The sequence below is a fragment of the Thermogutta sp. genome (assembly GCF_039793925.1).
In the GTDB taxonomy this organism is placed as follows: domain Bacteria; phylum Planctomycetota; class Planctomycetia; order Pirellulales; family Thermoguttaceae; genus Thermogutta.
Genome location: NZ_JBAMME010000226.1, coordinates 73819 through 118727, shown reverse-complemented (window position 1 = coordinate 118727; position 44909 = coordinate 73819). Strand labels below are relative to the sequence as shown.

Here is a 44909-nt window from a genome sequence, read left to right as displayed (position 1 = left end):
AAAACTTAGCTTGTAAAATCTCCAGGCGTGAAATGGCTGAGGATTAGGTGCGCGAATGAATCACCCTCAAGAGGGGAATCCTGTAGGTTAAAACGGAACTCAAAATTGGCACGGAGTGATGCACCCGTGCTCTCTCCGGACGCTTTCCTGAGTACTCGGGAAGTGGATGTTTCGATGGGGATTCCACCGTTGGCGCGGGTACAGCGCGATAATCCGGTGGGGCGGGGCGCAGACTATCCCTTCAAATACTCTTCTGGGAAACGCCATGGCTTTCGGTAGACCGGGATTGCAAGACGGGCGGCTTCCTCGTCTCCGATGATCTGCTCCTTCTCCGGATCAAAGTTGAGAGAACGGCCCAGCCGGTATGCGAGATTTCCCAGCACGATGGGGATGTCCACGCGAACGTGATAAAACACGCTGCAGGAGGGCTGCTCTCGCGTTTTCACGCAGTTGATCCATTCCAGTTCGTGTCCGGGAGAAGGTGGGATGGAAGGAGGTGGTGGCTCGCGGTCCTTCATACGATCACCCTCCGGTACCACCTGATGCATGGTGTAATTAGCGTACAGCGTTCCATCCACTCCATGGAAATAGATGCCCAAACGCCGTTGGGGGACAGGCTTCCCGTGGAGATCAAAGCCGTAGCTGTTCACAAGATTGCACATCCACGTCATGGTCAAATTGGGATACTGCCACAAAATTTCCTGAACGTCTGGGGCGTCCCCGTCGTCACGAATGATGTAGCGGCCGCCCGAACAGTGGACGCGAAGCGGATACTTAAGGTCCAGCGCCCAAATGGGGAGGTCGATGATGTGAGGTGCCATTCCCGGTGTCCAGCCTCCACTGTAATCCATCCAGGAACAATGGTAGTACGAGCTGCTAGCGAGAATTCGGTTGTACGGCCGCATGGGCGCTGGACCGATCCACAGCTCCCAGTTCAGGTCTGGCGGGCACGGCGTGCCGGGGTCGTGTCCTACCCCTTCAGGTCCCTGGTTCATGACGTTAAACGTACGAACCACACTGACTTGTCCAATGAAGCCTCCCCGAATTTTTTCCACGACACGACGGTAGTTTTCGGAGGCGTGGATCTGAGTGCCGATCTGGCTAATCCGATTGTGCCTCTTCACGGCGTTACGAACCGCCAAACTCTCCCCGAGATGCAGCGTCATGGGCTTTTGGAGGTAGATATCCTTGCCCGCTTCGCAGGCGTGGATCGCATGGAGACAATGCCAATGAGGCGGCGATGCAATGATGACAGCATCGACATCTTTTTGATCCAGCAGTTCGCGATAGTCTTTAAAGCCTTTACACCCGGGGTATTTTTTGAGCACGGCATCTAAACGTGACTGCCAGGGATCGGCTGCCGCTGCGACGGTTACCTCCGGGTGCTGGGCGGTGTTGGCGAGGTTTGCCTGGCCCATCCCACCGCAACCGATGAGGCCAACCCTGACTTTTTCGCTGGGGTCCGAGGAACCGGCTTCGCCGAGCACAGAGCCGGGAATGACGGTGGGAACGATCATTCCAGCACCGCTCAGGAATGCTGTGCGGTCCAGAAAACTGCGGCGTGAGAAGCGTTCGTACTTGCGCATGGCTTCACCCCCTGTATTCGGACTGACGATGCATGACAGAATGGTCAACGATCTGGCCGGGAATGGTATTGGGTCCGCAGGGTTTTGGCAAAAAACTCAACCTCGCCGGGCGAGGATGCTCCGCCCGGTTCGTACGCGTTGGAATCCCGACGCTACATCTCGGATCTTTTCCTCCGAGTCACACGGTTTCCGGAACGACGAACGGCTTCCGGTAGTCTCGCGTGAGGAGTTTGTCCGCTTCAGGATTATCAACAAAGCGCTCCTTATTTCGGTCGAACGCCAGTTTGGGCCCCAGAATACACGTGAGCTTTGTCAGGTCCACCCCCAAAGCACCTGCGAGGTTGTCTTCTAGCATTTTCCAGGCGGCTGCGACGAGCTCGTGGTTCGGCAGGCCAGCAGCCGCTTCGGCAAAGCTCACTTCTTTCCCCAGACGGTAAGAGATATTGCCCAGGTGGCAAAGGGCGGAAGAGTAGTGCGCCACCTCGATATCGGCGTGCAGCTCTTCCACCTTGCGGCTGCGCATGCAGGCGATGAAGTTTTCGAATTGGTCGCCCGGGCCCATTTTGACATCGACCTTTACCAGTGGTTCTGGCTTGTCCTTACCCTTCGGATAGAACTTACCTTCCTTGATGACACCCTCTTCCAGATAGAATTCGTTGGTGACAATGGGATCGAATTTCTTTCCGCCCGGGCCGGCTTTTCCCACGAGGCCACGTACTTCGAAGAGCAAGAGCACATCCCCGAAGCCCATGACCGTGATCTGCATGTTGGGAGTCTGCCCCTGGTCTTTCCAGTTGTGATCGGGTTCGTCGACGTATCGGCCGCCGGCACTGATCACCCAATCGGGCAATGTGGCGCCAGGGATCGCCCATCGCGCAATGTCCATTTGATGAACTCCCTGGTTGCCGATTTCACCGTTGCCGGTCGGCCAGAACCAGTGCCAATTGTAATGGACGAGGTTTTCGTTGTAAGGCATCCACTGCGCAGGTCCGAGCCACAGGTTGTAGTCCAACTCGGGCGGGGGATCCTTATCTTCCTTGAAACCGATGGACCACCGTGGTTTGCTGGCATAACCCTTTGAAACCAGGAGTTTGCCATACTTGCCCGAGGCGATGGCGGCCACCTGCTGCGCCCAGGAGGCGCTCGAGCGACTCTGGGTTCCGTGCTGGACAATCCGGCCGTATTTGCGGGCAGCCTCGACGCACTTGCGGCCCTCGAACACATTGTGACTGCACGGCTTTTCGACGTAGACGTCTTTACCTGCCTGGCACGCCCAAATCGTCATCAGCGAATGCCAGTGATTGCAGGTGGCGATCGAGATTGCGTCCAGATTCTTGTCGTCCAGGGCCTGGCGGACATCCGGGACACACTTAGGCGTATTGCCCCCGCGTTTTTCAACCTGCTTGATGCGATTGGCAAATAATCGACTGTCAGGATCGATCAAATACGTGACTCGCACATTCGGCATACTGGCAAAGGCGTCAATATGGGCTCCACCGCGGCCATGGATGCCCGCGACGCCGATGTTAATCGTCTCGTTGGCCCCGATGATTCGGCCGGAGCTTCGGGTGCCCGAGATGGCAAAAGTGAAGACTGCACCGGCGGCGGCCGATGCTTTGAGAAAGGAACGACGATGGACACGCATGGGTTTGACCTCCTCCATCAAAGGGTCTGAGGGATGGATCGATGGTGTGGGGCAATTTCCTGCGGTTCGAAAAAACATGACGTTGGACGTCTGGTGCATTCTGGAAGTTGGGGTCAAAAAACAACCACCGGTTTCGGCCAACGCCCGGTAACATTGAAACAAGGCAAAGCCTCCCCGTCCAGTCTTGGGCTCGGTTTTTCCATTGGCCCGGTTGGTCAGCGTGCTAAGTCGGTTGGACTTTTTTACGAGTCTGCTTTTGGCTGAATCACAGCCGTCGCGGGTGGTCGGATCAACCAGGGCCTAAGATCAACCGGCGCCCAAAAATTGCGTCGGGGGCATTGAAATTTTTGCAACGTTCGATATAAAGCCGATGAAAAGTTTCGAGGCGTGCCATCGATGGTGGCCGTTGAGCGATGGCAAGCTAAAACACGTGGCTGGGTGTGGGTGCATGTGCCCAAGCGGGAAAGGTGGCCTGTGAAAGGCTTCGGTGGTCGAAGCCATCCCGCCGGCACTTTTTGGACGGAGGTACGTATCGTGGCGACCAAGAAAGCAGCAACGAAGGGTGCGGCAACCAAGAAGGCTGCTGCCAAGAAGGCAACCAAGAAATCGTGCAAGAAGAAATGAAATGCTGAACGCTGCTTGAGAGACTGGAGATCTGTCCTCAGGAGAAGTGGATAGTCTCCGCCTCAGCACGCTGCTCATCCCGACGAGAAAGGGCCGTGAAGCAAGAGGCTTGACGGCCCTATTTTTGTGGGAAAATTCTTGCACAGCTTCCTCTCATTGCAGGTTTCGTGGGGCCGTGCCATACTGGTATGTGGGGTCGATGCCATGGCAATCATGTGCCCGCACTGTGGTGCGGCTTACGACGTAACTCTGTTCGCTTTTGGGCGTTCGATACGGTGTGACTGTGGCCGGTGGATCGATGTGCGATCCGGTCACACCCAGTCGGTTCATTCCCTGCAGGAAGGAGGACGTGCCATGGCGGAGATTCCGGTGGGACGCGTGACACACTATTTCAGCCATTTGGGTGTGGCGGCCGTGGAGATCACCAACGGCACTTTGGCGGTCGGAGATACCATTCACATCAAGGGACACACGAGTGACTTTTACCAGCCTGTGACCTCGATACAAATTGACAGGCAGCCTGTCCAGGAGGCGAAGGCCGGGCAGAACGTGGGGATTAAAGTCGTGGAACATGCCCGTGAACACGACACCGTGTACAAGGTGGTTCCCGAAACGTCCGCATAAAGGTCGTGCGGTTTTTGACATGTTCCAGGTTGACTGCGAAGAGTGGGGGGCAGCTCCGTTTCAAACGCAGGATTACGAGCTGCTCGACTTCGGAGGAGGACGTCGCCTGGAACGCTTTGGGGCGTGGATTTTGGACCGTCCCAGTCCCGCGGCAGAAGGACCCGTGGCTCGGCCGCAGTTGTGGCGGATGGCTCACAGTCGGTTCGAACGGGCTCGCGGCAATCTAGGGAAGTGGGTGGACCACAGTCACGTGCCGCAACGGTGGACGATTCATTGGGGGCCACTCGTGTTCGAATTGAAGCGCAACGAGTCAGGCCACGTGGGCCTTTTTCCTGAACAAGCTGCCAACTGGAACTGGCTCTACCGTCGGCTCAGCACGACTGCTGTCACCAAACCAATTCTCAATCTTTTTGCTTACACAGGAGGGGCCACTCTGGTAGCGGCACGGGCGGGGGCAGAGGTTGTCCATGTGGATGCGGCTCAGAATGTGGTAGGCTGGGCCCGTCGCAATGCCGAGCACTCGGGCCTGGAAAATCGGCCCATACACTGGATCGTTGAGGATGCACGCAAATTTGTGCGTCGTGAGTTGCGGCGGGGCAAACTGTATGAAGGGATCATTTTGGATCCGCCGAGTTATGGCCATGGTCCCCGGGGTGAGGTCTTTCAGTTTCACAAAGATATCGAGGCCCTTGTGCGAATGTGTTTCGAGCTGATAGATCCCCAACGGGGGTTCTTTCTCTTCACGTGTCACACACCTGGCTACGGGATCCACCAGGTTACACGACTGATCCACGGGATTCGTCCGGAGATTTGGCAATACGGTGAGCTGAAAATACGGATGATGGTGATCCCCACTGCAGACGGCCGACCGCTTCCCAGCGGTATGATGGTGCGTTGGGACGCCCTGGGTCTCCTAACACCGTCGAACACGTCTTAAGAGTTATCCTCGTCGAGATAAATGCGGCGCAGCGTGCGCTCGAGGAGTACCCCGACAGGCTCGCCTTGTGCATCCACCACCAGGGCAAGAGGTTCCCGCTTTTGAAACAGTTCCTGAAGAACAGACACCAATCTTTCTTGCGTGTGAACGCGCAGAACAGGTCGGACCAGAGCCCGCACCGGTATTTCCGGGTTCAAAAAAAGTTCAGCCAGATATACGTAACCTCTGTATCTGCTCTCACCAGTGCTCTCACGGACAAGAGCAAACTCCTCGAATTTTGCAGGGATTTGCTGGGTAAGATTCTGCCAGGTCACATCGGGAGAAACGATGGGAATGGACGAAAGTTCATCCATGAACTCGGTCGCTGGTTTGGCGCCATTTTCCAGGATGGCCCGGGCAATTCGGCGTTGAATCCCCACAATCAGCCCCGCGTGTTCACCCTCCTCCATGATCCGTCGCAGCTCCCGGCTGGCAATCTCGGAGCGTGCTTTTTCCAAGGGAGCAGCAAAGAACAGCGAGAGTACTCGACCATAGACCCAGAGTATCCCTGAAATTGGCAAGAGAAGCACAGCGAGCAGCGAAAAGACCGGCCCAGTAACGCGGAGCAGACGGAATGGCGCCTGAAGGAAAAGTCGCTTGGGAATGAGCTCTCCAAAAATGAAAACGATGGGAGTCGTAATGAAGGTCGCGAGAAGCTCCACCGTCGTCGCCGAGGTATCGGCCATCTGCTGGAGAAGAAGAACGGCTGCAAAAGAGACTAAATAATTGGCCAGATTGTTGCCTACGAGAGTCGTGCTGATAAATAATGCTGGTCGCTCAGCGAACCAGGCCAGGATACGAGCGAGCCAATCGCCTGTTCCTGCCAGAACCTGGAGTCGCAGTCGTGAAACGCGGTAGAAACCGGTTTCAGTCCCGCTGAATAGGGCGCTTAACGCAAGACCGATGATGAACAAAACAAAGGGAAAAATGAGCGTCATTCCGCGCTCTCCTTCACATGATCCCGTCGACGAAGTTCAGCGAGTACAACCCCGCGACGGCCGACCTGAATGGCACGCAACTCAAACGGTCCCCACCGGCAAACGTCCCCAGGTTTTGGCAGTCGGCCCAGTTGGTCCTGGAAGATACCTGCAACTGTGTGGGTGGCCTCTTCGGGACGCTCGAGACCGAAATAACGGCACAGCCGGTGAACACTTGTCAGCCCCGTCACGTGCCAAACGCCCGGCTCCACAGGGAGGATGGGACGTCGCCCAAAAAACTGCTCGCTACGACTGGTCTCGCGTGTGAAGATGCGGGAAAGAAGGTCCTCAAGCGTGATAACGCCCACCGTTTCGCCATACTCGTTGACAACGGCTGCCACGTCTCGTTGCTCATCCACCAGCGCTTGCAGGACCTGAGCAGCCGTAACATTCCAGGGGACATAGGTGACCGCCTCAGCCCAAACCGCGAGGTCCGCAGAATCCAAACATTGTGGTGCGGGTGTGTTAGGTTGATTTGAAGTCGGGAGGGCGCTGGAATCTGTTCCGTCGACTGCCCCAGGAGACCCCACTGCTCTCATAAGGGTACGAGGTGAGAGCGCGGATGTGAAAGCCTCGTCTTCTTGTTCCACAATGAAAAGATATCTTGATCCCGAAAAGGCCGTTTTAGCCTCAGTGGCTGATACTGGCCTGTGGTGAATTCGGATTCCGGTTCGAGGCTGCATGACATCCTCGGCCCGTAGATCGGAAAGCCGCACAAGGTTTTCCAGAATATGTTGCTCATCTTCCAGTACTGCGGCTGCTTCCTGCGAGACGCGAACGGCCTTTTCCAGCTCCCTGACGCGGAGAAAGGGTTCCGGTTTGAACCCCGGCCAGAAAACCCGCCGAATGCCAATCGCTATCCCACGTAACACCGGCAAAAGGGGATTTATCAGCCTGACGGCCATGTAAATGGGAAAGGCTAAAACCAAAGCCCACGCCGTCGGACGCTGAGCAGCCAGGCTTTTCGGCAGCATTTCGCTGAAAAAGATGAGAATCAGGATGGAAACTGACGCAAAAATACCGGCCTGCTGAATATTTCCTTGACGCTGCCAGTGCAGGGTGAGAACGGAAGACATGGTGAAATAAGCCACATTGACCAGCAAATTGCAGAACAAGATGGCGGTTAGAAGGTGTTCCCCTCGGCCGGCAAGGTAGGAAGCGAGGCGACCTGTCCAGCCAAAAGTCGTTAGCCGGTCCAGGTCCTGACGACGGAGCGAAAAGTAAGCCGCTTCCGCGGCAGAAAAGCATGCCGAGAGGACCGCCAGACCTCCCATCATGATCAGAAACGGAATCAGTGAGAGCATGCTCACAGCGACGCCCTGACCTCCGAGTGCAACGGTATCATTTGAGCGGCCCCGCGTGTTCAGGTTTCATCCGCTGTGGTGCGGCCGGTGGCCACATCAAATTCGTCGATGGCCGGTATGAGCATCGCAGCCGTGGCAAAACTGTACGCGGCAACCAGCGCGACAAAAACAAGATGGGTTTGTCCCAGAAAGAGGCTGGTGAGAGCATAAAACGTCGCCAAGGGACAGGCAAACGAAGCCAGAGCTAGTGCGTTAGACGGGTTTCGAATTCCCAGGGCAAGGTATAGTCCCGCTCCCCCGCCGATCATGAAAGCCAGAAACGGGTGCAGCTGGGCCTGGAACGAGCCACTGAACGCAAGCATCACCCGCATACACACTGCGACACCAAGAAAGAGGAAAAACACGGTTCCCAGGCTGGTTGCGATGGCATGGCGAGAGTTGACGTAGTTCAAACCGGCATGAACTCCCAGCATGGCCACAAACCCAAACAGTACCCACAAACCGACAACCAGATAGACTGTGTCCTCCCAAGTCAGCCAGCCCCGCCAGCCCAGCCACAGGCACAGGATCGTGGGCAGGAGCACATACTCCTTGCAGTTGTAAAAAGTTCCCAGGAGTTTGCCAAAAATGAACTCCTTAGGCGTGATGTCCGACACCAGAAGCAGATCCAGCGTCCGACCGTCACGTTCCGTCGTCAGCGATGTAACCGCCTGCGTGTTGACAAGGATGAGACTTATCAAGAGGACGGGCACCGTGACTGCCGCGACGAGGTTCTTGTTGGGTCCCTCAATGGTTTCTCCGTACTGGGCCAGGGCGAAGAACGCTGCAAAAAAGAGGACAAGATACCCGAGTCGCACAAGCAAGGCCCGCCTTCCATAGGCCCACGTGCAAACCTCCCGCCACAGCACCGGATTGTCCCAGACTTCTCTCTTTTTTCCAGGGGCGGCGTGAAGACGGCTCAGTTCTTCTGCCGATTTTGACCTGCGATCAGTTGGGGTCAGAACCGGCGCTCTTTCGACCCCAACCACGCCTGGATATGCTGGGCCCCGTGCCGCGATTTCAGAGGCACTGGCTGAGGCCTCAGTGTTTGCCACCGCCGCGAGTGCCGGCTCGAGCGCCTGCGATTCTGCCCCCGTTGCCCAATCTTCCTCCGCCGGTTGCCGTCGAGGATCCCGAACTACGTTCCAAACGCGTACTCCGGCGATGGCAATGCCGTTCAGGACGAGGAAAGAGATCAGTTCCACGATGAGGAACCCTGCCCAGCTAAATCCTAATGTGCCGAGAGCGGATTCTGCCCGAAGAATCGGACGAGACGCTTCCAAAACTGCCCGCCAGGGGCTGATCATCACAGCGAGAGAAGAACACGGCATTCCGACGAGGACACGCCCTCCCTGCCAAGCCAGCACCTCGCCGATGCCCAGCCAGAACACGAGCGCGAGAATCGTCAGGGTGATTGCTTGAACAGTCTTTTCCCGCCAGAAGGCGAGAAGCGTGCCCAAACTTCCAGCTACGAGCATGGCTGCAAAAGTGACGAGGAATACCCGAAAAATCTGGCCATAAGAAATGCCACCCAGCAAAGCAGCAAAAAGATACACGGGTATTCCACCAACCAGAGTGGTCAGGAGCGTTACCAGGCTGCTGAACAGCTTCCCCAGAACAAGCTCGGTATTGGTCAGCTCTGTTACCAGCAACAGATCGAGGGTGCGTTTGTCCTTTTCCTGACACACGCTTGACGCGGCCACCAGTGCAGCGGAGAATATCGCCAGGACGAGCTGCATGGGGCTGGCAATTTGAAACCAAGTTTCGCTGAACCGGGCAGCGTCCCCGACGTCCCGAATGTATTGGGTGCCAGTGACCACCAACCAGGCCGTACACATTAGCAAAAGCAGAATGGCGGCATAAGCTGTTCTGGCAAGAAAGAATTGCCAGCGCCGTGGGCAAACCGCCATTTCACGCGTTAATATCGGACCTGCAAACAAAGCTGGCTCCTGATTATCCCAAATGAGTATTTCGTGGACTGTACTTTCTCTCGTGTTTCTTGTTTTTGAAACAAACCACTTTTTTCGGTCCCATATGGGACCACTGCGTGTGCCAGTCCATTGCTGATCCACCGGCTGAAGACAGCCGATCTTTTCTTCGATCTGATAATCCCACCCACACAACAGGAGGGACCACTCTTCAACCAGCGTCGGCCTTCCTCTTCCGGAACTGCGATGCGTCCTGTTCTGCCTTCCGTTACTCCACCTGGATAACCCTATTTTATGTTAGATTGTGCCGAGAAGTCTCGAAAGACAGAGTGCATGCCCCGAGAGGCTAGGCATGATGTGCTTGTTGCGAAGCTGGACGCCGCTCAATGGGCTCTGCATGCTCGGGGGGTTCCGCGTTCGGTCGGGAGCCTGTACCAGTTGAGTGGCGGTTCTTACAGCTCAGCTTGCGGCGGCTGGTTGCTTTGATGAGGCTGAATTCGGTAACCCACACCGCGAACCGTCTCCACCATTTTCCCCGCTTCCCCTAGTTTCTTGCGGAGAGACGCAATATGCACGTCCACGGCGCGATCTGTGGTGACAAAGGGCTCGCCATGGACCAGCTCGGCGATTTCTGTTCGGGAAAGCACGCGACCGGCGCGGCTGGCAAGGATATCGAGGATCTCAAACTCTGTCCTCGTCAATTGGATTAACTTCCCCCCCACACGCACTTCCCGTCGTGATCGGTCAATCGCGATCTCTCCCACGGAATAGGACTCCTCGTCCTGCTCTTTGTCGGGCGATTTCCGTCTGAGGACGGCGCGAATTCGTGCGATCAACACCTTTGGACTGAACGGCTTGGGGATGTAGTCATCAGCGCCGGTTTCGAGCCCTGTAACGATGTCCTGGTCTTCTCCTCGCGCTGTCAGCATGATGACAGGGATGTTCGCTGTACCGGGCTGACCTTTCAATCGACGACAGAATGTGAGGCCATCCATTCCCGGGAGCATCAGGTCCAAAATGACGATGTCGATCGGTTTGTCATTGAGAATAGACAAAGCTTCTTCGGCCGAATACGCTGAAACCACCGAAAATCCTGCCCGCATGAGGTTGTACTGGAGAAGCTCCTGAATGCGGCTGTCATCCTCGATGACGAGAATCTGGCGGGTGCTCATGCATCATTTCCCCGTGCAGAGTCCGGCCGGCTGAAAAGTTGATCGGAAATGGGTGTCATCCACCGTGCATCTAACCGCCTAAGTCCAATTATTTTTTCCGGCTTGGACAGATCAACTACGAGCATGCGGCGTGCCAAGAGGTAAAGTCCTATTCCTGTGGATCGCTTTCCAATTTCGAGTTTTTCCAACGGTCTGACGCCGTCTACTTCATAGAAGAAGCGACATATGCCCAAGCTTTTTTTGGGGAAGGTTCCCGAGGAGTGGTAAGCACCTTCTCCGCCCTGGCGACCTCTTTGAGAATTCTCGTGTTTCCATCACGTGGCCGTAATTTCGCGACGACCCGATTACACCGAATCGGTAAGCTCAAACACGGCCTCAATTTCTACCGCCGCTCCCAATGGAAGTGTGGGGGTTCCGAAAGCTGTGCGGAGGCCGATGCCGCAATCGTTTCCGAACACCTCAGCGAAAAGTTGGCTGCACCCATTGATGACCGACGGTTGTCCGTGGAACCCCGGGGCGGACTGGACAAGGCCGGTTAGCTTGATCAATCGTTTCACTCTATCGAGGCTGCCCAGGTAACCCCTGACGGACGCCAGAATTCCCAGACCGGCCCAGACAGCGGCCTCTCGCCCTCTTTCTTCGGTGATATCCGCACCGACAGTTCCGCGGATTAACTCGCCGGTGCTATCGACGGGCAGGTGGCCTGAGGTCCACAGCCAGGTTCCAACTTGCACAACAGGCCGGTATAGACCTTTCGGCTCCGAGCGAGGTGGAAGCCGGACACCATTTTTTTCCAACCACAGTTGCAGTCGCTCTTCGTGTGTCATGGCGTTATGTCAGGCGGAAATTTTCAGGTGGGGGTGAGACGTTCCAGCTCAGTCGATCAGCTTGGTAACAGGTTGCTCCACAATTCCTTGGGCACCTGCTGCCTTGAGCCGAGGGATGATATGTCGCACAACACTTTCGTCGCACACGGTGATGACCGCCACCCAATCAGGATCAGAAAGGTCGGCCACCGTGGGCTTTTGCAAGGCTGGCAAAATGGCCACCACGTCTGCGAGCTTGTTCCGCGGCACGTTCATCATCAAACTCACTTTGCCCTCAGCCGCCATGGCGCCTTTGAGCATCAGCACGATGTCTTCAATCTTCTGGCGCTTCCAGGGGTCCTGGTAGGCATCCCGGTTGGCGATAAACCGGGGCGTGCTGACCAGAACTTCCTCCAGAATGCGAAGATTATTGGCCCGTAGAGAGCTTCCCGTCTCCGTCACTTCCACGATGGCATCTGCCAGCCGCGGGGGTTTAACCTCGGTTGCACCCCAACTGAACTCCACTTTCGCTTTCACCCCATGACGTGCGAGAAACTGCTCGGTGATTCCCACCGCTTCCGTGGCGATGCGCTTTCCTTCCAAATCTTTGACCGACCGAATAGGAGAGTCTTCGGGGACGGCCAGGACCCATCGCACTGGACGCCGGGAAACTTTGGAGAATACCAATTCCGCAACTTCCACGACATCCGCGTTGGTTTCGATGATCCAATCGTAACCAGTTAGGCCTGCATCGAGCACGCCGTCTTGAACGTATCGGGCCATCTCCTGCGCCCGGATGAGAACGCATTCGATTTCGGGATCGTCAATCGCCGGGTAATAACTCCGATTGGTGTAAGTAATTTTGTAACCCGCACGACGGAACAAATCGGCCGTCGCTTCCTGAAGACTACCGGCTGGCAAACCTAAACGCAGTACTTGTCCAGACTCAGACATTCCTTTGTTCACCTCACAAATTGATCGTAGCTAAGCTTCGAACTGCATGAATATCCTTGACTACACACCTTCACGATTTCTGCCCGTAAACCTTTTTCGGATCGAAAACGGGCTCGCCCACCGGTATCAGACCGGTGGGAGTGAATTGGCGATAAAAACACGAGCGATAGCCGGTATGACACGCCGCTCCGCCCACTTGCTCGACTTTGAGAAGAATCGCGTCATTGTCACAATCGATGAAGATTTCTTTGACAATCTGTACATGCCCGCTCTCTTCCCCCTTCCGCCAGAGCTTGTTTCGGCTGCGGCTGAAATAAACGGCTCGCCCGGTGGCGACCGTCTCGGCAAAACTTTCCGCGTTCATGTACGCCAGCATGAGAACTTCGCCCGTCGCGGCGTCTTGGGCAATGGCCGGCAGAATGCCCCCGCCTCGACTGAAATCCGGTCCAGGTTGGGGGCTCGACTCTGCAGATGTAGGAGTTTTATCAGACATCGCGAAATTTCCTAAGACAATCCTCTTTCCAAAACGTCGCTATTTCGCCAATCAATTTCCATCGCAGCTTACGCGAGAAACCGCTTCGCTAGCTTCACACTGCCTATCCCTGTCAGTGTTCTTAAAATTCCCGGTGCCGCCCACGTCTTCGTCCCGCGTGTTCTGGGCCGGTGAGTTTCCACAGCCGGTGAATCCATTATTTTACCCGCGATCACCCCGACGATAACCGCCGCTTCCTCAAATCAATCGTTGGTTCGGTTTACGCAATCGCGAGGCATGCGCGCCGCAAAGCAGGGACATCCGGTGATCGCTCTGCTCACAGCGAGCCGGTACTCACCTCACATGTCGTCAAGGCGTTCTCTTACATCCCCTCGCAGGATGGGTACAATGTCATTCTCAAATACGCCCTGAATCCCTTCCACCGAGTTGTTTTCCATTGGGCACAAAGTCTGGGGACTGTCAATTTGAAAAGCGACACGCTCCCCCGCCTGATTGTTCACGGGATACCAGAAATAGACGTGATTGCGGCGCAGCACGACCCCCTGGACAGAGGAGGCCACCCGGAAACCGCGGAGGGCATCCCGCACAAGATTGAACTCGGCAATCGTGCCCATCACGGCGGCCATCTCAGACTTGTCGCCATCATTTCGGTTTCCCGTAATCAGAACGCCATCCGTGCGGTTCCTGACGCAACCGTTGTGACGGAGCACGTTTCCAAGAGCATGGGGAAACAGCAGCGGGAGACTGGCTCGTTCGCCGGTTGTCAGCAGGATGCCGCAACTTGCCTCGTCGGCCTGGGTTCCTTCCACGTGGTTGAAAAACAGCGGGCCGATCCCGCGGTTCCACGTCATAGGCATAGAAGATGCCAGCGTGGTACAGGTGCCATAGAGAAATACGGCTGGTTTTCTTTGCCGGGCCACTTCATTCCCCGACACAATGTTCCCGATGCAGGAAATCCAAAGTTGAATCCCGGTCATGCCGTTGACTGTCCGATTGTTGACAATATGGTTTTCGAAGAATGCCGTGCAAATCACCACCCGGCTACCCGGCGGTGGAACGACACGCCACGGAGAGTCCAGGCGGTAGGTTGTTTGATCGCGTGCGACGATTCTCCGAGTCTGGCCCCAACCGGGACCATCGAGCACGGTAACGTAATACTCCGTGACTACGGGTTCACGATCGTTTTCTTCCTCAGGTGGCCAAAAAGGCGTTTCTCGACCTTGATCGTCACGGGGTAGATCGTCGCGTTTGACGTCGCCCAGCCATTCTTCCGGTGTTTCCTGTATGAAGGGTGGGAGGGTCACTCGGTCTACATCGGCACCCGTGATAGGGCCAAAATATGCCACCCGCTGACAGGCTTCAAAAAGAATCATCTCGCCCACATTTTGGTCTGTTCCCGCGACCCCCCCGAAGACCGCCCGATCTTCTCGGTTGTTGGCGATCCAGTTGTGAGTGACCGAGCCCCGCCCGGTGGACAGCCAGATCATGCGTCGCCCTGTAGGGCCGCCTCCCTCATTGCCCGGCGGGACGGCACATACATTATCTTCGATGATGCATTCCTCGACAGGCTCGTTTCGTCCATTGATATAGCCTTCCGCGTTCCCGCCCCACAGTGTGACGCTGACGAGGCGATTCTGGGAGAATTCGCACTGCTTCACGCCGGAAAGAAACAGCGGAGACCGTGCCCACAGCTCACAGCCTTTGACCACCGCGCCGATCGCGTGGAACAAACGAACCCCGCAGTTCTCGGCCTGTTTTCCTTGACAGTCACGCACTTCTACGTTTTCCACACGGCAATTGTGAATCCATTTAGGAAAGTCAGGGTGACGAATCACAATCCCAAGATTGGTTTGTACACTTCCCAGGACTGAGAGATTGCGAAGACAAGCACCGTCTCCTGCCAGCCACACGCAGGCTTTCTCGGCACCCGGCAGGCTTCCCTCTTTGGTTTGAAAGTCAACAACATCTTCCCCTTGAAGCACCACCAGATGTGGTCCGGAAACAGGGAATTTGTTTTCTTCCGGTTGCCAGGCCGGATCATCTGAGAACACAAAAGCATCGATGTGAATTCCACCCCCCTGCTCGTTTTTCCACGTCAGACGATGTTCTCCTGCGGTAGCTGTCAACGTAGCGGAAAGACTCCATCGGAATGTACCGAAACTTCCTGTATTCGGTAGATTCTCCAGCCGCACAGGTGGAGTGTCGTCGAGTGTCAGCGTCATTCTGCCTGACACACCAGGTTGGCCCCAGGGTGACATTTCCGTGGCGTAGCGAAGCCAAACATACCACTCGCCGGCGCGAGGCAGCGTTAGCTTGTACACCATGGTGTCGCCGGGCGTGTGCACCGCAGCGGGGCCTTGATTCCACGCGATCCCCTGAAATCGCGCGAATTTGGTAGCGGGGCTTGACGGGGCCTGAAGAATCGTGCGGCCTCTACCTTGCCCGCTCACAGTCACGCCAGCAGGAATCACCAAGGTGCCGGAGAGCATGTATCGGCCCGCGGGTAACGTCAGGATGCCTCCACCTTGCGCAGCCAAAGCATTGACCGCAGCCTGAATGTCCGTTCCAGTGAGTTGTATCTCTGTTTTAGCTGGTACCTGTGCTTCCACCTGAATGGTCAATGGATTGCTCCATCCCCACTCTCCTCCCGCGCCCGCGTGAATATGAAGTTGATAACGCCCCGGGGAAAGATCATCGGGCAGGCAGAGTGTCGCCGAGTATTTCCCCGGAGACAGTGAAGGTAACCACACCCCATTTCCCGATTCGGATTCAAGATAGGCCAATACTTCTGCAAAGTGGGGCCGCTTGCCAATGTTTCGACCAAACACCCGAACGACGCTGCCTGAGGTGCACGTGCGGGGGTAACACCACCACAATTGCGGACGATTAAGCACGATAGGCTGCGATCGACCCTCGACATTTTCAACCCATACCAAAAACGGCCCATCGTAGGCGCGTTCGGGAATTGTGACGGCTACCATTTTGCCAGTACAAAACTGGATTTTCGGACGGATTTCCGCTCCGTGCTCACGATTGGGGCTCAATCCCCACATGACAACGTTTTCAGTCAGGCCGTCGCCAACCAGCAGGAAGGTTTCGTCGGGACCCGCATCATCCGTCCACGCGGAAATGACAGGGCCACCCGGCCCGGACTTGCCTTCGGGAATCCTGTACTCGGACCCCGGAGGCGGGGGCAGTTCCGCCGTCGACCGAGTTGCCGCCCCCGCAAACAGAATCGCCAACAGAACGTAACATCGCGCCATGGCAAGACCTCGGGGTGTCCGTGTGGGAAAGTTGCTCCAAAACGAATCTATTTTCTGTTGGTCAATTCCCTGTCGCAACAATTTTTGATAACGGTTTTCGGTATCAACGCGACAGCTTCGAATGAGAATAGTTGCCAGCTCTTCAGCCATTCAACTCCATCGCCTCTTCCCAGTGTGCATACAGCAACTGGAGCTTCTGTTCCAATGCTTCCAGTTCCTGCTTGAGCTGCTTCACACGCTCGCCATTACGATACGTCCCGGGTTCACTGAGTTCACGGTGGATCTCTTCGCGCCGGGACTCATGTTGCAGAATATCTGCTTCGATATCCTCCACTTTACGATACGGGAATCGTCTCTTTCGTTTTCCTGAACCTTCGCTGCGTTGGTCAGCGCGTTTAACCGGCCGCCTGGTTTGCGATTCCTCCGACGCCGTCTCCTGGACTTTTTGGGCAGACTCTACACGCCGAGCATCTGCCAGGGTTTGGTACGTGATGTAATTTCCGTGGATGACCCGGACCTGTGCCCCCTCGAAGACGAGAAGGTGATCAGCCACCTGGTCGATAAAATAACGGTCGTGACTCACGAAAAGAACAGTCCCGTCAAAGCGTCGGAGTGCCTGCTCCAAGGCATCGCGTGCCCAGAGATCGAGGTGGTTGGTTGGCTCATCCAGAACAAGGAAATTCGCTTTGGCCGCCGTGAGTCGCGCGAGTGCGACGCGACAGCGTTCTCCACCGCTCAGGTTCTTCACGGGTGTGAGAGCGCGGTCACCCGTGATACCGAATTTTGCGAGAAGATCTCGACGCTTTTGCTCGACCAGGTCATCACCGAGGATTGACGTGGGCAAAACCGCGTCCATGGCGGGCAAATCGGGCGGCAGGCATGTCAGATGCTGATCGAAATACCCCACCACGACATTAGCCCCCCGCAGCACGCGCCCCTCGTCAGGTTCGATTTCTCCGAGCAGGCATTTAAGAAGAGTGCTCTTGCCGCATCCGTTAGGTCCTAGGATACCCCATCGCTGACCACGCGCGATTTCGAAAGTAAGTCCCCGGAACAGGGGGCGACCAAAACTCTTGGCGAGGTTTTCGACTCGCAGCACGATGTCGCCACTTCGTTCGGCAGCCGGAAACTGGATGGGCGGCGCTGTGATTTCGCGCGGCGGTTCAACAAGCTCGATCCGTTCCAGCTTTTTGCGACGATCCTGAGCCTGAGCGGCCTTCTGGCCGTAATGATGACGCCGAATGAACTCTTCTGCCTTTTCGATTTCTTCGAGTTGCTTTTCGTAAGTGCGTCGGGCAACCAAAATCCGTTCCGCTTTTTGACGGCGATACGCAGAAAAGTTACCTGGGAATGTTTCCACCGTTCCGCGGAAAAGTTCCAACGTTCGCGTTGTGACTTTGTCGAGAAAGTACCTGTCGTGGGACACGATGATCATCGCCGCCCGGTGGTTTGCGAGAAAATCTTCCAGCCAGCGGGTGGCATCGATGTCGAGATGGTTGGAGGGCTCGTCGAGCAGCATGAGATCTGGTTCGGACAGGAGCAACTTCGCAAGCAAAAGTCGGTTCTGCTCACCACCACTCAGTTCGCAGGCAGGGCGATCGAAGAAATCAGGCCCCAATCCCAGACCTTCCAGGATCTGCTCGATTTTATGATCGAGGTGATAAGCGTTGAGTCGGTGAAGTTCCTGTTGAAGCCGATCGAACCGAGCTGCGAGTCGAGCCCGCTCTGCAGGTTGCTGGACTTCTGCCAGAAGAGCCGCTGTCCTTTCGGCTTCGTGTTGCAGCTCAATCAAATGCCGTAGAGCACTCTGGGCCTCCTGCCACACGGTACGGCCGGGTAAAAACTCCGCGTGCTGCTCTAGGTATCCCAGGCGAATGCCACTGGTGATTTGACATTCCCCGCCGTCGGGGGACTCAAGGCCAGCGATGATCCTCAAGAGGGTCGTCTTGCCCGATCCATTGGGTCCGACAAGTCCGGCCCGATCACCGGCATAAAGGTCGAAGGTGACTCCGTCCAGGACCGGATCGGGACCAAAGTATTTTCGGATGCCTTGAACGTGCAGAATTTGCATGATGACATGGCCAAGCTGATACCCTCAGGTGTACTCTTCGGGAAGGTACTCTCTTGCAGCGGTGTGAGCTGCCATGACTGACCACCAGAAGGACCAATGGCTCTCGAAGGGATTACAACCCCACGATGTTGTAGCCGCAGTCTACGTGAATGATTTCTCCGGTGATTCCGCTGGACATTTCACTGAGGAGGAAAACAGCAGTCGAGGCCAGTTCATGGAGGTCTACGTTTCGCCGTAATGGGCTTTTTTGGGCGGCATGCCGCTGCATTTCATCGAATCCCGCAATCCCGGCAGAACTGAGCGTCCGCACTGGCCCGGCACTGATCGCGTTGACGCGGATGTTCTTCGGCCCAAGGTCCCAGGCCAGGTAGCGGACACTGTGCTCCAGGGCCGCCTTGCAGACTCCCATCACATTGTAACCGGGCATCACTTTCTCGGCGCCGAAATAACTGATGGTCAATATTGAGCCGCCACTTTCCATGAGTCCCCGTGCAGCACGGGAGACCGCCACCAGGCTGTAGGCCGAAATGTCCATGGCGACGTGCCAGCCTTGGCGGGTGGTTTCCACGTAAGGATTCCGCAGTTCGGCCGGCGGAGCGAAGGCCACAGCATGGACGAGCAAATCGAGCTGCCCGTACTGCTCCTCAATCGCTGAAAACACATTCGCAATGTCGTCATCAGATTGAACATCGCAGGGGAGAAAGACCTTGGGCTGATGAGCTTCTACCAGCCGGCGAACGCGACGCTCGTTGGAAGGACCTGGCAGGTGCGTGTAGGCCAGCTCGGCACCTTCGCGATGGAGCGCCTCAGCAATGGCCCAGGCGATGCTCCGATCGTTGGCCACACCCATGATCAAACCGACTTTGCCACTAAACAATCCCATGGTTGTCAGCATCCCTTACAGATTTCCGGAGTTACACACAACGGTCGCACATCAGAAAGACTCATTCTTCTTCGTCCCTCCGGAAAGCTCGGAATGATTTTTCGGTCCGATCTCCCCTGCAGATCGTTTTTCCTACACTCGACGGACTTTCGTTCGGCGTGCCGTGATTCCGGGCAATGTGTCGCGGTTTCGTTTCTGCGTCTTCAACCGAGAACTGGGACCGGACCCGCCAGCACCTCGTACTCCTCCAGAGGTGCCATGTCTCCCGAGAGGACCTGGCGACACTTGGCCTCGAGCTCGGGCAGGCGGCTTTCGATATAGCGGCGAGCGACCCGACGCTTGCGTTCGTTGGCAGCGGCCTGCCCAAGCAGGAAATGGCCCACAATACAAACGATGGCGGAATCAACCAGTCGGCGCCCGGCTAGGTCCAGATAGCTGGTGGATTGCGTCTTGGTGAACTGGAGTGCCTCCTGGACACGCTTCCGCGCTTCGATTAACTCGTTCCGCAGGTCGTCGAGAAGTTTGTCGCCGTACACCTTGTTTTCGAAATCCGCAACATAGCTTTCAAACGATCCAGAAGCTACGCCGCGTACCGCCGCCACAATCTGGAGCTGGCTGGTCCCCTCGTAAATGGTGGTGATTCGGGCATCCCGTAGGTAGCGCTCCGCCGCGTAATCCTTCATGTAACCCGATCCCCCGAGCACCTGAATCGCATCGTTAGCCACCTGCACGCACATCTCTGAGGCGTAATACTTGCTCATAGGGGTGAGCATGCCGTTGACGCGTTTCAGCGTCCGGGCAAGTTGCTTCCGCTCTTTTTGTTCGTCTTTGGGAAGATCGGGAACGGTTTCCAGGATTCGCAGATTGTTGTTCTCCAAATCACAGATGCGGCTCGTTTCGTACGTAAGCGCGCGGGCGGCTTCGATGGCGATTTTCATTTCCGTGACCATCTCAGCCACCGCGGGGAGACGTTCGATCGGCCCACCGAATTGCTGTCGCGTGTGGGCATACACGCGTGCCAACCGGAATGCAGCTTCAGCAATTCCCAGGGACTGGGCCGCGACCCCCACCCGAGCGCCATTCATCAGGGCCATAACGTACGTGATCAGGCCGCGCTGCCGTTCGCCGATCAGCCGGGCGGGCGTATCGTCGAACACCAGCTCGCACGTCGGACTGCCATGGATTCCCAGTTTTTCTTCCAAATGCCGGACTCGGATTCTCTCGTTCCGTTCCGTGATGAAAAGGCTGAGCCCCCGGCCATCCTGGATGTCGGGTTCGCTTCTCGCCAGGACGAGCAGAATTTCACCACAACCGTTGGTGATGAAACGCTTCACCCCATTCAATCGCCACTGTCCCGTTTCATCCTGATATGCGCGGAGGCGCACCGCCTGCAAATCGCTCCCCGCGTCCGGTTCGGTCAAAACCATGGCGCCGGTGACTTCGCCCCGGGCGAACCGCGGCAGAACCTCATCTTTGATGTCGTCTGATGCAAACGCATTGATGGTCTCCGCAATGCCCTGGAGCCCAAACAGGTTCATAAAGGAAGCATCCGCGCGACTGACAATCTCGGTGGCCATTGTGTAAATGAGATTTGGACAATTCAGACCACCATATTTACGGGGGAGAGTAAAACCCATCAAATCAGCCTGGGCCATCCGACGGAGATTTTCCCGGACCAGCGGATGAAGCGTCACGGTGCCGTCCTCGTTGAGTTTGTTACCCTCCCGGTCGATTTGCTCGGCATGGGGAGCGATGATATCGGCGGCAATTTGGCCGACGATTTCCAGCACGCGCCAGTAATTGTCTACTGCGTCCTCTTCGTCGACGGGGACGTAGTCTGCGTTTCCGTTGGCGGCATAAGCTTCCTGAAGCCGCGCAAGCTCCTTCAGATCGATGTGTCGGAACAAGAACAGGATGTCCTCGTTATCCAGAAAGTAGTTCCCCACGGATATTTCTCCCGTTTTACCAATTCCCGAAAGCAGCCTCGTCAATTAAGTCTGAAAACCCAGTCGAATGTGTCAATCCGCGTTACGCCCTCGCGGAGAACGGTGCTCGGTCACCGCCGCCGTTCGCGGAGGGCTTTAATCATCATAGGAATGACCTTTTTCAAATCGCCGACTATTCCGTAATGGGCGATAGAAAAAATCGGGGCGTTCGGATCAATGTTGATGGCGATGATCTTCGCAGATTCCTCCATCCCTGCCCGATGCTGTACCGCACCGGAAATGCCCGCGGCGATGTAAAGAGCGGGGCGAACGGTGGTCCCTGTTTGGCCGATCTGGTGTTCCTTGCCAATAAAACCGCTGTCCACAGCCGCACGGCTTGCCCCTACTGCTCCTCCAATGGCTCCCGCCAGCTCGTGGATAAGTCGAAAATCTTCCTTGCTGCCCACTCCCCCGCCACCTGCCACAATGACCCGGGCGCCCTTCAAATTCACTTTTCGGGGTTCGATATGTCTCTCGATGAGCCGCAGGGCCAATAGTGACTCATCAATCTCTACTTTTTCATCGATGATTTCACCATTGCGGGAAGGATTGGGTGGAAGCAGCGGCATAACGCCTTCCCGAACGGTGGCCATTTGCGGCCAGCGGTCGTAATTGACAATCGTGGCAATAATGTTGCCTCCAAACGCCGGCCGAATCTGCAGCAGCAGATTGCGATGCACTTCCTTCGTTTTGGGATCGGTCACATCGCTGATTTGAAGATCCGTGCAATCCGCCGTCATTCCCGCCTGAATGGCCGAGGCCACACGCGGCGCGAGATCCCTTCCCAGGGGAGTCGCCCCGTAAAGCACAATCTGCGGCCGATATTTTTCAATCAGGGTACAGAGAACCCGGGCATATGGAATTGTCTGAAAGTGGGCCAATCGCGAATCCTCGACAACATACACGCGATCAGCGCCGTGCGCAATAAGCTTGCTTGCAAGAGGTCGGATCTGGTGGCCCGGAAGAACCGCGCCCACTGGTACTTTGAGCACGTCAGCAAGTTGCCGTGCCTTGCCGCAGAGTTCAAGCACAACATCGTGCAACGAGCCGTCTTCCTGCTCTGCGAAAACCCAAACTTCTCCCTGGCGATTTGGTGCGATCATGATTGAAACCGTTTCCCTGAATGCACTCTCCCGTGGGCCAAATTTTGTCTTTTTGGGCTATTAGCTTCGGCTGTCGCCTAAGTACCCCTGATCACGGATTTTTCAATGAGTCTTTCTCTTCCGTGGGGTGTACTCTCAACTGGTTAACCGAGGGTCCGGTCCACAACCAGCTCGTCGATCAGACGACGGATCCCTTCCTCAGTCGGCGGAATGTTGGTGAATCCTTTCTTGGTGAGGACAATGGCTTGGACGCGATAAACCTTCGTGGGTGATCCTGGCAGACCACACCGGTTGAGGTCAGCGTGAATATCATCAAGACTCCACTGCTCGATGAGCAGTCCCTGACGGCCCAGTTCCTCTTTCCGCCGCTCGATAGCGTCGAGGAGCTCCTCGTCGGACACTTGTCCCAGGCGGGCTTTCACCTCGGCTTCGATTTCCGCCGGAATGCGAGCCCGCTTGTACCGCATCACTTTCTTGGCGGCTGGGGGACGCGGCTGGTTGGCGCCTCCGATGACCGTAAACAGGACCGGCAGTTTGACTTCCACCACTTCCCAGCCCCGTCCTACATTGCGGCGAACCCGGGCGGTTCCGTTCTCAATCCAATCGATTTTTTCCAGGTAAGTCACCTGAGGGATGCCGAGCTTTTCGGCGATTTGTGGGCCCACCTGGGCGGTGTCACCGTCGATAGCTTGCCGACCGCACATAACGATATCAAACCTGCCGATAGTGCGGATGGCCTGCGCGAGGATGTAACTCGTGGCGAGCGTGTCGGACGCGGCCGCCCGACGGTCCGTGATCAAAATAACCCGGTCAGCACCCCGGTAGAGGCAATCCCGAAGAACGTCGGCTGCCTTGGGAGGTCCCATGCTGATCGCCGTGACGGTTCCGCCATAGCGGTCTCGAACTTCCAGGGCCGCCTCCAGGGCATTGAGGTCTTCAGGGTTGAAGATGGCGGGCAATGCGGCACGATTGACCGTGCCGTCTTCTTTCATGGCCTCCGCGGTAATATTAGTCGTGTCGGGTACCTGTTTGACACAAACAACAATGTCGTATGGCACGGCGCAACTCTCCCAGAGCTTTGATCCTCCCGAAAGTGTTTCTTTCGCGGCCCTCCGTGGCGTTATTAGAAACCATCCTTTGGGGGCCCGTAATTCGGCAATCCGACAGGCGATCCGCCCTGTTTCCGGCGCTTTGCAGGTCCCAAGCCCGTTCGTGAAAATGGGTCGCGGGTGAGCAATCTCAACGTGCCGGGTTGCCAAAATGCCTATTGTAGCGAAGAAGCGAAAACTGCGGAACAGCGCCTTTCAGGGGCAGTCCCCCACAATTGGCGGGTGCGATTATGCAACGTAGAAGGTGTGGAAATGTGACTTGCGACTCGTCATCCTGAGTAGGGGTGCTTCCACGGGGCCCGATACTCTCGCTTGAGGAGTTTTTCTGCTGCCGGATTATCCACGATCGTACCTCTCGCCTCATCCCAGTGAACCACGGAGTCGCTCTCGTAGGCGATCATCGCGAGTTTCACAGTCACGGTGGATCGGTATCCTTCTTCGATGGGACAGGCAGAAGAGCGTCCTTCGCGAACCGCTGCCAGAAAATCTCGCATGTGTTCCAGACCGGCATCCGTCGTGGGGGTGTACTCCTTACGATCGGCGTTCTTGCCGTTGGGGATCACGACCCATCGATTATCGGTGACGAAGACGGTGGCTTTCGTGCCAAAGAAGAAGACGCCGTTGTTAACTTCCGGTGTATACTCTTCAGCCCCCCACAGGCGATGTCGCCACACGAGCGGTCCTTCAGCAAATTCAAAATGGGCCGTAAGAGTGTCCGGTGTGGTGATAATGCCCTGGAGTTTATAGATTCCGCCCGCGGCGGTGACTTTGTGGGGTGTCGTGAGATTCAAAATCATCCGCGTCGCATCCACCAGGTGAATACCCCAGTCCACTAGATGCCCATGACCGGTTGTTTTTTCCAGTCTCCAGTTAAAGTGCCCCACCTGTTCACTGTACGGGAGAAGTGGTGCGGGACCACACCAGAGGTTCCAATCCAGGCTGGGAGGGGGAGCCTTAGGCGTGGGATCTTTTGTTCCGGCACGATAATGGATCTGTGCATCGACCTGAATGATATCTCCGGCTTCACCACTTTTGATGAAATCGCGTACCTCTCGAAAACTGGCGTGCTGCCGTCTTTGGAAACCGATTTGGACAATGCGCCCGCTGTCCCGTACCGCTTTTAACATCGCCTGGCATTCGCGAATGTCGTAAGCGAGTGGTTTCTCACAATACACATGGAGTTTTCGTTCCAGGGCTGCCAACAGGTGAAGCGCATGCCAATGTGGTGGACTGGCAATGATCACTGCATCGAGGTCGGAATTGTCAAGCATGTCCTGGTAGAGCTTGAAAGTTTTAGGACGTGTGCCCTGCAGTTGCTCCAATTCTGCGGCGGATTTCTCCAAATGTTCCGAGTCCACGTCGCAGATGCTGTTGATGACCGCGCCGCCCGCCTTGAGTGCGGCACGCGCATCGACCATTCCGTACCACCCCACACCGATTACACCGATTTTGAGAGGTGACTCTGTGCCGGCATGCACGGATTTGATGAAAAAGTCTGGGAGGGCAGTTGCAGCCGCAACCGCAGAGCTATTTCGGAGAAATGCGCGACGTGTCGTTTTCATTGATATTTCCTCCTAAAAAATGGCTCTCAATATCCGCTTGCTTACTGGTTCGCCTGGCCCGGCTCGGTGGGACAGTATTCGTATGCCCCAAGATCGATGCCCTTCCCTTGAGGTCTGTGAACGCCCAAGATGTCAACGCTGGGCGCCAATTCTGTCGTCCCCGCGTCGATGGCGACGCAGTCTGGCCGGAGACGCATGTCATACCGGGCCAGGTCGAGGAAGAATTCTTCGGGGTGGTCTACGACCAGATTGTGATCCACCGTCATATTCTCACCTCTGACGTCCAGCGCGCTGGCCAAATTGTTTCGCACTACGCAGTCTCGGGAGGGTGTGCCATTTTTGTGGTTTCCAATGCGGATGGCCGCCGGTCCCGGGCGGCGGGTGTTTGGATCGATCACCGTGTTATTGACAATTCTGCAACGCACGGCACCACCCAGCGTGATGCCGTGATAGTGGTCCACAACGACCACGTTGTTTTCAATAATCCAGTCTTCATACATGCCGTCAAAACATCCGATTCCCTGAAGGGTTCCACGATGAGGTTGCTGGGGATCTTCGTAATTGATGATGATATTTCCACGCAGAACGACACCTTTCACCACGCCCGTGCCCACGCCGCCGGGGCCCACGGACCAACTTTGAAAACCATCGTCATGGTTGGCATTAACGTCGTAACAGTTTTTCACAATGTTGTACTGGAAAACGGTATGATCGCCGAGTCCGCGAAGACCGTCCCCCGCGAAGTTTTCCACAACATTTTTTTCCACAAGGCAATTCGGTCCGCTGACCGAAATCCCAAAGTTCACATTCTTGAGATAATTGCCCCTCACTGTAATCCGCGGTCCATCGGCGAGGATTCCGTCACACGAGAGCTTATTCCAATCGTCCGCTGTCCAGTGGGAGGTATCGGCAGCGGACTGCAGATGACAGTTTTCCACAACAATGTCGTGGACCGGCCCTCGCCAACCGTGCGATTCCAGGCGGATCATGACCTGGGGTCTTTCCCCTTCCCCGTATTCAGGGCTTACGTAGAGGCCTCGGAGGATCCAGTGACAGCCCGACTGAATATGAATACGCCGAAATCGGGGAGCATGACCCGGTTCAGCGGCAATCGTGATCGCTCTTTGATTGTAATACCCCTGAATGCGGAGATCACCGAAATCACCAGTTCGGACGTAGATGGTATCACCGGGTTTCACGGGCGCGCCCGGATTTCTCGGCACAAGTTTCACTCCCTGGCGATACGGCAACGATTCCCACGTCTGAGACTCAATCAATCCTTTATCGAACAGTTCCTGCAGGCTCTTCCAGGGGCGTTCCTTGCTGCCGTCATTGTCTGAACGGCCGTGGAGGGGATCTACATAAAACTCTGCACAGGGGGCGAAGCTCTCGGAAACAAGGGCTACACTTACTACTGCCGTCAAACACGCCCAGAAAAGGCGATTGTCCATAAGAGGCGTCCCTTTCAAGGCTGTCAACTCGATGTATGGACCTGAGTGACCAAAAGATTGCCCAGATTATATAGGGGCACTTTTCCCAAGCCAATTGCCCCTGGTATGGAGTTCACGCGGGTTTTTTCAGATGCTGTGTGTCGCAACGAGCGGGAGAAAAAAGCTTGCGACGGCAACCAGTCGAAAGAAGCCCGCCGACACTTTTCCTCCCCGTTTCCCATAGGTCTCTCGCAGGCTGGCGTACGCCAGTTCGCGGTCATGGCGTGTTGTGTGCGGGAGAACTCTGGTTCGGACTGGCTGCTTGCTTCGGATTGCTCGATGCCGGTTGCAGGTTCTGAGCTAGAATCGGAAGCGGGTCGTAAAGGGGCATATGTCGGTAATAGACTTCAAGCGTGCAGATTGCCAATGCTGTAGTGTAAATGCGACCACCGTGCCGACCGTAGCGCTCGGTAGGATCCCAGCTTCCCGCCAGTGATCCAGTTTTGCGCTGGGTCGGCAAAAGTGTTGCTTTCATAGCCTCATTCCATTTACGCCAGAAGTCTCCCCCCATGTTGTGCATCACTTGAGTGGCGTAGTAGATGTAGTAAAACCAGGGCTGAGAAGTATCGAGCTTTTTGGGGGACGGGAGATTCTCTAGGAGATAGTATGCCCCCGCTTTCATTCCTCGGTGTTCCCTTGGCCAGCCCAGATATTGCCGGCACAAAAGCGCTTCAGCAGTCATGGTGGGAGTTGCCGCATGTCCTGGCAGATAGGCGTAACGGCCTCCGTATTGATCCGTTTGCGCCGAATTGAGGTACTGCGCCGCTTTATAGAAAACGGAGTCCGGTACCCGAAGGTACGCCATTTTTCCGCTGCGAAGGGCCATCAACTGCCACCCCAGTACGCTCGTATCGCCTTCTTGTCCGGGATCATACCGCCACCCACCCGCCGGATGCTGCGCACGAATGATAAAGTCGATGGCCTTTTGAGCAGGTTCTCGAAGTTGCGGGTCCTGGGTCATGGCGTAGGCTTCACAGAGAACCAACGTGGCCTGTCCATGTGCATACATATCGCCTATTCCGTTTCCTCGCAGATCACCGTCCAGCCCCTGGTGGCTGACAAGCCAGTTGAGGCCCTTCAATACGACGTGGCGGTATTCTCCCTGAATGTGAGTCTGACCTGCCCCGAGGAAAGGAAGCAGGGCTAGGGCCGTAGCCGCCACGTCGGCTTGCTGGCCCAGGCCGTCCTCATCGCCGGAAGCCCCGGGGGCCAGATGGAATGCATGGAGCGACCAACTGCCGTCGGCATTCTGATGTTTGGCCAGCCATCGCAGTCCTCGCGCGACGGCCGCCTCGGTTTCGTTGGTCCCTCCCTGTTCGGCCAGCAGCCGCGATCGCACCGAAGGATCCCGACCCGCGAAAATAGCAGCCACCGGCCGCGAAAACAGCACATCGCTTAATCGATCGGCAATGGCGGCCATGGGCAGAGTGGGCTGAAGTGATTCTCCCAGCGTGTCGGGGGCAAACTGGTTTACGATGCCCACGTCCTCATCCGCGGGGAGTTGAACATCGGTCACCAGTCCAGCCTCTTCGAATTCGTTCGGAAGATGCTCCCGCTCCTCCAGCAACCCTTCCTCCCCAGGGCTGTCCCGATAGTTGATGGAGGTTGACAGGGTGATGGCCGGCGGGGGTAAGCGTCCCGGTGCCGTCAGCATCCCTAAAAGAAGGAAGGCGACCAGATGAAATACGAGGCTGATCAGCCAGGCTGGAGCATCTTCCCAGATCACGCGCCAAATACTGCGAACTCTCCGCGGAGCTACAGCCTGACGGAGTAATTCCCGCCGTTCCTCAACTTGAACCTGGCGAGAGGAGGAACTAATTGGTAGACCGGTCGATTTCGGTACTTCCGCCGTCCAACGTGGGGAGGCGGGGCTCTTCGCTGCTTGTTCTGTGCGGCTGGAGCGAAGTGAAGGTTGAATAGATCGCGCAGCTTGCTCCATCTGTTGGAGCCGCTCCGCTTCCCAGAGCTGAAGCAGTCGAATCGCTTCGGCTTCCTGCTCCTCTGTGAGCTCCACGCTGGCCCCGCACCTCCAGCAGTCAGCTAGTCGCAACCACAACCGAATGGACATCGGTGCCCCACAATCGGGACACGCACAGGCGAGAATGCCTCCGTCCAGCCATATTTGGCCGGGTTCCAGGGACGAGCGGCTTTCGTGGCTCGGGGTGCCCGTCTTCACACCTGAGAAAGACTCAGCTACGGGCTCCGAGTTTTGAGAAATATCCCGCATTGGACCGGATAGCAACGTCTCCTCTTTGTGACATCCAAACGCCTGCTCTAATGCTCATTGTACCAGCCTGAACGAAAAAGCCCATGTTTTTCACTGGCCTTTTTCGAGATCTTAGCCATTTTTGCACATTTCAGAGCGCCGCTCCGGCAATTGCGAGGAACCGGTGGAGGACGATCCAGTCAACTTTCCGAATAGGTTGTTTCGTATCCCATTTGGATTGGCAACAATAGAAGCGAAGGACAGGTTACAAAGTGTTTGTCGCTGTGTTGAAGTTCAAATTCTGCGTGAAGATCGCGAATTCTCGTTGGCAAGGCTGGGACTCCACATGAACCTGAACTGGATTGTCGACGATCCCACTCCTGTGGTGCTCATGATTGTGATCGTAGAGGCGATTCTCGGCCTTTTCTTTATTGCTACCGTTCAGAAGCCGTTTTTGTGGGGTATGGGAGGCGCAGCCGCCGTGCTCGGTCTGGTGCTTCTGGCCGACTATCTCGTAATAACCGACCGAGAAGCCGTGGAGCAAACGATTCGTGATGGCGTGTCCGCGCTCCGCGAAAACGATCTGGACCGCGTTCTGACCTTTCTGTCTCCCTCCGCTGTAAAAACACGGGAGCGAGCAATTTGGGCGATGAATCTCGTCCGTTTCACCGGAATCCACATTTCTGATCTAAAAATCGAAGTCCACCCCCGCTCGAATCCTCCCACGGCAGAAGCCCGCTTCTTCGCAGTTTTTCGTTATGAATTTCGTGAAAAAACCGCGGAACAGGTTTACGAGGTGTACGCCGCTAGGTTCACCGTCATCTTTGAAAAGGTCAATAACCGGTGGCTTCTCACTGACCACTATGAGTATGAAGCCGCGAGGCTGTAGGGTGCCGTGATCGACGGGGTATGAAGCTTGATTTTTTTAGCGATCGAGTTGTTGGGTGGATGTGGCACGTTCGGCGACCTTGTCGACGAGGAAATCCTCAGTGAAGCGCGTGCGGTAGTGAAAGCTGCTTGCCGGACCCTGAAACCCAACCACCTGGCGATCTACTTCGATTTGCTGGGAAAGAATGTGTCCAGCCGCGACATCGAACTTGATGGTGCCTTCGCTTAATCGCTGGACGAGCTGAACTTCCACTTCGGGGTCGTCGATCGGTGTGAGCACCTGGGTTTTTACGTCAATCGTGGCCACGTCATTCTTCACTGAGACAAGTGTGAACTTCTGCTGAACCTTGACTTTCTTGACGGTTCCATTGCGCAGCGGGACCATAATTTCATCCGGAAAAGTCCACGACTCACCAACGGCGACGGGCTCCTCCGGGAATGGGACCGTCAGGTAACCGTGGGTCTGGAAGGCATCGGGTTCCAATTGTTCCCTTTCGAGGACGTGGCCCCGAGTATCGAGGGTAATCCTGGCGAGCGGCTTGCCCACCGTCTTGGCGACATCCTCGAATCCCAGGGGCGGATCCTGCTTCTCACGAGTCGAATATCGCACCTCGGGACGTCCCCCTATGCGATGCGTCATATCCACGTCGTCCACTTGCAATTGGAAGGTCACTGTTCCGTCTGGCCGGCGAGAAAGGACCTTCCACGTTTTGACGGACTGCGTCACTGTCTCGGCCGTTTGTTCTGTTTGGGTCACGACCGTGCGAACGCTCGCTCTGTGGACAACGCGCCAGCGGAGCTCCTCACCGGGCTGAAGGCTGTAGCGGAGGCGATAGCGACCGGGTTGAAAGCTTGATGCCTTGTCCGGCTCGTCTCCGGCGCAAAGCCTTGCGAGACCGACTACGACCAAGCAAAGCAACCAAACGCTCATTAAGACATGGCGTTTCGCAAGACTCATGATGACGTCCCTGTCACTGCGGTGGAAACGATTCATCCAAGCCCAGGCGATTCGGTTCCGCTAAGTTGTCCATGAACACCAGTTTGAAGCCACAAACGACCGACGGCCGTGATACGGACTGTCACTGTTATAGAAGGAGAACGCTCGGTCGCAAAGGTCAATTTCTTGCAATCGCAGCTTTTGGAAAGTTGGGATTTCTGCGGAAAAAGGGTAGAGTTTTTGCGGTACGGTTTGGCTACGGGAGGAAAGCGCCCCTTTGCCCACCCAAGCCGTAGAACAACGTGACCATGGGTCTATCAGGCACTTTTTGCGTGAACGGGGCGCTTCCGGCAAACTACGCGTGTTTGGCCGAAAGACGCCACGGAGGTCAGGGAATATTTGGGATGGGTGGAACACTGGAGCGGGTATGGCCTCCCCAGCCGAGCTTTTCTCGAAGCGTTCGGTAGTAACTGTGCCCCGGAGCGCTGACAAGCTGAAATCGTGGTTCGGCACGCCGAACCCGTACGCAATCTTCCCCGCGGAGGGTATCGATCGCTTGGCCATCGATGACCAACATCGTGTTGGGCTGCGGGTTGAGAACCCGGAGTTCGTACGTGCGATCGGCAGAATCGACTACCGGTCGATTAGAGAGTGTATGTGGACTGATGGGGGAAATGACCACCGCATCAAGGTCTTTACGAAGGATCGGACCACCGGCAGACAGCGAGTGAGCGGTAGAACCGACCGGGGTGGCGAGAATCAATCCATCCCCAGAGTACACCGTTGCCAGGTCGTGGTCCACCCACAGTTCCACGTCCAGCAAACTAAAAGGCGGCCCATTGAGAATCGCGACCTCGTTGAGCACCAACCATGATCCGCAGCTCTCACCATCACGCTTCAGCTCACAATGCAGCATCAGGTGATCGATGACGGGAAGTGGGCCGCGTTCGGCAAGAACCAGCAGAGCCTCCAATTCGTGCGGCGAAATATCGGCCAGAAACCCCAACCGGCCGAGATTCACGGCAATGACGGGGAGCTGCCGGTTGCCCATCTGTCGAGCCGCCCGCAGAATTGAACCGTCGCCACCGAAGACGATGGCAAAGTCCGCCTGGTATTGCGACAGGTCAACCTCACCCGTCAGGTCGATGACCAGAATTTCCGCATGACGTTCGATCGTCGATTTGAGGCGGTTGACCTCCCGCACGACGTCCGGCCGCCCCCCATATCCAAGGATGATCACTTTCATAGCGGAATCTCTCGCCGGAGAACAGGTTGAGGGCTCGACACCATTCCGCGGAGAATCAGTCAAGAAAAAGCTCTCCGGTGACAGCGTCGTTCTGCCGCCTGTCGGCAAGCCCGGGCGATTCCCTGCACGTTAAGTCCGAGGTCAGCGAGTTGCTCTCCTCGCTCGGCATGCTCCACAAAGCGGTCAGGAATACCCAATCGCTTGATATGAGACGTATTCAAGCTTGCATCGTTCGCGGCTTCCAATACCGCACTTCCAAACCCGCCCTGAAGAACACCTTCCTCCACCGTTACCACCACCGGACTTTCTTCGATCGCGGAAAGAATGGTCTCGGTGTCCAGCGGCTTTACGAATCGAGCATTGATCACGCCAAAGTCGAGCCCTTCTTGAGCCAGTTGTTCCGCAGCAGCAACACATGCGGGCAAGAGTGCCCCGCAACAGATAATAGTTCCGTCGCTCCCGGCCCGAATGCGCTCGGCTTTGCCCAAGGTTACCGGTGTGAACGGCCGCGGCACTTTTTCTGCCTTGGCTTTGGGGTAACGAATGGCGACTGGCCCATCATGCGCGAGGGCAAATTCCAGCATTGCCGGAAGATCAGCGGCATCGCCGGGGGCCATCACTGTTACATTCGGGAAAGGACGGAAATAAGCAAAATCAAACACGCCATGGTGAGTCGGGCCATCCGCGCCCACCACACCAGCCCGATCCATCATGAAAACAACAGGCAGATTTTGGAGCGACACCTCCTGGAAAAGTTGATCATACGCGCGCTGGAGAAATGTGCTGTAAATATCGACGATGGGACGGACGCCTGCCTTGGCCAAACCCGCGGCAAACCCCACCGCATGCGATTCACAAATTCCCACATCGAAATAGCGATCGGGGAATTCGTCGCGGACCGGTTCAAGCATATTCCCCTGGCACATGGCGGCCGTGATCACCACCACTCGCTTGTTCTTCCGCATCTGCTCGAGAATGGCATTCCGCGCTACTTCGGTGAACGTCACCGAGGAGCCGTTACTCTTGAAAGCGACTTCAGTGCCATTAATCCGATGGAACGGTGCAGGCGCGTGAAATGTTCGGGGATCGCGCTCGGCCGGCGGAAAGCCGCGGCCTTTCTCGGTCAATACGTGGAGGAGCACCGGCCCGGGGAACTGCTTGACCATTCGAAGGTACTTCTGAAGTTGCGCGATGTTATGCCCGTCAACAGGCCCGATGTACCGAAATCCCAGTTCCTCAAACAGCATCCCACCCAGCATTCCCGCTTTGATGGCGTCCCGGAGTTGGTCCAGCAGACGCTCCATCGACGTGCCGACCAGTGGCACCCTGGACAACAGATTGTAAATTTCGTTCTTTATGCCGGAATAGAGTGGGGCCATCCGCAGCCGGTCGAGGTATTCAGCAATACCGCCAACCCGCTGGCAAATGGACATCCGATTGTCATTAAGGACGACAATGAGCGGCTTTTTGAGCCATCCCGCGTGGTTCATGGCCTCGGACACGATTCCGGAGGGAAACGCCCCATCGCCAATGACGGCCACGACATGGCGATGTTCTTCCGGCCGAACCAGATCATCGCCACATTTGAGACCGACAGCCGTGGAAATGCTGCATCCCGCATGACCGGTCATGAACAGATCGTAGGGGCTTTCCGCCGGGTTGGGATAGCCCATCAAACCACCCTTGGTCCGAATGGTGTGAAAGCGATCGAACCGTCCCGTGATCATTTTGTGGGGATACACCTGATGGCCGGTATCCCAAATAAGACGATCTCGAGAAAAGTCAAAGACGGTATGTAGCGCAAGCGTCAGCTCCACGACACCAAGATTGGAGGCAAAATGGGCGGATCGTGTGCCGAGGAGTTGGCACATCGTCTCGCGAATTTCGCCAGCCAGTTCCTGCAGTTCCTCCAAACTGAGCGATTGAAGATCCCGAGGCGACTTGATGCGGTTGAGAATCTTAACCATCAGTGTTTCCGGGTCCCCACAAAAAAGGCCAGCGCCACGAGATGGCGACCATCAATCGGTAAACGCCCCAAGACCTCGGCAGCCCGAGAAAGGAGCTGGCCAACCATCTCGCGGCTTTTCTCGATCCCCAAGAAACGTGGGAATGTCAATTTTTTCTGGGCGTCGTCTTTTTTCAAGCGTTTCCCTACCAATTTTTCATCACCTTCGAGATCGAGCAAGTCGTCCGTGATTTGGAAAGCGAGCCCCAGTGCCCTGCCGTATTCGCGCAATCCGCGCAAAACCTCCTCCGTAGCTTCTGCCACGGTTCCCCCTAACATGAGGGATGCTTCTATCAAAGCCCCCGTTTTTCGCCGATGAATAGACTCAAGCAAATCGAGCGAACCGTCTGACTCCGCCGCCAGAATGTCGTCTGCCTGTCCTCCAACCAATTGGCACGGCCCCGCAGCCTCCGCCAGCAACCTGCAGCATTCCGCCGCCAAATGGGGGGGATGGATGTCCTTTGCCAAAGTCTCAAATGCAAGTGTCAAAAGCGCATCACCAGCAAGGATTGCCGTCGCCTCGCCAAACTTGCGATGACACGTGGGCTGACCCCGGCGCAAATCGTCGTTATCCATGGCCGGCAAATCGTCATGAATGAGTGAATAAGCATGAATCATTTCGACGGCGCAGGCCGCTGGTAACGCGCGATCCCATTCCTTCCCGCACGCCTCTGTGCTGAGGAGCACCAAAAGTGGCCGAAATCTTTTCCCGGGCGACAGAAGACTGTATCGAATGGCTTCTTTGAGTCGGGGAGGACATCCTTCCGGAAAATCGGTGCGACGCGCTAGCTCGGCATCTATTCGCTGCCGCATTTCCTCCAGATGGGAGGCAGTTTCCTGCCAGTTGTAAGAAGGAATTTTTACATGGGACATAATAGAGAAACTTCCCGCGGGAAAAACGCCAAGATTTTACGTCCGCTGCTTCCACACCACTCAGCTTTCCTGCTCCTTCGCGCCCCGCCTTCGACTTCGTTTTTCCCGTTTTTCTTCCAGGGACATTTCCTCTTCCACAAACGGTTTTGTGATGGGCGTTCCGTTTTCGTCTATTCCGGTGAGGATTTCAATCCGCTGTTCAGCACGAGTCAAAAGTTCTCGGCATCGCCTGATCAGCCGAATACCTTTCTCGTATGCGCGAAGAGCGGCATCGAGTCCCAGATTACCCCGCTCGAGTTGTTCGACCACCCGTTCCAACTCTGTCATCGCCTCCTCGAAAGAGAGGTTTTCCTCCGCGCCCTGGGGATAGTCTCCACCCTGAGAGGCCCTGGCCATCGTTGAGCCCTTGCTCTCTGCTGGTTGGTGTGCTGCCTCGTTACCGGAGGGATCGCCCGTTGAGGGAAACATCGCGGAATCACTCCCATTCGATCGTTGCCGGAGGCTTCGAGCTTATATCGTACACCACGCGATTAATGCCGGGAACCTCATTAATGATACGTGTGGAAATCCGGCCCAAAAGGTCGTAGGGCAAACGTGACCAGTCGGCTGTCATAAAGTCCTCGGTATCGACCGCCCGAACGGCGATGACCTCCTCATACGTCCGGGCATCGCCCATGACCCCTACAGTCTGCACCGGCAGAAGGACGGCGAAGGCCTGCGCTGTTTTGCGGTACCAGCCCGCTTTTTTGATCTCCTCCACGACGATCGCGTCCGCCTGACGAAGGATTTCCAGTCGCTCTTTGGTCACCGCGCCAAGACATCGCACCGCCAGACCAGGACCAGGGAACGGATGCCGCCAAACGATTTCCTCCGGCAAGCCCAATTGGAGGCCGAGTTGCCGAACCTCGTCCTTGAAAAGATTGCGGAGCGGCTCGATCAGTTCAAACTGGAGATCCTGCGGGAGCCCGCCGACGTTGTGATGGAGTTTGATCGTGGCGGCCGGACCGTCACGCAGGCCACCGCTTTCGATCACGTCAGGATAGAGCGTGCCTTGGGCAAGAAACCTCGCCCGGGGAATCTTGGCTGCTTCCTCGGCGAAACAGTCGATAAACACCCGCCCAATGATCTTGCGCTTTTCCTGAGGATCGGTTACCCCGGCCAGCGCGGTCAGAAACCGCTCTTCCGCACGGACAACGTGGAGGTCTGTCTTGAAGTGTTTGGTGAACTCCTCGATAACGGATTCGATCTCCCCTCGCCGCATGAGGCCGTTATCGACCAGAATGCACGCCGTTTGGTCGCCTATAGCTCGAGATAGGAGGGCCGCCGTCACAGAAGAATCCACACCCCCGGATAGTCCACAGATGACACGATCACTGCCCACCCGTTGGCGAATTTCCGCGATCGTTTCTTCAGCAAAATCCGTAAGCTTCCATGTTCCCTGACAGCCGCAGACACGTTTCACAAAGTTCGCCAGAATCTGTGACCCGTACGAGGTGTGCGTTACTTCCGGATGAAACTGGAGTCCGTAAATCGGCCGGCGGCGATGCTTGACGGCCGCCAATGGACAACTATCGGTGGAGGCCAGAACGGTAAATTCTTCAGATATGGCGGTCACCTGGTCACCGTGACTCATCCATACCTGAAACTCGTTTGGTAATCCTTCAAACAGTTCATTGGGTTCCCGGATACGGCATACAGCCGGGCCATATTCGCGCCCCCTTAGACTTTCCACTTTACCCCCCAGACTCTGACAGACGAGTTGCATTCCGTAACAAATTCCCAAAATGGGCAGGTTCATTTGAAAAAGGTCGGGATCACAGCGGGGGCTGTCGTTCCAATGAACGCTGGCTGGACCCCCCGAAAAGATCAAACCACGGGGTCCGATCTCCTGCACTCTTTCTGCGGGAATATCGTGCCGGACTATGGCCGCATACACGTTTTGCTCGCGGACGCGCCGCGCGATGAGCTGCGCATACTGAGAGCCAAAATCGAGAACCAGAATTTTTTCGTCAGTGACGCTCATCGTATTTTGTTAACACCGCAGTGAAAAACTCGAGTAACTTGCTTTGTTGCTTTCTCATTAGAGCACTGAGGGCCCAACAGCCATTGCTTTGCCTTGCCATTTCAGAAGTTCGGTACTCCTAACCAATTCGCCAACCGGAAAACGAAGCAAGGCGCTCCGTGCGGAACGCCTTGGATTTCGTTACGCTCGCCGGTCCGCGAAGGACTTCCTTAAGCAGGGATCGAAACTTTGGGAGCTCCCGTCGCCGGTCCTAACTGTTGACACACAGCCGCCGTGACGCGGAAGAACTACTTATTCCTGCGGGGAAACAACTTTCCACCGTAAATGGCCCCCGAACCGAGTTCCTCTTCAATCCGCAGTAACTGATTGTACTTGGCAATCCGGTCAGTTCGGGACGCAGATCCCGTCTTGATTTGCGCCGATCCCGTGGCGACGGCGAGGTCAGCAATGGTGGTGTCCTCTGTCTCGCCGCTCCGATGGCTGATAACGAACGTGTAACCTGCCCGACGGGCCATGTCGATGCATTCCAGTGTCTCTGTCAGCGTACCGATTTGGTTGAGCTTGATGAGGATGCTGTTCGCGACGCCCGATTCGATTCCCTTTTGAAAGATCTTGGTGTTGGTGACAAACACATCATCGCCGACGAGCTGGACCTTCTGTCCCAGCCGCTCGGTGAGAAGGGCCCAGCCGTCCCAGTCGTCTTCGGCGCAGGCGTCTTCAATGGAGCAGATAGAGTACTTTTCAATCCAAGAATCCAGCATCTCGATGACCGCCTGAGCGGACATCTCTTTGCCACCAATCTTGTAGACACCCTTTTTCCCCTCCACGGCCAACTCACTCGCCGCGATGTCCAGAGCGATGAACACCTGCTTGCCGAGTTCGTATCCGGCCTTTTCAATCGCCTCACGAATGCACTCCAGGGCCTCCTCGTTGCTCTTCAGATCAGGAGCGAAGCCACCCTCGTCACCGACATTGGTTGATAAATTGCGGGCTTTGAGGACCTTTCGCAAGTTGTGGAATATTTCGCAGCCACAGCGGATTGCATCCTGGAAGCTGTCAAAGCCCAGCGGCATGACCATGAACTCCTGAATATCGACGTCGTTGTCCGCGTGGGCGCCTCCATTCAGGATATTCATCATCGGCGCCGGAAGAATCCGCGCTCCCACACCTCCGAGGTACCGATAGAGGGGAAGATTACAAAATTGAGCCGCGGCCTTGGCGACCGCCAGGGAGACCCCCAGCATGGCATTTGCACCCAGTTGGCTCTTGTTCTCGGTGCCGTCGAGTTCGATCATCAATTTGTCGATGGCGGCCTGGTCCAGGGCGTCCATGCCACAAATTTCGTCGGCCAGCTTCTCATTGATGTTCCGAACCGCCTGGGTAACCCCCTTGCCGAGGTACCGAGTACTGTCGCCATCGCGGAGTTCCAGCGCCTCCCGGGTTCCCGTGCTCGCTCCGCTGGGGACCGCCGCCCGACCGAACGAGCCGTCCTCGAGGAGCACATCCACCTCGACCGTCGGGTTCCCGCGACTATCCAGAATTTGCCGACCAACAATGTCAATAATTGTGGAGCTCATCGTTCCATCCTCTCTTGCGACTTAGGACACTCGTTCGAAAGCTTTTTCTGGGACCTCCCGGTGGCTTTCTCTCCGGAAACCACTCCCTTCCAGCAATCGTCTGACTTTCCGTGGAATGCCGACCAACAGAACCCTCCATCGCGACTGCTGGACTCGCCTCCCCTACCGCGGAGTTAAAACACTTATTGTGATGCAAAACGGCCAGGACGACCAGTCAGGGCGTTCCATACATCAGGAGGATCACGCAAATTCTCAATAAGGCCAGACCCGCAATCGGAGGACTTTTTGCCAGACCGAATTGACAAAGTGATCAGTAAGTTAATTGCTTCGGGGAGTTCCCGACACACAGCACAACGGGTCGTCAGTACCTTGGAGAAGTTTTTTCTGCCAACGCAGGCTGGCCGTCTTCGGCTGAAGAGTTGCTGTTAACGTAAGCTTCCCACTGTTTGAAGTCCAAACCGAAGTCCTTGCCGGTGATTTGTTTGAGAGATTGCACCGCAAGGTATTGGATAGCGGGATCGCGATTGCGAAGCAGTTTGGCCAGAACCTGACGCGCGTGGGGGTCTGGCAATTTGCCCAGGGCCTTGATGGCTGCCTGGCGAACATCCTGATCCGTGTCGTTCAGGGCCAGTTCAGCGAGCACCTCTGTTGCGGAACCAGGCGGACTTTTGGCGAGCAAATGACATAATTGAATCCGTACGCTTGGGTCGTCGTCGCTCTTGGCACGCCCCACAAGCGTCGCGGTCGGCGGCATGTTCAACTGCCCCATAAGACGGAGAATCTCCGCCCTCAGCTGCGGGTCATCCTCCGCAAAAAAAGCTTCCTCCAGTTGCCGGGCCACGTTGGTTTTATCCCTGGGACTTGTCGCGCTTTTGACCAATTTTTGCCAGCTTTGGAGCTTATCTCGGGGGGCGACGATTCCTGGAGGTAGCGGAATATCCTGCGACGTCTTCTTTTTTCGCAAGAAGCTGTCCGAGCTGCCACAACCCGCTGCCAGCACAAGTACGATGCAGACTCCACCGAGCAAACGGTACCTTGGCCACCGCGGCCGCACCGACCCACGCGGCCTGTCAAAGCTCCTCAGATGTGTTTCCGATATGGATCGCAAGATCGACATGAACGTTTCCGCCAAAGCGTGGAGTCACACGTTCCACCAGTGCCGGGGAGAATCGTTAGACAACCTGGATAGCCAAAGGCGCCAGCGTCCTTCCAGACACTTTCTCACCTGACTTGCGGATGCTTTCTCTATCAGCACTCGCGAAATACCCGAAAGGACGCTCCGAAGACGCCTCTCGCGAAACGGCTTCCCAAATTACCGTCGGAGAAAATTACTCAATTCTGTTCAGTTTGCCAAGATTCATTTTGCTTACTCTTTGACAGCAGAAGCCACACCGCGTCGATGTGGGCAGTGCTGCACTGAACTGCCTCACTGGTCTCCGGACCTTCGGAAACCTGTTCGGACAGACTGGAGCCCTGGTGGAAAACGGATCAGGATTCCGGAGAGTGTCGCGAAATTGCCGGCAACTATTCGCCCTTCATGAGGGGATGTGATATGATAACGGGTGGTGATGGCCATCCCCGGCGCATGTTCCTGAAGACGGTCTCGACCTGGGGCTGCTTGTCGCGGGGTGGTTTATGGTCCATTGGGTGCAAAGCGAAGGAGCAATTGTCATGATTGAACCCGCCGACCATACAAAGAAACGGAATTGGGTCGAGACCATTCTCAGGTACGTGCCGGGATTTCGCGGATATCTGGAGAAAGAGTACCGGCGAGAAAGTGACAATCTCCAGCGCGAGTGGTTGGCAGGGCGCCTGGAGCGAGGAAAGCGGGCCATCGATAACTTGATGGGATTGCTTGCCGAGGGCGGCCACGTGGACCAGCTCGCCAAGCTGGATCAGGTCCGCAGCCGGATCGATCATCTCATCGCGCGGGTTCGGGGGGCTATGGAAGGCTATAGTGGTTTCTTCGACCTTGTCAAAATAGACGAAGCGGTACTCGATCGAGTCTACGAGTATGATGTCTCCCTTGCAGAGAAAGTGGAGGGTCTTGCCGCGGCCATCGAACGACTGCCCAAATGCCCCTCTGATTTGTCATGCGCGATCGATGAGGTCGTTGCTTCGCTGGAAGAGTTCCATCGCCTTTGGGATGCGCGGGAAGAAATCCTTACCGGTCTGCGGTGATACGGACAGCTTTTCCGTGCGTCCACGCACCGAATTCCGGGAAAGAAAAGGGATGGGGGTTAGCGCGAGGTTGGCGGGGCGGCTTTGTCATATCGAAGGAATTGGCTGAGGAGGCTGTTTGATGGGCGTACGTCTGGAAGTGATCCAATTCTTTGACGACACCAACCGTTCGCTGATTCAGCGAATTCCTCCCGAGGGATCGGCGGACATCAAATTGGGAGCACAGCTCATTGTTTATGAAAACCAGGAGGCGGTCTTTTTCCGCGACGGCAAAGCCCTCGACCGGTTTGGGCCCGGACGTTATACCCTCACGACGGCCAATGTCCCCTTGATCACGCGACTGCTCACAATTCCGTGGGAGAAATCCCCTTTTCAGTGTTCCGTGTATTTCGTGGGTAAGCAGACGTTTTTGGATCAGAAATGGGGGACCCGCCAACCTATTGTCTATCGTGACCCGCAGCTCGGAATGGTCCGTTTGCGGAGTTTCGGCAAATTCTCGTTCAGGGTGAGGGACTCTGTCGTTCTCATTAACACGCTTGTTGGGACGCAAGGGAAATACACAACCGAGGAAGCCACCAGTTTTTTGAAAGATCTGATCGTCGCTCGCCTCACCGATTTTCTAGGGACACTCAACATCAGCATACTTGATCTTCCCTCGCGGTATGACGAACTGGCGGCTGGGGCGAGAGCCAAAGTGGCAGAAGATTTCGCCAAGTACGGACTGGAAATTGTGGACTTTTTTATTAACGCCATAACTCCGCCCGAAGAAGTGCAACGCATGATCGATGCCCGCAGTGGCATGGGGGCCATTGGAAATCTGGACGCCTATTTAAAGTTCCAAATTGCCCAGAGTCTGGGAAAACTGGCTGAGGGACACGGCGAGGGCAGTAGCGCCATGGGAATGGGCTATGGCGCTGGATTTGGCATGATGTTACCAGCCATGATCCGCGAGGCGGTTAGGGAGAGCGCCGTGTTCCCGGGGCCTGGTGCAGCGCCTTCGGTCGCACCCGTTTCGGCACCGCCAGGTTCGTCCCCGGCTGCCAGTCCCGGGGGCGCTCCGGTGATTGCGGGAGACGCACAGACGGTTCAGCAACAAGAGAAAGGTGCGGCTGAGGCCACCAGCGACCCCATCGCGTTGGTCCGGGAATTTGCATCTCGGTCCGGTTATCAGGTGGAAGAGACGGCGAGCAAACTAAAGGTGCTTGTCCCTGTGGGAAATTTCCGCAAGCAAATTGTCTGGTGTGGGGTGGATCAATCACAGGCTGCCGGTGAGAGGGTGATACGTTTCTGGTCGGTATGTGGGCCGGCTACAGAAAAAAATGCCGTGACCCTTTTGCGATTCAATGCCCGATTGGCCATCGGAGCCTTTGCGTTCGACAAGCTGGACGGTCAGGAAGTCATCATCCTCCAGACCACTGTTCCGGCCGCGACGATGACGATTTTCGATGTCGCCCGCATACTACCGGCTCTCGCATGGCAGGCCGATCGGGTGGAGGAACAATTAGGCGGGGAGGATATTTATTAGAGGCTCCTTCCATTTTTCAGGATGGGTGCTCACTTGATGAGTGTGGCAACACGTATCTTTCAGCAAACCACCTTTTCGAAAGTTGCTCCCTGGTGGCTTGTTGTGATCTTCTTGCTGGCACTGGGGAGTTTTTCCACTATCGGCTATTCGCTGGACATCGTGCAAATCAAGGAGGGAGAGAACGTCCTCACACACCGTGGTCGAATTCTTGTGCAGGCTGTGGATGGCGGAGTCCTCTTATTGACGCCGGAAGGCCGTTTGCTTCCTTTGGCACCGGCTGAGATCGTCTCTGTTTCCCGCGATTCTGTGGAGTTCAAAGCAGCGCCTTCGGAAGACGTCGCTCGTTGGTGGCTGACGCAACTGCCTGCAGGGTTCGAAGTTTATCAAACTGCCCATTATGTGGTTTTACATAATACTTCTCGCGATTATGCCCGCTGGTGTGCCAGTCTTCTGGAGCGACTGTATGCCGGCTTTACCGCATACTTCACCAATAAAGGGGTTACTATTGAGAAACCGGAGTTTCCTCTTGTGGTGATCATCTTTTCGTCTCGGGACCAGTATGTGACCCACTGTCGCGCTGAAGTGGGTGACGGGATCGAGAAGATTCAGGGCCACTACAACCTCGTTACGAACGTCGTGACGATGTACGACCTGACCGGGAGCGGTGGGACCGCGACGGCAGCGCAGATCTCCCGATTCGTGCAGAACCCGAACGTGCAGCAAAGTATTGCCACGGTTGTGCATGAGGCGACTCATCAACTGGCCAACAATTGTGGAATCACGTGCCGCTGGACCGATACGCCGCAGTGGGTGGCCGAGGGGCTGGCCATGTTCTTTGAGACGCCTGATTTGAGAAGCGCCCGCGGTTGGGCGACGGTGGGGGCGGTTAATCAATCGCGGCTGGACCGTTTTCGCAGTTATCTTTCCAGACGGCCAGATGATTCGCTAGTGACGCTCATTCGCGACAATGCGCGCTTCCAGAACACAGAAACCGCCTTGGACGCCTACGCGGAAGCGTGGGCATTAACGTATTTCTTACTCCAACAGAAACGAAGCGCTTTTTTGGAATATCTCAAGCGGTTGAGAGAAAAGCCGCCCCTGGTTTATCATTCCCCAGAAGAAAGAATTCGCGAGTTCACGGAAATCTTCGGGGACGTTGACGACCTGAACGCTCAGCTTCTTCGCTTCGTGTCTCGCCTTCGTTGATTTCTCTGATCGGACTGACCAAAACACAGCCGCATGCTTGTTCCTGAAAGGGGTTCCAAATAAGATAAGAGGCGAATTTGGGGATGGAATTTGCCTCCCACCCAGAGTCTTTGACGTATCCGTGGAAGCATTGTATTGTGATTCCCCACAAACGCAGAAGTGTCGATTCCAGTCTGGAAGAAAGGAGCTCGCCATGGCACATCCACAGCAAGCAAGCTGCGTGACGACGAAGCCGTCTGCCCCCTCTCGAAGAGATTTTCTTAAAACGACCGGGTTGGTGACAGGAGCCGCATTGACCGGTATCTCGATTGCTCGAATGGCCCATGCTGCTGGAGAAGATCCGATTTTGAAGATCGCCCTCATTGGATGCGGCGGACGCGGCACCGGGGCGGCTGCCGATGCCCTCGAGGCAGATCCGAGAACGGTTCTGGTGGCCATGGCTGATGCGTTTGAAGACCGTTTGAAGAGTAGCCTTGAGGCTTTGAAAAAGCAGTTTCCCGATCGCGTCGAAGTGACTCCCGAAACTTCTTTTGTCGGTTTCGATGCTTATAAAAGCGCTATTAATGCGGGCGTGGACGTGGTTCTTCTGTGTGAGCCGCCCCATTTCCGCCCCATTCATCTCAAAGCGGCGGTAGAAGCTGGAAAGCATGTCTTCGCTGAGAAGCCTGTGGCAGTGGATGCCGCCGGTTATCGTTCCGTCCTTGAAAGCACGGAACTGGCACGACAGAAAGGGCTCTGTATTGTATCGGGTCTGTGCTGGCGCTACCATCGGGCGACTGTCGAAACCGTCAAGCGCATTCAGGACGGAGCGGTGGGTGAGATCATCGCGATTCAGGAAACATATAACACCGGACACATCGGTGGGCGTGATCGCGATCCCAATTTGACAGAAATGCAATTCCAGTTACGAAACTGGTATTGCTTCACCTGGCTCTCTGGCGATCACAATGTCGAACAGCATATTCATAGCCTGGATAAGGCGCTCTGGGTGATGCACGACGAGCCGCCCGCCGTAGCCTGGGGAATGGGAGGACGCCAGGTCAGGACGGAAATGCCACGCTACGGCAATATCTACGACCACCATGCGGTCTGCTATGAATACCCCAACGGAGTTCGCGTGTATTCCTATTGCCGTCAGCACGCCAATTGCTGGAACGACACAACAGATCATGTCTTTGGCACGAAAGGCCGGGCGATCATTCTCAATCAATGGCGAATCGACGGAGAACAGTCCTGGAAGTACCAGGGCGAAAGTCCCAATATGTATGTCGAAGAACACCGCGCACTCTTCTCAGCAATCCGCAAGGGTGAGCCGATCAATAACGGCGTATACATGGCGCGCAGCACAATGATGGCCATTATGGGGCGGATGGCCACGTACACAGGACAGAGAATCACCTGGGAAGAGGCGATCAATTCCAAGGAGGTGCTTGCTCCGTCGGCGTACACGTGGGACGCAACTCCGCCCATCGTTCCAGACGAGAACGGACGCTATCCCGTGGCGATTCCAGGGATCACCAAGTTTGTATAAGGGTCTCCGTCGGCCGGCGAATGACGGGAAACACCCAAGCAGCCGGGGTCAGGGATCGGAGCCCTCGCCCCGGCTGTGACTTTGCAGTTTGAGCCTGACGTATCCAACGGCGTTGCA

The 44909-nt window shown here is 56.0% G+C and carries 34 protein-coding genes; 8 read left to right on the top strand and 26 right to left on the bottom strand.

The window, feature by feature from the left end; all coding sequences use genetic code 11:
- Window positions 1-233: 233 nt before the first annotated feature.
- Together ABJK56_RS09955 and ABJK56_RS09950 are read right to left on the bottom strand one after the other, a co-directional pair.
- Window positions 234-1586: a Gfo/Idh/MocA family oxidoreductase gene (locus ABJK56_RS09955; RefSeq protein WP_347244515.1), complete on the bottom strand. Its 1353-nt coding sequence runs from the start codon at window positions 1584-1586 to the stop codon at window positions 234-236.
- A gap of 178 nt (window positions 1587-1764) precedes the next feature.
- The gene (locus ABJK56_RS09950) at window positions 1765-3231 is read right to left on the bottom strand and encodes a Gfo/Idh/MocA family oxidoreductase (protein ID WP_347244514.1); all 1467 of its coding nucleotides are present in this window, start codon (window positions 3229-3231) and stop codon (window positions 1765-1767) included.
- 474 nt (window positions 3232-3705) lie between these two features.
- Here ABJK56_RS09950 and ABJK56_RS09945 point away from each other — a divergent pair, with 474 nt between their 5' ends.
- From ABJK56_RS09945 to ABJK56_RS09935, 3 genes are all read left to right on the top strand, one after another.
- Window positions 3706-3855, top strand: a complete 150-nt coding sequence (locus tag ABJK56_RS09945) for a hypothetical protein (protein WP_347244513.1) — start codon at window positions 3706-3708, stop codon at window positions 3853-3855.
- A 354-nt stretch (window positions 3856-4209) separates the two neighbouring features.
- Window positions 4210-4479, top strand: a complete 270-nt coding sequence (locus tag ABJK56_RS09940; RefSeq protein WP_347244512.1) for an EF-Tu/IF-2/RF-3 family GTPase — start codon at window positions 4210-4212, stop codon at window positions 4477-4479.
- Window positions 4480-4498: 19 nt separating this feature from the next.
- Window positions 4499-5416 carry a class I SAM-dependent methyltransferase gene (locus ABJK56_RS09935; RefSeq protein ID WP_347244511.1) on the top strand — a complete coding sequence of 306 codons (918 nt, stop codon included), beginning with the start codon at window positions 4499-4501 and terminating at the stop codon, window positions 5414-5416.
- Here ABJK56_RS09935 and ABJK56_RS09930 read toward each other — a convergent pair.
- From ABJK56_RS09930 to ABJK56_RS09855, 16 genes are all read right to left on the bottom strand, one after another.
- Window positions 5413-6393 carry a CNNM domain-containing protein gene (locus ABJK56_RS09930; RefSeq protein ID WP_347244510.1) on the bottom strand — a complete coding sequence of 327 codons (981 nt, stop codon included), beginning with the start codon at window positions 6391-6393 and terminating at the stop codon, window positions 5413-5415. The genes ABJK56_RS09935 and ABJK56_RS09930 overlap by 4 nt on opposite strands.
- Window positions 6390-7736, bottom strand: a complete 1347-nt coding sequence (locus ABJK56_RS09925) for a CNNM domain-containing protein (RefSeq protein WP_347244517.1) — start codon at window positions 7734-7736, stop codon at window positions 6390-6392. Before ABJK56_RS09925 ends, ABJK56_RS09930 begins: the two co-directional genes overlap by 4 nt.
- 59 nt (window positions 7737-7795) lie before the next feature.
- Window positions 7796-9715: an ABC transporter permease subunit gene (locus ABJK56_RS09920; protein WP_347244509.1), complete on the bottom strand. Its 1920-nt coding sequence runs from the start codon at window positions 9713-9715 to the stop codon at window positions 7796-7798.
- A gap of 440 nt (window positions 9716-10155) precedes the next feature.
- Window positions 10156-10875, bottom strand: a complete 720-nt coding sequence (locus ABJK56_RS09915) for a response regulator transcription factor (protein WP_347244508.1) — start codon at window positions 10873-10875, stop codon at window positions 10156-10158.
- Between the two features lie 344 nt (window positions 10876-11219).
- Window positions 11220-11702 carry a RidA family protein gene (locus ABJK56_RS09910; protein ID WP_347244507.1) on the bottom strand — a complete coding sequence of 161 codons (483 nt, stop codon included), beginning with the start codon at window positions 11700-11702 and terminating at the stop codon, window positions 11220-11222.
- Window positions 11703-11750: 48 nt separating this feature from the next.
- A complete protein-coding gene (gene hisG / locus ABJK56_RS09905) occupies window positions 11751-12635 on the bottom strand; it encodes an ATP phosphoribosyltransferase (protein ID WP_347244506.1) in 885 nt (294 codons plus the stop codon).
- Window positions 12636-12705: 70 nt separating this feature from the next.
- Window positions 12706-13128: a phosphoribosyl-AMP cyclohydrolase gene (gene hisI / locus ABJK56_RS09900; RefSeq protein WP_347244505.1), complete on the bottom strand. Its 423-nt coding sequence runs from the start codon at window positions 13126-13128 to the stop codon at window positions 12706-12708.
- Window positions 13129-13466: 338 nt separating this feature from the next.
- Window positions 13467-16541: a hypothetical protein gene (locus tag ABJK56_RS09895; RefSeq protein ID WP_347244504.1), complete on the bottom strand. Its 3075-nt coding sequence runs from the start codon at window positions 16539-16541 to the stop codon at window positions 13467-13469.
- Window positions 16534-18462, bottom strand: coding sequence for an ABC-F family ATP-binding cassette domain-containing protein (locus tag ABJK56_RS09890; RefSeq protein WP_347244503.1), 1929 nt, complete (start codon window positions 18460-18462; stop codon window positions 16534-16536). The genes ABJK56_RS09895 and ABJK56_RS09890 overlap by 8 nt, the downstream gene beginning before the upstream one ends.
- 112 nt (window positions 18463-18574) lie before the next feature.
- Entirely contained in the window at window positions 18575-19345 is a 771-nt protein-coding gene (locus ABJK56_RS09885) for an enoyl-ACP reductase (protein ID WP_347244502.1), read from the bottom strand.
- Window positions 19346-19548: 203 nt separating this feature from the next.
- Window positions 19549-21291: an acyl-CoA dehydrogenase family protein gene (locus ABJK56_RS09880; protein ID WP_347244501.1), complete on the bottom strand. Its 1743-nt coding sequence runs from the start codon at window positions 21289-21291 to the stop codon at window positions 19549-19551.
- 110 nt (window positions 21292-21401) lie between these two features.
- Window positions 21402-22433 carry an electron transfer flavoprotein subunit alpha/FixB family protein gene (locus ABJK56_RS09875; protein ID WP_347244500.1) on the bottom strand — a complete coding sequence of 344 codons (1032 nt, stop codon included), beginning with the start codon at window positions 22431-22433 and terminating at the stop codon, window positions 21402-21404.
- A 143-nt stretch (window positions 22434-22576) separates the two neighbouring features.
- Entirely contained in the window at window positions 22577-23491 is a 915-nt protein-coding gene (locus ABJK56_RS09870; protein ID WP_347244499.1) for an electron transfer flavoprotein subunit beta/FixA family protein, read from the bottom strand.
- Window positions 23492-23811: 320 nt separating this feature from the next.
- The gene (locus tag ABJK56_RS09865) at window positions 23812-25104 is read right to left on the bottom strand and encodes a Gfo/Idh/MocA family oxidoreductase (protein ID WP_347244498.1); all 1293 of its coding nucleotides are present in this window, start codon (window positions 25102-25104) and stop codon (window positions 23812-23814) included.
- 41 nt (window positions 25105-25145) lie between these two features.
- Window positions 25146-26555: a choice-of-anchor Q domain-containing protein gene (locus tag ABJK56_RS09860; RefSeq protein WP_347244497.1), complete on the bottom strand. Its 1410-nt coding sequence runs from the start codon at window positions 26553-26555 to the stop codon at window positions 25146-25148.
- 256 nt (window positions 26556-26811) lie between these two features.
- Window positions 26812-28662 (bottom strand): prenyltransferase/squalene oxidase repeat-containing protein, encoded by a 1851-nt coding sequence (locus tag ABJK56_RS09855; RefSeq protein WP_347244496.1) that lies wholly within the window; start codon window positions 28660-28662, stop codon window positions 26812-26814.
- Window positions 28663-29146: 484 nt separating this feature from the next.
- On the opposite strand from ABJK56_RS09855, the gene ABJK56_RS09850 reads away from it, so the two are divergent.
- Window positions 29147-29689 (top strand): hypothetical protein, encoded by a 543-nt coding sequence (locus ABJK56_RS09850; RefSeq protein ID WP_347244495.1) that lies wholly within the window; start codon window positions 29147-29149, stop codon window positions 29687-29689.
- 36 nt (window positions 29690-29725) lie between these two features.
- Here ABJK56_RS09850 and ABJK56_RS09845 read toward each other — a convergent pair whose 3' ends face one another.
- The 8 genes from ABJK56_RS09845 to ABJK56_RS09810 form a co-directional block, all read right to left on the bottom strand.
- Complete coding sequence (locus ABJK56_RS09845; RefSeq protein ID WP_347244494.1) at window positions 29726-30646, bottom strand: DUF6263 family protein; 921 nt, start codon at window positions 30644-30646, stop codon at window positions 29726-29728.
- 367 nt (window positions 30647-31013) lie between these two features.
- The gene (locus ABJK56_RS09840) at window positions 31014-31871 is read right to left on the bottom strand and encodes an NAD(+)/NADH kinase (protein ID WP_347244493.1); all 858 of its coding nucleotides are present in this window, start codon (window positions 31869-31871) and stop codon (window positions 31014-31016) included.
- Window positions 31872-31930: 59 nt separating this feature from the next.
- The gene (gene dxs, locus ABJK56_RS09835; RefSeq protein WP_347244492.1) at window positions 31931-33838 is read right to left on the bottom strand and encodes a 1-deoxy-D-xylulose-5-phosphate synthase; all 1908 of its coding nucleotides are present in this window, start codon (window positions 33836-33838) and stop codon (window positions 31931-31933) included.
- The gene (locus ABJK56_RS09830) at window positions 33838-34749 is read right to left on the bottom strand and encodes a polyprenyl synthetase family protein (RefSeq protein ID WP_347244491.1); all 912 of its coding nucleotides are present in this window, start codon (window positions 34747-34749) and stop codon (window positions 33838-33840) included. Before ABJK56_RS09830 ends, dxs begins: the two co-directional genes overlap by 1 nt.
- A gap of 60 nt (window positions 34750-34809) precedes the next feature.
- Window positions 34810-35217: an exodeoxyribonuclease VII small subunit gene (gene xseB / locus ABJK56_RS09825; RefSeq protein WP_347244490.1), complete on the bottom strand. Its 408-nt coding sequence runs from the start codon at window positions 35215-35217 to the stop codon at window positions 34810-34812.
- Between the two features lie 7 nt (window positions 35218-35224).
- Window positions 35225-36772: a glutamine-hydrolyzing GMP synthase gene (gene guaA, locus ABJK56_RS09820; protein WP_347244489.1), complete on the bottom strand. Its 1548-nt coding sequence runs from the start codon at window positions 36770-36772 to the stop codon at window positions 35225-35227.
- Between the two features lie 287 nt (window positions 36773-37059).
- Window positions 37060-38349 carry a phosphopyruvate hydratase gene (eno, locus tag ABJK56_RS09815; protein WP_347244488.1) on the bottom strand — a complete coding sequence of 430 codons (1290 nt, stop codon included), beginning with the start codon at window positions 38347-38349 and terminating at the stop codon, window positions 37060-37062.
- Window positions 38350-38710: 361 nt separating this feature from the next.
- Window positions 38711-39190 carry a HEAT repeat domain-containing protein gene (locus ABJK56_RS09810; RefSeq protein WP_347244487.1) on the bottom strand — a complete coding sequence of 160 codons (480 nt, stop codon included), beginning with the start codon at window positions 39188-39190 and terminating at the stop codon, window positions 38711-38713.
- Window positions 39191-40020: 830 nt separating this feature from the next.
- Here ABJK56_RS09810 and ABJK56_RS09805 point away from each other — a divergent pair.
- The 4 genes from ABJK56_RS09805 (at window position 40021) to ABJK56_RS09790 (ending at window position 44792) form a co-directional block, all read left to right on the top strand.
- Window positions 40021-40530 carry a hypothetical protein gene (locus tag ABJK56_RS09805; RefSeq protein ID WP_347244486.1) on the top strand — a complete coding sequence of 170 codons (510 nt, stop codon included), beginning with the start codon at window positions 40021-40023 and terminating at the stop codon, window positions 40528-40530.
- Between the two features lie 121 nt (window positions 40531-40651).
- A complete protein-coding gene (locus ABJK56_RS09800) occupies window positions 40652-42055 on the top strand; it encodes an SPFH domain-containing protein (RefSeq protein WP_347244485.1) in 1404 nt (467 codons plus the stop codon).
- A 36-nt stretch (window positions 42056-42091) separates the two neighbouring features.
- Window positions 42092-43261, top strand: coding sequence for a DUF1570 domain-containing protein (locus ABJK56_RS09795; protein WP_347244484.1), 1170 nt, complete (start codon window positions 42092-42094; stop codon window positions 43259-43261).
- Between the two features lie 193 nt (window positions 43262-43454).
- Window positions 43455-44792 (top strand): Gfo/Idh/MocA family oxidoreductase, encoded by a 1338-nt coding sequence (locus ABJK56_RS09790; RefSeq protein ID WP_347244483.1) that lies wholly within the window; start codon window positions 43455-43457, stop codon window positions 44790-44792.
- The last annotated feature ends 117 nt before the right edge of the window (window positions 44793-44909 follow it).

Coding starts and splice junctions, on each gene's coding strand:
- ABJK56_RS09955 (WP_347244515.1), bottom strand. CDS start 1,586: ATGCGCAAGTACGAACGCTTCTCACGCCGCAGTTTTCTGGACCGCACA.
- ABJK56_RS09950 (WP_347244514.1), bottom strand. CDS start 3,231: ATGCGTGTCCATCGTCGTTCCTTTCTCAAAGCATCGGCCGCCGCCGGT.
- ABJK56_RS09940 (WP_347244512.1), top strand. CDS start 4,210: ATGGCGGAGATTCCGGTGGGACGCGTGACACACTATTTCAGCCATTTG.
- ABJK56_RS09935 (WP_347244511.1), top strand. CDS start 4,499: ATGTTCCAGGTTGACTGCGAAGAGTGGGGGGCAGCTCCGTTTCAAACG.
- ABJK56_RS09930 (WP_347244510.1), bottom strand. CDS start 6,393: ATGACGCTCATTTTTCCCTTTGTTTTGTTCATCATCGGTCTTGCGTTA.
- ABJK56_RS09925 (WP_347244517.1), bottom strand. CDS start 7,736: ATGCTCTCACTGATTCCGTTTCTGATCATGATGGGAGGTCTGGCGGTC.
- ABJK56_RS09915 (WP_347244508.1), bottom strand. CDS start 10,875: ATGAGCACCCGCCAGATTCTCGTCATCGAGGATGACAGCCGCATTCAG.
- ABJK56_RS09910 (WP_347244507.1), bottom strand. CDS start 11,702: ATGACACACGAAGAGCGACTGCAACTGTGGTTGGAAAAAAATGGTGTC.
- hisG (WP_347244506.1), bottom strand. CDS start 12,635: ATGTCTGAGTCTGGACAAGTACTGCGTTTAGGTTTGCCAGCCGGTAGT.
- hisI (WP_347244505.1), bottom strand. CDS start 13,128: ATGTCTGATAAAACTCCTACATCTGCAGAGTCGAGCCCCCAACCTGGA.
- ABJK56_RS09895 (WP_347244504.1), bottom strand. CDS start 16,541: ATGGCTGAAGAGCTGGCAACTATTCTCATTCGAAGCTGTCGCGTTGAT.
- ABJK56_RS09890 (WP_347244503.1), bottom strand. CDS start 18,462: ATGCAAATTCTGCACGTTCAAGGCATCCGAAAATACTTTGGTCCCGAT.
- ABJK56_RS09885 (WP_347244502.1), bottom strand. CDS start 19,345: ATGGGATTGTTTAGTGGCAAAGTCGGTTTGATCATGGGTGTGGCCAAC.
- ABJK56_RS09875 (WP_347244500.1), bottom strand. CDS start 22,433: ATGATCGCACCAAATCGCCAGGGAGAAGTTTGGGTTTTCGCAGAGCAG.
- ABJK56_RS09865 (WP_347244498.1), bottom strand. CDS start 25,104: ATGAAAACGACACGTCGCGCATTTCTCCGAAATAGCTCTGCGGTTGCG.
- ABJK56_RS09860 (WP_347244497.1), bottom strand. CDS start 26,555: ATGGACAATCGCCTTTTCTGGGCGTGTTTGACGGCAGTAGTAAGTGTA.
- ABJK56_RS09855 (WP_347244496.1), bottom strand. CDS start 28,662: ATGTCCATTCGGTTGTGGTTGCGACTAGCTGACTGCTGGAGGTGCGGG.
- ABJK56_RS09850 (WP_347244495.1), top strand. CDS start 29,147: ATGAACCTGAACTGGATTGTCGACGATCCCACTCCTGTGGTGCTCATG.
- ABJK56_RS09845 (WP_347244494.1), bottom strand. CDS start 30,646: ATGAGTCTTGCGAAACGCCATGTCTTAATGAGCGTTTGGTTGCTTTGC.
- ABJK56_RS09840 (WP_347244493.1), bottom strand. CDS start 31,871: ATGAAAGTGATCATCCTTGGATATGGGGGGCGGCCGGACGTCGTGCGG.
- dxs (WP_347244492.1), bottom strand. CDS start 33,838: ATGGTTAAGATTCTCAACCGCATCAAGTCGCCTCGGGATCTTCAATCG.
- ABJK56_RS09830 (WP_347244491.1), bottom strand. CDS start 34,749: ATGTCCCATGTAAAAATTCCTTCTTACAACTGGCAGGAAACTGCCTCC.
- xseB (WP_347244490.1), bottom strand. CDS start 35,217: ATGTTTCCCTCAACGGGCGATCCCTCCGGTAACGAGGCAGCACACCAA.
- guaA (WP_347244489.1), bottom strand. CDS start 36,772: ATGAGCGTCACTGACGAAAAAATTCTGGTTCTCGATTTTGGCTCTCAG.
- eno (WP_347244488.1), bottom strand. CDS start 38,349: ATGAGCTCCACAATTATTGACATTGTTGGTCGGCAAATTCTGGATAGT.
- ABJK56_RS09805 (WP_347244486.1), top strand. CDS start 40,021: ATGATTGAACCCGCCGACCATACAAAGAAACGGAATTGGGTCGAGACC.
- ABJK56_RS09800 (WP_347244485.1), top strand. CDS start 40,652: ATGGGCGTACGTCTGGAAGTGATCCAATTCTTTGACGACACCAACCGT.
- ABJK56_RS09795 (WP_347244484.1), top strand. CDS start 42,092: ATGAGTGTGGCAACACGTATCTTTCAGCAAACCACCTTTTCGAAAGTT.
- ABJK56_RS09790 (WP_347244483.1), top strand. CDS start 43,455: ATGGCACATCCACAGCAAGCAAGCTGCGTGACGACGAAGCCGTCTGCC.